Origin of the sequence: Cystobacter fuscus DSM 2262, from assembly GCF_000335475.2 — a bacterium.
GTDB lineage: Bacteria > Myxococcota > Myxococcia > Myxococcales > Myxococcaceae > Cystobacter > Cystobacter fuscus.
The window spans coordinates 346,029-398,763 of the sequence record NZ_ANAH02000014.1 but is presented as its reverse complement, the minus strand read 5'-3'; the positions used below and the strand labels follow the sequence as shown (position 1 = coordinate 398,763).

The window sequence follows — 52,735 nt, the reverse complement described above, 5'->3', positions numbered from 1 at the left end:
CTGGCGCACACGAATCGTCTGACACCTTCTTCGGGGCCCGCTGGGCCTGGGGCCGCACCCCGCATCTAATTCATGGCATGGATCTCAGTGAACCGTCCTGAGTCCTGCAATACCTTGTTCTCCTGGGTCACCAGATCATAAACACCGGTGATGGGATGACCCGTGCTGTCTTCCGCGAGATAGTAAACACGATTTTCACTCGTCGAAATAGAAGTGACGTTATAGCCTGACAAGATAAAGACGGGATTGGGTTCACCTCGTTTGACGACAGTTACCTTGCTGAGCTCGCGCACGATGAAATAATCACCGGTCTTATGCAGCACGGAATTCGAGCTGCAACTCATGCACGGGGAGCCGGGTTGGAATCCGTATTCATTGACAAGCGTGAGACCACCGTGAACGTCAACTTCACCGAGATAAAAAAGGTTGAAGTCGCTTCCCAGCCCCTGAGCAAGCACCACGGCTCCGTTCTCACTGCGTACGCCCTCATGGTTCAACGCGAGGACGTCACCTTCCGTGCGCTCGCCGGTAGCCATGTCGATCACTGTCTTGGGTTGGCAATCATCAATCACCGCGTGGGTGGCATCCAAAGCCATGACATGCGGTCCGTTACAGCTCATGACGTTGTAGCGCACTCCGTCAACAGTGTTGAGGATCTGGTGAATGGACCTATCACTGATAATGACAAAGTTGCCAGACATGGTGTCCACGAGCGGACGGGTGAGCGTGGTTTGTATTGGCTCCAACGTCAAGGTCGACTTTCTAAGCACCGTGCTGGTGACAAATACAACATCGCCGTTATCGTTCTCCCCAATGAATCTCCCGATGTCCGCTGGGAGTTCGCCGGAGGTGTTGTCAGGCTTTACATAGAAAGTCCGGAGGTCATCCGTTCCTGTGGCACGAGTCGTGACTATCATGCCCCAGGAGATTGCATTGACACTCACCACTTCCGATCCTTCAAGTACGGGAGTGACATCGCCATTCGCTTCAATCTTGAAAAGGTTTGATTCCGCAGCCTTTGAACGCCCGGAACTGATGCCCTGCTGGCTATAGAGAAGAGCCTTTGCACCCTTGAGGTTGAAGGTCAGGTCCTTGGATCCAGAGCCTTCATCACTGCAGGAGATGACAACGGCAGAAAGAACAAGAAGTGAGGCAAGAGTCTTTTTCATGGGTGTATGCAAAGGTAAGTCACGAAGGTGAGGGCGTGACTCTAGCACTACTGCGGTAGGGGTAGGCGAGCATAGCCCTGCTCGTGGACGTGGTGGCCGAACATGAACTGGTCCACCGCGTGGGCACCACCAACTGGGGAATACCGGCACGCACCGACGCCGCCGTGGTCCCCGCCCCACCGTGATGCACCGCGCCCGCCAGACGCGGAGGTAGGGCCCCCCCACCGAGTCTGCGAGCAGGTGCGCCGCCATCGTCGCGCCCCCATCCACCAGGTCCACGCCCTGGAGCCGCGGCTCGATGTGCGCCACCTGCAACTCGAACTCGCCGTCGAGGGTGTCAAAGGACTCGTTCCGACATCTCGTCTCCTACGAATCGTCTGACACCTTCTTGGGGCTGGGGCGAGGCGCGGCGGGCTGGGGACTACGCCCAGGACGAGGACTTCGTGACGCTGTTCCGCCGCGAGGCGGAGCCGGGCTCGCTCCTCAACCACTCCAACATCGTCCAGGAGCTTGACGTGGGCCGGTTCCAGGACACCTACTTCATGGTGATGGAACACATCGAAGGACTGTCCCTGCGGGAGTTGCTCAAGAGCCACCGGCCCCTTCCACCCACCGTGGTGGCCTACATCGGGACCGAGCTCGGCGAGGCACTCGACTACGTCCATCGGCGCACCTCCCGCGAGGGTCTCCCGCTCAACCTCGTCCACCGAGACGTCAAGCCGCCCAACATCCTCTTGTCGCGCATCGGTGAAGTGAAGCTGGGGGACTTCGGAGTGGCCCGCGCGGCCATCCACGTCCGCCTCACCCAGGCGGACCGCGTCTGCGGCAAGCTGGGTTACCTGGCTCCAGAGCAGGCCCGGGGCGAGCCCTTCGACGGGCGCGCGAATCTCTTCGCGCTCGGTCTCGCGTTGCACGAGGCCCTCACCGGGCGACGCGTCTTCTCGATATCCCAATGGGCCACGGGAGTTGGTCATCCCCCCGTCCAGCCCCAGAGCGAGGAGCCCACGACGGTCCTGCCCCGCGCATGAATACTGCTCAATCAACCCAATCACAAACCAGGGAGGCTCATCATGAGAAAAGAAAACAGACTTCGGACAATCATCGCCCCTTATTCAGTATTGTTTTTTCTCTACAGCGCGCAGGCGGGTGCGGAACCCACCGTGAAATCTGGCGGCCTGTCGTTGAAACGGCTCAGCGTGGAGACGCCTGCTGGCGCAGAAGGAGACATTGCGTTTGCCTCGGAAACTCCGCGAGGGAATGCCAACGCGGGCATCTCGGTAACCCGGCCCCCGTTTTCGGCAAGCTTGCTTTTCGATGTGACCGGCGACAGATTCAATGGTGGTGATTCGTTGACAGCCGCGGAGCCGGACGATTTCTGGTTCTTCAGCGTCCCGGCGGATAGAACGATCCTTTTCCAAATATCGTCAAGCAACCCGGACTACATTGTAGAATTGTATGAAATCGATTGGACGACGGCAACCGCATACCCGACTTCGGTCGGCGGGTACGCCGGCAGCCCCGTCGCGAACAACGGGCTTCCGGCCGGCGATTGGGCGCTTAGAGTCTATTCGGCCGGTGCGTTGGGGAACACCTATACGATCAAGTTGAATGCCGCCAATCCTCGAGGCGCGTCGAGCATCCGCTCCCTCTCCGGTTCCTATCTGCAGGCGGTACTGGGGTATCCCAATGGCGACATCTACGCGAATGGGTCCTACGTCGTTACGGTTGGAGGAACCAATGCGCACCTCGATTGGAAAAGAGAATTCTACTTTCCCTGGGACGGAAACTACGAAAGCCGCACCCACTCCATCTATTCAGCCAAAATACTCAATGTTTCCGCGCCCGTCAGCTACACTTCCAGCTATGCAAGCTCAACCAATGCGATCCTGATCTACCTCAATGAGGGCACGGGTTTCATGCACCATCAATCGTCATTCCGCTCGGGTCCTCCGGTTCAGTATTACAGTTCGTTCGTCGATACGATTGGCAAGACAACGCCGAGATGGCTGGATTCGGACGACTTGACGAACTGGGGAGATCAGATTCTGATTTATGACTTGAACACGGGCAAACCGATCGACTTCTTCAGCGTGCTGAACTTCTACTACGCCAGCGGGGTAGAAGCAGTGCCGACAATAACCTGGTTGAATTAACGACTTGACCGAGAGGCGTTCCCTTGTAAGGGAACGCCTCTCGATCAACGCCATCAGCAACGACGACCTCAACACCTTCCTCGAGAACGGCGCCAGCCAGGAGACGAAGCTCGGATTCCTCGACGGCGTCAAGTCCGCGGCGCTCGGCTCGGGCGACGACGCCTTCTTCGCGGCCCGCATGGCGGGTGACGTCATCGCCTCCCCACTCGGAGAGTTTCCACTCCGAGTGGGCCTCTTCTTCCGCGACGCGCCCGCTCTTCGCCCATCCCGACCAGGCTCCCTCGTGGCAGGCTTGACGCCTTCCCAGCGCCCCCTCGGCAGCCGGTCCATCTCCTCGGGTTGCACGCAAAAAGTATAGGACGGACAGGAGCCCTGTTGAGAGGAGGCGGCCTGGAGCGGAGGTGGCGAGGAGGGCCGCTGACGGGGGCCCGCCCGAGCAGTGAGCCAGGCGGGTGGAGAAGCCGCGCTGCCCCTTGGGGTACACGCCGGCCCAGGCCGCCCTCCCATGCGGTGCGCGGCAGGGGCCTGGCTCTGTTGGCGCTGGCGGCTTGAGCTTCAACACCACGCGGCTTGGAGGGGCCCGTGCGCCGGGGCCAGCCTCGCACCTGCCGTGGCCAGGCCCAGGTGCTCCAGAATCGCTCGCACCCCTCCCGCCTCGTTCACGTACGCCAGCACCCGCCGCCTGCCTCCCCACCTCACGCAGACGAACACGTCGAAGTCGAACGTCCTCTTGAGCCACTCTGCGAAAGTCCACTCGCGGCGTCTTCTCCTTCATCGGTTCCTTCCTGGCCGCTACCTCAAGCCTCGCGCTCGCCTCCTCCACACCTGCTTGAGGGAGCAGAAATGGCCGCAGTTTGGCGCCTGGAGCGAAGACGCCGTGAAACCTCGTGAGGTTTGCCCGAGGCGGAGGCACCAGGGATGCCAGGCGACGCAGCAACTCCAGCCCGGTGAAGAGCAGGTGCGTGGTGCCGTCCGGCAGCGGGCGCCTCATGCGGTAGGTGATGCGGCCGTCCTCCGCTCGTGACAAACGTTCCAGCGCCAGCGCACCGCGTGCCCCGTAGCGGCCTGGCCGCTCCAGTCCCTGCCTGTCGTTGGCATGCAGGTGCGTATTGGCGTGCAGGGAGAAGCCCTCCAGGAAGGTGCACCGGGGCTGCTTTCGGGGAGGAGGCCGCACGTCCACCTCCGTCCAGCGCAGTCGCTGCTGCAGGGAATGCGCCTGGTACGCCTGCAGCGCGTCCTCGGGCCCTTGCGCGGGCAGGGCCCCTCTTTTCTCCAACAGTCGCAACTCCACCACCACCGGTGACGGCGGCACCGACGACCTCACCGTGTCTGGCACCGGCCGCTACGTGCGCATGAACGGCACCCAGCGCGCGCTGACCGGCTACGGCTACTCGCTGTGGGAGTTCCAGGTGTACGGCACTCAGCCGTGAGGACGGGTCCGCTCCCCGCGCCATCGCGCGCGGGGAGCCCGGTCCTGCCGCCGCGCGTGGCTTGGTGCGGTGGGTGCTACTGATTTGGTGGAGATCCCGAAACACGACGAGCCCTTGGTTGCTCTCGAAGGGAGGAGCTCGAGGATTTGAGAATGCCACCCGCGGCAGCTCGTCGCAGGTGGCGTTTTCATCTCAACCAACTTGAGCAGCACGACATCACCCGCATCCTGTGCACGCCTCGCTCCGGCCGGGTTGAGCCGCTGGGGTGGCCGCGGTCAATGCGTCCCTATCGCCCTGCCGACACAAAGGCGTTCCGATCGGATGCCGTCGGCTCATCGGGCAGCGGACCCGGCTGCTGCGCCACGAAGCGCACGATCGCCTCGCGTGTCAGGCGTTGCCCACGCTCGTTGCCCCAGGGGATATGTCCCACACCCGGAATCAGGTGACTGCGGGCGATCCGGTAGACATCGAAGTACTCCATCGCCCGGCCGCGCGGGATATAGCTGCATTCGCCGAGCAGCAACAACACGGAAGAGGACATCCCCGTGAGGTCGGGCGTCGGGCTCCCCTGCGCCTCCCGGCTGATGCGGAAATTGGCCAACAGGTTGAATCGCTCCGGCTCGAATGCCTCGAGCAGCCCGGTATCGCCCTTGCAGAACGCGTTGGCGACCAACGCACGTTGCACGTCCGGCGTGTAATGGTTGATGAACTCTTCCTGCGACACATAGCGCTGATCCGCCGGCAGCGCCAAGGCCAGCAACGCGCGCGGCGCCATGAGCCTGGCCAGCACCGCGGCGCTGGGCGGCCGCGCACCATCCGGCGCGCGCGTGGTCTTGTCCGCCATCATGGGGCTGGAGGAGAACGCCGCTCCGGGAATCTTGCCGGGCTCGGTCAACACGACGTACTTCACGCGATCGCGCACCTCGGCCCGCATCAGCGCGGAGGTGACCAACGTCGCGCCATACGATTGCCCCACCAGCACCACGGGCTTGTTGACGCGCTCGAGCACCGCCACGAGATCGTTGACGTTGTTCTGGTGCGTGTAGGTGCGCGCATGGCCCAGGGGCGATCGGCCGGCGCCGAATTGGTCGTAGAGCACCACGTCGAAACCGTCGCGGGCGAATTCCGCGAAGAAGCGGCGATCGAAGTCGCGCACGTAGGCGCCGGGCCCGCCGTGCACGAACACCAGCGCCAGTCCGTTGGCGGAAGCAGCATCTGCGGGCGGATACCGATAGACCGCCACCTTGCGATCTGGCCCGGTCGGCCAAAGCTGCACCGTCACGTCCGCCGGCAAGGAAGGCAGCACGGACGGCGCCAGCGGGATCATCAGGTATCCCAAGGGCGCCAGCGCCAGCAGCATCGCCACGGCGCGCTTGACGCTTGCGCCACGCGACCGCTGCCGCCACCCGCGCCACCACAGCGCACCGGCCAGCACGCTCGCGCACCCCAGGGCGACATAACCGCCACCTGCCCCTCGGCTGGCCCAGGTCGCCACGAAGAATGCGAGCCATACCGCGAGGATCCGCAGCAAGCCACCCCATGCGCGAACAGGCTTTTGAAAGATTCCTTGGATGCCGATACGCATGGACCTTCCCGACCGGATGTACAGCAGGATGTCTTCGAAACGCAGGTGCTCTGGGCTTGGACAGAGGCAGTGGCTGCACCAGATTTCATATCCCGTCACCCTGGTCAGTCCAGTTCGAAACACCTATGGGATTCAGGCGCATAGGCGGAAGAGAGGCCGTGTTGAGGGTGAGGGCTGGAGCGGAGGGGCCGAGGAGGGCCGCTGACGGGGGCCGCCCAAGCAGTGCGCCAGGTGGTGGAGAAGCCGCGCGGCTGCTGCTCGTGCTGGCAATGGGGACGTGGCAGCTCCCGCGCTTGACCTAGACTCGTTTATCAAGTAATAAGCGCAAAACTTGTTTACCAGGAATAAGTAGTCACCAGGTTCTATCCGCTGTGCTCGCGTGATCTTCTGGAGGTTCCCTCGAGAAGTCCGCCCCTCATGACTGTGCTGTTGGGTGTGGAGTTGTACGTTGGTGCGAAGATTGGAGGACACATGGGTTCAATCCGCATGCGGCATTTGAAGAAGTTCACGGCGACCGTGTTGATGGCGGCCAGCGTCCCGGCTCTGGCCGGCAACGACAGGGCGGATGCCTCTTTCGATGGGTACAACCGGGCCTTCCTGGTCAAGTCCGGAGGCCAGACCTTCTACAAGAAGTCCATCAACGATGGCAGGTATGACGAAACCTTTCTCGCCGCCCTGGACATCCAGGTTGCCGAGGATGCCTACGAGCGCACGGGACGCCCTGACCAGAAGGCGCTCATCAACGACCTGTGCAAGACCTTTCTGGTCAATTACCCCCCGAACTGGTCCTGGAACGGCTGGAACGACGACATCGGCTGGTTCGCGTTGGCGTTGGTTCGCGGTTACCAGATCACGGGGAACACCGAGTTCCTGAACGCGGCCAAGTCTGGTTTCGACATGGCCTGGGCCCGTGGCTGGAACACGCAGTACAACGGCGGAGGCATCTGGGAGGAGCAACCCTATAGCGGTAACGACCCCCGCAAAGAGCCTCTTTCCAACGACAGCCTGGGAAAAGTGGCGGTGCTGCTGTATCAAAGCACGTATGACCGCTGGTACCTGGATCGTGCGACCCAGATCTATGATTGGGTGACCAGCCATCTGTATGATGCCAACAGCGGCCAGGTCTACACCGCTGTGTATCCAGACGGCCGCCTCATCAAGGACGCACAGGCTTACAACCAGGGTACGTTCGCCGACTACGCCCATCTGCTGTATCTGACGACCGGCAACGCCCGGTACTACAACGACGCCAAGAAGGCGATCGACTACGTCAGGAACAACCTGACGACGAATGGCATCATCACCACCAACAGGACTGATCTGGACACCTGGGCCGATGAAGTGGCGCGCGCCGTCGGACATTACGCTCGCGACACTCGCCAGTGGGACAACTACTACCCGTGGATGGTCCAGAATGCAGACGCCATCTGGAACAACCGCCGCACCGACTACAACCTCACCTGGAACGCTTGGGCCCAGAAGACGCCCAGCGACAACACCCTCAAGACCCCCAAGCACGACAGCGCCGTGGCGTGGCTGCAGTACACTCCCGTCGCCAAGCCCAACGCGATTGGCGGAATCCACGCCATCGTCAGCAAGCCGACTGGCCTGGCCATTGACAATGGGGGGAAGAATGGCGATGGGGCCGGGATCATTCAGTGGGGCCTGAACTACGGCCAGAATCAGAAATGGCTCTTCACGCAAAATGACGATTCCTCCTGGAACATCGTCAGCCTCTCCAGCTTCAAGGCGCTGGATGTACCGGCGGGCAACACGGCGAATGACACACAGCTGATCCAGTGGTTCCCCAACCGCAATGACAACCAGCGCTGGTGGGTGGATGTGCAAGCAGACGGCAGCTACAAGATCTGGAACAAGGCGACCGGCGGCGTTCTGGACAGTTCAAATGCCACCACCAACGGCTACAAGCTGGTTCAGTGGGGCTGGAATGGTGGCGAGGCGCAGCGCTGGTACTTGAAGTAGAGGCGTCACTTCGAGACGTAGACACCTGCCTCGCTCTCCTCGAGCAGGCCGGGAGAGCGCCCGAGCCGCGTCAACGCGCGGCTCGGGGGGCCGGAATCAGTTGATGCGCACGAGCGTGACGATCTCCGGCTGGGACTGCGGCAGCTCTGACTACGCCGGCCAGTTGAATGTTCCGGTCAAACTTGCTCTATCAGGGCTGGAGGAGGAATCATGCCACGGCCCTATTCGATGGACCTACGTGAGCGAGCCGTTGCAGCATACAAGCGTGGTGGCAGAACACTAGAGGAGGTGGCTGCCGAGTTTAGTGTCAGCGAAAAAACACTCGCTCATTGGCTGAAACTCGAGGCAGAGACGGGAAGCCTCAAGCCTCGACCGAGGGGCGGGGGCCACTTCTCGCCCATCCAAGGAGAAGTCCTGGAGACGCTCCAGCACCAGGTACGCATGCGGCCCGATGCCACGGTGCAGGAGCATTTCGAAGCGCTGGTCGCTCGCACCCAGGTCCACACCAGCCGCTCCGCGGTCATGCGAGCCCTGCGGCGTCAAGGACTGGGGCTGAAAAAAAGTCACTCGTAGCCTCGGAGCAGCGCTCCCCTTGGGTCCAGTTCCTGCGACGTGTCTTCCTCCTGCTGGTTCTGCTGCTCGACCCCCATAGGCTCGTCTTCCTCGACGAAACCGGCTGCCACATCAGCATGACGCGTACTCACGCACGAGCCCCTCCGGGGGTGCGAGTGGTGGAACATGTCCCCAGAAACCGGGGTGTCGTCACCACCGTACTGGGCGCCATGGCCCTGGACGGCATCCGGGCGCTGATGACCATCGAAGGAGCCACCACAGCCGATGTCTTCGAGGCGTTTGTCGAGTCCATGCTCGTGCCCAGGCTCAACCCGGGCGATATCGTCGTGATGGATAATGTGGGCGCGCTTTGGAACAAGTTCAAAGAACTGCTCAGGAGCATGGCCGCGCGTACCCCGCGGGAACTTGATCATGCCATCGCTGAGGCCATGGCTCTCACCACCCTCGAGGACATCGCTAGCTGGTTCAAGCATTGTGGATATAAAATATAGGAACATTCAACTGGCCGGCGTAGTCAGGCGTGGTGCTGCTCGATGCCACCGCGCCCGAAGACATCAGTGTCATGGCCAGACATCAAGGCGGCTTCCAACGGCTTGCCCAGCGCACGCTCGATGCGCTCCTCGGAAAGGATGAACTCGGAGAGACGGAACACGTTTCACGCACCGTCGAGCTCATCCAGCGCGCGGGCCCCTTTCCAGACGTCCCCCTCGCCGTCGTGACGGGAGGGAAACCCGCCATGGCATGGACCACCCCAGCGCAAGCCCTCGCCGCGCGCAGTGGCGAGCACGCCCACGGCGACGCCGATGGCGCGCAACTCACCCGTCGCGGTCAGGGGCCTGGGCCTTGCGACGGCCAGGGGGACGCGCGTGTCGGCCGGCTTCGACTCAGACTCCGAAATACCTGTGCCGAAGAAGAATCTGCCAACCTTTCCAGCTATTCGGTCCCATGACTCCGTCGATAGGCCCGGTGTACCCCTCATCTCTTGCTGCCCGCTGCATGGCCTTGTAGGTGTTCTGCCCAGGAACACCATCCGCCGGGCCCGTGTAGCCATAATACCGTGCGAGAAAGAGCTGCACGCCTTTCCAGCTATTGGCTCCCATGACCCCGTCGACAGGCCCGGTGTAGCCGAACTCCAACGCAGGACCTCCTTGCATCTGGCAATAAACCGTCTTATTTGGAAGCGACGATGCGCCAGGAGGGTCATACACGTGTGCCGTGCAGTATGAGGTCCATGTGTTGAGCTGTTGGACCTCCCCTCCCTGGTGAGAGTCTCCAACGGCCTCGGAAGGGGTGCTGCCAGGACTCGTGTCTTCCCCCTCGTGTCCGGGCTCATCCGGAGCGGTGGACGAGGGCTGCGCACCACTCTCGATAGAGCCGTTGATCTGCTCGGGACCACCACAACCCATGGCAAGGACCGTTCCGAGCACGGACACACACGCAACACAGAGACGCTTCTTCATGGACTCCTCCGTTTGTCGCTTGTTCTCAACACACCCGAGCGAAGTCCAAACCTCGAACTCCGGCTCCTGTTCCTGATGGTTCTACCGTCAGATTGGATGATGCGACTCAAGCACTCGTGACACTGACAAATGATGATGACCGCGCATGCCGACCCTGTTTTATGTATTGTGATTCAAACCAGAGCGACAGAGGTTTCGCACGAAATTCTTTTCATCTCGCCCGGAGAGCAACCGAGCCGTCTGCCCAGCGTCAAATAATTCTCCCCTTGGCGGGAATCATCCTCCCCCAAGGGCCGAGCTGAGTGAGGAGACGGCCCAGGAATGAGGTCCGAGGCGTCGGGCACCAGCACGAGCGCGGGGGTTCCCGTCTCGAAATGGTGCGCCTCTTACTTCGGGAGTTGGGCGCCTTGGAATGGGCCCCGGGCCAGGGCCTGGGCCGCGGCTCGCGCAACGCTCGAGACCGGATCCCTCGAGAGCGCGCTCAGTGTCTCCTCGTGGCCTTCAGCGCCCAACCTGCCCAGGGCCGTGACGGCCTCGCGCCGCATCGCCACACGCGGGTGGGAGAGGAAGGGCACCAGCAGCGACGCGTCCGAGGCGCGGCCCGTCTCCCCCAACCCGGCGAGCGCTCCGGACCTTGGGTCGCTCGCGCACAGCGCGACCCGGTACAGCTCGGCGACATCCACCGTGCCAGAGAGCCGGCGCTGCGCGTAGTCACGGATGGACCGGTGCGGGTCCAGCAGGGCCTCGCGAACCTTCGCCTCTCCGAGCGCGGGACCCGTCGCACATAGGTGACGTACGCCTCGCGCCGCACCACCATGGACCGGGAGCGCTCCATCCGCGCCAGCAGCCGCAAGAGCTCCTCGCCGGAGAAGAACGCCTCCACACGCCCCGCCGAGAGCCCTCGCACCGCCGGGTCCGGGTCGATTCGACCAGGGGCCGCGCCAGGGCCTCGGAGCCCTCCAGCACCAGCCGGAAGGCCATCCGCCGCGAGCGGCCCACCAAGGTGCCCAGGTGCGACGCCAGCCAGGCCAGCGCGTCCGGCTGGCGCAACCGTGCCATCACCCGTTCCACGAAGGGCGCGTGGTTCGCGCGCTTGAACTGGCGCAGTGCTTCCACCAAGGGGAAGTGCCGCACCAGCAGGTTCAGGGGCACTCCGGGGAGCGCCGCCGTCGCGGCCTGGAGCGCGGCCTCGCGCACCGGGCGCACCCAGTCATTGAGCCGCACGAGCAGGAAGGGCCAAGTATAGGACGGATAGGAGCCCTGTTGAGAGGAGGCGGCCTGGAGCGGAGGTGGCGAGGAGGGCCGCTGACGGGGGCCCGCCCGAGCAGTGAGCCAGGCGGGTGAAGAAGCCGCGTTGCCCCTTGGGGTACACGCCGGCCCAGGCCACCCTCCCATGAGGTGCGCGGCAGGCGCCTGGCTCGCTTGTGGGGTCGAGGCCTACGAGAGCAGGATGCGGAGGAGGGTCGCAGCCCGCGCCGGGTTGCCCTCCTCCAGGGCCTCCAACGCCGCCACGAACCTTCGGCCTTCAAGGCAGGCGGGAAAGGGCGCCAGGATCCCGCCGGACCTCTCCAGTGGCAAGACCGGTGGAAGGCCGCGCCTTCCCCCAGGAACTCAGCGCTGGTGCTCGCGCAGCTCCTTCACGAGCCGCCCGGCTCCGTAGACGTGCTCGAGCGCGCGCAGCAGGCCCTCGCCATGGACGCCCACCGCGCGGTTGGTCTCCGGCACGTAGGCGTACCGGCCGCCGAGCGATGGCAGGTTGCCGTCGAAGATGAGCCCCACCACCCGGCCCTCGCGATCCACCAGGGGAGAGCCCGAGTTGCCGCCGATGATGTCGTTGGTGGTGGCCACGTCCAGGGGCGTGTCGTCGGGCACCTTGCCCCTGGCCTTGAGCCACGTGTCCGGCAGCCGGAAGGGCTCCTTGCCCGTGTGACGCGCATAGGCTCCCGCGAACGTCGTCAACGGCGCCACGGTCTTCGTGTCTTCCCGCCAGCCCTTCACCATGCCGTAGCTCAGGCGCAGGGTGAAGGTGGCATCCGGGTAGCCCGTGGTGCCGTAGACCGCCAGCCGCGCCTTCGCGAGCAGCTCGCCATTCTTCTTGAGCACCGACTCCACCGAGTCCTCGTAGCGCGTGCGCACCTCGCGCGACAGGCCATCCACCCGGCGCGCCAGGAGGATCATCGGATCCTTCGACGCCGCGACCGCCGCCGCGCCGCCCTCGAACAGCCGCTTGCGCTCCTTCACGTCGAACAGCCGCGTGCCCTTCACCAGCGCGCGCGCCAGGTCCTCCGGCGCCTCGCGGCCGAGCACCTCACGCACGAACGCGTCATCCGCCCCGAGCGTCTCGCGCAGCTTGTTGAAGCCGAAGGTGAGCAGCCGCTCCTCCAGCTCCGGGGTGATGGGCGCCTCGCGCAGCAGTTGCTGGCGCAGGCCGGGAAGCTGGCCGTCGGTGTACTCGCGCAGCCGCTCGGCGTTGGGCTTGGGCAGCTCGTCCGCCGCGCGCACGAGCTGCCGGGCCAGGGTGAACAGCTCCGAGGGAAAGCCGTCTCCCGCCTCCTTCAGCCGGTAGCTCGCGAGCAGGGGCCGGTAGGACTCCAGCGCACGCGCCATGGCGTCCCAGGCGCCCGCCGTGGTGGCCTTGAGCGCCGGCGCCGCGTTCACCTTCGCGCGCAGATCCGCCTCCGCCTGACGCTTGCCCGCGAGCAGCGAGGGCTCGGCCAGGGCCTGATGCCGGCCGCGCAGCGCCTTCAGGCTGTTCTCCACGGAGCGCAGCTTCGCCCGGGTCGTACGCCAGCGCTCGGGCGAACCCGAGGCGTACTCGCGCAGCATGCCCCGCATCTCGGCCAGGTGCAGGAGCGTGTACGGCAGCGCCACCTCGCGCTGGAACTCCAGCTCCGCCACGGTGCTCTGGCGCTCGGTGCCGCCCGGGTGGCCGGAGACGAAGACCAGGTCTCCCTCCTTCGCCCCCTCCTTCGCCCAGGGCAGATAGGTGTCTGTCTTCAACGGCTGGCCCGTGGTGTCCCACACACGCAGGAAGGCCGCGTCGAAGCCGTAGCGGGGGAAGTTGAAGTTGTCCGCGTCCCCACCGAAAGCGGCCATGGAGAACTCGGGCGCGAAGACCAGGCGCACGTCCTGGAAGCGGCGGTACTTGTAGAGCTGGTAGCGCCCCCCGTGGAACAGCGTCACCACGTCACAGCGCCACTCGGGCCCGGTGGCGCACTCGCCCTCGATGCGCGACATCTCCGCGTTGAGCGCGGTGTTGAAGGCCGCGCCCTCCAGACCCTTCGTCGCGCCCTGGAGGCGCGCGGTGACGTCCGTCATCTCCACGAGCTGGTTGGCCTCCACCTTGGGGCAGCGCAGCTCGTCCTTGGGCTCCCTGGCGAAGAACCCCGTGGCGAGGTAGTCGCGCTTGGGCGAGGACAGGTCCTCCACGCACGAGCGGATGCAGTGGTGATTGGTCATCACCAGGCCCTCGGGCGACACGAAGCTCGCGGAGCATCCGCCCGCCAGCCGCACCGAGGACAGCCGCACCCGGTCGAGCCAGTCCTGGGAAGGCTCGAAGCCGTGGGCGGCCTTCACCGCCTCCCGGGGAAAGGCATCATAGGTCCACATGCCTTCCTCCGCGGCGGCGGGGAGGGCCAACAACGAGCCAAGGACGAGCAGACGTTTCACGGTGGGTGTTCCCGACTGTCGAGGGGGTGGAAGAGGAGCTCGGTTCTTGCCTGGGAGGGCCGGGACGTCAACCCGAGAGGAGGGGGAGAGTGGGTGCCGCTGAGGGGCGAGCAGCGGCCTCCTCGGCGGAGCGCCCTGGGTGCCGAGGCCAGACGGAGGTGCACAATCTCGAGTCACGGGAGGCGCACGACATGGACACGGCGGCATACGGCATCCCCCACGCGAGCCGTCTCATGACGGACTTCGCCGAGCGCACCGGCCTGGTCGGCTCCCGGCGCTCCTCGCGGCGCTATCTGTGGACGGACGCCTTCGCTGTCTGCAATTTCCTCGAGCTCGCACGACTGACGGGTGACTCGCGCTACCTGGAGCTCGCTCGCCACCTCGTGGATGAAGTGCATCATGTCCTCGGTCGCTACCGGGCGGACGACGCACGCGTCGGGTGGCTCAGTGGCCTGGACGAGCGGGAGGGCGAGGCGCATCCCACGCGAGGAGGCCTGCGCATCGGAAAGACCCTCCCCGAGCGCCAGCCGGACGAGCCTCCCGACGACGAGCTGGAGTGGGACCGGGATGGCCAGTACTTCCACTACCTCACGAAGTGGATGCACGCGCTCGACCAGGTTTCGCGCGCGACCGGCGACCCGCGCTTCAATCTCTGGGCAAGGGAGCTCGCCGAGGTTGCCCATGCCGCCTTCACCCGCGGCCCGCCCGGACGCCGCCGGATGGTCTGGAAGATGAGCACGGACCTGTCCCGGCCCCTCGTCTCGTCCATGGGGCAGCACGACCCGCTGGATGGGCTCATCACCTGCGTGCAGCTCGAGGCCACGAGCGCCTTGCTCCCGGGCGCGGCGGTGGGGCCCGAGCCGCGGCGGGCCGTTGAAGACTTCGCCGCGCTGCTGCGCGTCACGGATGTGCGGACGGTCGACCCGCTCGGGCTCGGTGGACTCCTCTCGGATGCCGGCCGCGTCGCGCAGCTCGGGGCAAGCGAGGCCTTCCGGGATGGCGCGCTCCTCGAGCGCCTGCTCGCCGCCGCCCTGGAAGGACTGTCCCTGTATCCGCTGTACGGCGAAGGGAGTCAGCCCGCGTCCCGGCGTCTCGCGTTCCGGGAGCTCGGGCTCGCGATCGGGCTGTCGTCCATCGGATGGATTCAGCCGGCCGTGGGCGGGAGGCCCCTCCAACGCCTGAGGAGCTTCGCCGCGCTCGGCTCCGAACTCGTCTCGTTCTGGCTCGCTCCCGAGCACCAGGCCGTGCGCTCCTGGACCGAGCACCGCGACATCAACGAGGTCATGCTCGCCACGAGCCTCATCCCCGAGGGTTTCCTGGTCCTCGAGGGGTCCAGCGGCCCGGTGGGTGTCGCGCGTGATGGATTCCGGCCCGACCCACGAGGTTGACCAGGAGCACGGCCCCACCATTTCACGGTGAGTGTTCCAGGCCTGGGAGGCCCCAGACGTCAACCAGAGCAAGGGAGCATGCACATGGGACTTGAGTTGAGGGCCCGGACCCCTGAAGGTTGGGCGGAATGGCGACGAAGCACTACATCCTCTTGGTTCCCGGCTTCTTCGGCTTCGCCAACCTGGGAGAGCTGCTGTACTTCGGGCACGTGCGCGACTACTTCGTCGCGGAGATGAAGGCCCGGGGCGTGGACGTCGAGGTGGTGCAGGTGCTCACCCACCCTACCGGCTCCATCCGCACGCGGGCGGGGGACCTGCTCAAGTCCATCGAAGCCCATGTGAAGGACGACGACTGCCCCATCCACCTCGTCGGCCACTCCACCGGAGGGCTCGATGCCCGGCTCTTCGTCAGCCCCGGAGTGCTCCTGGGCGATGACATGGACGTGGAGCGCTTCGCCCGCCGGGTGCGCACGGTGGTGACGCTGTCCACGCCCCACGCGGGCACGCCGCTCGCGTCCTTCTTCCTCGGGCTCTTCGGCCAGAAGCTGCTGCAACTGCTGTCGCTCTTCACCGTGTACGTGTTGCGCTTCGGCCGGCTGCCCTTGAGCGTGGCCTTCCGCTTCGGCAGCCTCATCACCCGGTGGGACGAGCAGCTCGGCTTCCGCCCCACCCTGTTGGATCAGCTCTTCGAGCAGCTCCTGGGCGACTTCTCCGCCGAGCGCCGCGAGGAGCTGGTGCGCTTCCTCGGGGACGTGGGCAATGACGCGTCGCTGGTCCCCCAGCTCACGCCCGAGGGCATCGACCTGTTCAACGCGAGCTGCCAGGACCGGCCCGGGGTGCGCTACGGCTCCGTCATCACCCAGGCCCGGCCTCCCTCGCTGCGCACGCGGCTGGGCGCGGGGTTGGACCCCTACGCGCAGATCACCCACACCGTCTATGCCTTCCTGTACGGGCGTACCCAGCGCATGCCCCTCACCGCCATTGCGCCGCCCACGCCCGCGCAGACCGCGGCGCTGGTGGAGGCCTACGGGGCCCTGCCGGGTCCCCAGGCGTGTGATGGCATCGTCCCCACGCGCTCGCAGGTCTACGGCCGGGTGCTGGCGGCCGTGCGCGCGGATCACCTGGACGCCATCGGCCACTTCGACCAGCCCGCGCACCGGCCGCCCCATGTGGACTGGCTCATCTCGGGCTCGGGCTTCCGCCGGCTCCATTTCGAGCGCCTGTGGCGCACCGTGGTGGACTTCATCCTCCTGCAGACGTGAGTCAGACGGAGCGCCGCTGCCGCAACACGCCCGCGCCGCCTCCCGACTCCCGGTGGATGCGCGCCACGGACAGGGCCAGGAAGACGAGCAGCCCCACCAGCAGTCCACCCCCGAAGGCGACGATGAGCAGCACGGGTTGAGCGGCCTTGAACATGCCCCGGACGAGTCCTCCACCAACGGACTCGCTGAGCTGGGACACCCGCGCTTCCCTGCACCCCCGGGCCGCATCCCCGTCGAGCCCCTCGCACTCGGGGAAGATGGGGCCGAACTCGTCCTTGGACTGCTGAATCACCGAGGCGGCCACCTGGCCGGCCGCCGCCGACATGCTCCGCGCCAGGGGCCCCGAACCATCCGCTCCGAGCTGGCGCTCGAGTTCCGCGCTGAGCCCCCGGGCGAGTTGCGCGGACAACACGGACACGGGCCCCCGTGACCCGAGGCCCGAGCCGCCCGTTCCCGTGGAAGCCGCCGCTCCGCCAGAAGGAGCCGCTGTTCCGCCCCCGCCTCCACCCGCCGCGCCTCCACCCGAGGCCACACTGCCGGGGTTCTCCTCGACTTGCTGTGCCTTGGGCGGGGGCTCGCCGGTGATGAGCGCGTCCAACGCGCCCCGGGTCATCTGTCCCGCCGTGCCCCGCGTGAGGGAGTCCTCCTGCTCCTGGTCGACCTCTTCCTTCTGCTGGCGGATCGCATCCAGGGCCCCCTTGGTGCTCTCGCGAACCACCGTGGCACAGCCCAGGACACCCGACACCTGCACGAGCATGAGCAGACCCAGGAGGTGCTTCTTGGACATGACCGTCTCCTCACCGGGGTTGCATCCGACCAGACCCCGCGTGGCTTCAACATACGTACGGGTGTGAGGGAGGATGGACTGCATGCATGATGAGCCCTCGCCTGCCTGGAGGCTCCATCCCGGCCCGGAGAACCCCGTATGACGCCCTCCCGACCACTTGCCGATCCCCGTCACCCGCGCGGGGTGTTCGTGGGACTGCTGCTCGCCACGCTCACCGGCTGCGCCACCCTGCCCGCGGTGCGCGCCTCGAGCGAGCCCGTGCCCGTGCTCTTCGTCCCCGGCACGGATGACAACGCGAACCGGCTCAACCCCATGCTCGACACCTTCGTGGCCGCGGGCTGGCCCCGGGACCGGCTCCACGCCGTGGACCTCCACCCCAACAATGGCCAGCTCCCCATCGAGGCCATCGCCTACCAGGTGGGCCGCGCCGCCGAGGCGCTGCGCCGACGCACCCACGCCGAGCGCGTCGATGTGGTGGCCTTCAGCCAGGGCGCCCTGTCCACGCGCTACTGGATGCAGTCACTGGGTGGGCAGCCCCACGTGCGCCGCTTCGTGTCCATCTCCGGGCCGCACCAGGGAACCTGGCTCGCGTACCTGCGCAGGGATCCAGCCCTGGTGCAGATGCGGCCCGACAGTCCCTTCCTGCTCGAGCTGAACCGGCGCGAGAAGCCCTTCGGCGACACCGAGGTCTTCTGCTTCTGGACCCCCCTGGATGGCGTCATCTTCCCCGCGGAGAACGCGCGCCTGCCCGGCACGCATGAGCGCGTCTTCCACGTCCCCTTCCACCCGACGATGATCACCCACCCCGGGGTCATCTCCGCGGCCATCGAGGTGCTGGCGAGCGCCTCGCCTCCCTGACACTTCCATCCGCCCGCCCGCCCGCCCCCCTGCCGAGCCAACCGTGGTCGGACCCCCGCTTGGCGCCCGCCGCCGCCATCCCCACCCTGTGGCTCTGAAGCGAACCGGCGGGCTTTCCCTCCGGAAACACTCGACCAGGGGCTAGTTCATGACCACCAAGTTTCCCAGCCACATCAACCTGCCGCGCGAGGCCCGCTCCGAGCTGATCGATCTGCTCAACACCTGCCTGGCGACGGCTGTGGACCTGCACTGGCAGGTCAAGCAAGCGCACTGGAACATCCGCGGCAACCACTTCATCAGCCGCCATCTGCTCTTCGACAAGGTGGCCGACCACGTGCGCGAGCACGCCGATAAGTTCGCCGAGCGCGCCGGGGCCCTGGGCGGCTACGCGGAGGGCACCATCCGGCTGGCCATCAAGAACAGCGAGCTGGAGGAGTACGACCTGAGCGCCGTGAACGGGGATGACCATGTCCGCGTCGTCGTCGACCGGGTGTCGCGCTACGCGGCCACCATCCGCGAGGGCATCCAGCGCTGCGACGAGCTCAATGATCCGGTCACCGCGGATCTGCTCACGCAGGTGCTCGGCACGGTGGAGGAGGACCTGTGGTTCCTCGAGAGCCACCTGTATGGCTCGGCCAACATCGCCCGCGAGGAGACCGGGCCCTCCGCCATCCGCGAGGAGACCAGCTCCTCGCCCAACGCCTGAGTTGTCTTCTCGTTGTCTTCTCCATGAGCGGCCCCGCCCGACATGAGGCGGGGCTTGCACGGTGGACGGGGGCGGTCTTCTGATACGCCCCCATGTCCCCTTCCTCTCCTTCCCCTGGGCTGGACCGTGAGAGCCGGCGAACCAAGGCCGCCCGGCACCTGCTCACCTCGCGTCTGGCCGACGCGCGCCGGGCGGAAGCCGCCCTCACCCGGAAGTTCACCCCGAAGCGCGTCCACGACCTGCGGGTGGCCACCCGCAGGCTGCGCGCGGTGCTCGAGGCGTTCCGCGACCTCGGGGACCTGAAGGCGCGCGAGCGCGAGGTGAAGCGGCTCCAGGACGCGCTCGGCGAGGTGAGGGATCTCCACGTCCAGGGGTCCTGGCTGGAAGAGGTGGCCCAGACGGGCGAGTCCTCGAGACGCGCCGGCTTCCAGGCGATGCACGCGCGCCTGATGTCCCCTCTGCCCGACAAGGAACGGCGGCTGCGGCGCGCGCTGGTGCGCTGGGCGGACCAGACCGTCCCCGCGCTCGAGCGGGAGACGCGGCGGCTCAAGGGCCCGGGCAAGTACGGGGGGCGGCGCGTGCGCCAGGAGCTGAGCCACCGCCTGCGCCAGTTGGAATCCCTCATGGAGAACCGCGCGAAGGACCTGACCCCCGCCCTGGCGCATGCGCTGCGCAAGGGCGTGAAGAAGCTGCGCTACGAGGCCGAGCTCTTCGTCCCCGCCCTGGGCCGCCAGGTGAAGCCCCTGGTCAAGGCGCTCGCGCCCTTGCAGGAGTCACTGGGGGAGTTGCATGACGCGGACGTGAGGCTGCACCTGCTCCAGCACTTCGCCCTCCATGGCTCCGCGGCCCAGCGCGCCGCGGCACGCACGTTGCTCAGGGGCGCGCGCGCGGAGCGTGCCCGGCATGCCGCCCAGGCGGGAAGGCAGCTCGGGGACTGGCATGACGAGAAGCGCACGCACACGCTGTGTGCGCTGCTGGAGTGAGCGGTACTCGGCGCTACCCATCCGCGTCATTTGCACGTAGAGGAGGCGGCCCCATGCCCGCCTGTGGACTCGACTTCGGAACCAGCAACACGGCGCTCGCCCTCCCGGACGGAACGGTGCTCCCCGTCTCCCCCGGCTACAGCGACCCGCGCCTCTACCGCTCCGTGATCTTCTTCCCCGAGGACGAGCGCGACGCGTACACGGGAGCCCCCGCCATCTCCCGCTACCTGGAGGACCCCTCGGGCCGCTTCATCCAGTCCGTGAAGTCCTTCCTGCACAGCGCCTCCTTCCGCGCCACGCAGATTCGCGGGCGCACCTGGCTCATCGAGGACCTGGTGGCGCTGCTCTTGCGCCGCGTGCGCGAGGCCGCCGCCCCCCACACCGGCGGCACCGCCCCCGAGTCCGTGGTGCTCGGCCGCCCCGCCCTCTTCTCCACCGACGCCGCCGCGGACACGCTCGCCGAGCAGCGCCTGCGCCGCGCCGCGGAGAGCGCCGGCTTCACCCAGATTCAATTCCTCATCGAGCCCATCGCCGCCGCGCTCTCCTACGAGGCGCAGCTCACCCGCGACGAGCTCGTGCTGGTGGCGGACTTCGGCGCGGGCACCACGGACCTGACGCTCATGCGGCTGGGGCCCTCGCGCCGGGGCAATCCGGACCGGCGCGCGGACGTGGTGGGCTCCACCGGTGTGCGCATTGGTGGTGACCGCTTCGACGCGGAGATCATGCGCCACTCGCTCCTGCCGCGCTTTGGCGCCGGCTCCACCTACCGCGTGCGGGGCTTCAGCGACAAGCGGCTGCCCGTGCCCCAGCACGTCATGGCCAAGCTCTTGTCCTGGCACGAGATGTCCTTCATCCGCGAGAAGTCCACCCAGGAGCTGCTGGAGCTGATGCAGGAGTCCAGCGACAAGCCCGCCGAGGCCGCGGCCCTCTACGATCTCGTCATGGACAACCTGGGCTACCGGCTCTTCCGCGCCATCGAGGCCGTCAAGGTGCGACTGTCCTCCGAGGAGGAGACCACGCTGGACTTCGAGGAGGCGCGCATCCAGCTGCACGAGCGCATCACCCGCGCGGACTTCGAGACGGCGTGCGAGCCGCTCCTGCGCGAGCTGAGCGAGGTGACCGAGGGACTGCTCGCGCGCTGCGTGGGGGCGGGCGAGGTGGACGCGGTGTTCCTCACGGGGGGCTCCTCGCAAATTCCCTCGGTGCGCCGGCTCTACACCCAGCGCTTCGGCGAGGAGCGCGTGCGCACCCGGGATGCCTTCACCTCCGTGGCCGAGGGCCTGGGACGGGCCTCGGCCTCGCTGTGAGGGGCGCCCCCCTCCTCAGTGGTGCGCGAGCCAGTTCGCGATGTGCGACCACACCAGCTGGTCCGCATCGGAGGCGAGGAACAGATCCGCGTGGCCGAAGTCCCGCGCGCGGTCGCTGTCCGCCAGGCGCCGCACGATCAGGGAGAAGAGATCCTTGTCCTTGGTGCCGAGCTGCTTCAGGGTCGCGAGGCCGAGCTCGCCCACGCCCCCGGCGGCGCCCACGTACAACACCGGCACCTTCACCTTGTTCAGCCGGTCGTTGTAGGGCTGGGTCGGCGAGCCGCACCACAGCGCCAGCGTCTCCACCTGCTCTCCGCTGCTCTGGAAGGGCGAGGCCTGCCGCATCACGTCGAAGAAGAAGCGCTCGTTCGTCCAGGTGAGGCCCGTGGGCGTCGTGCCCGAGAAGAGGCCGCCGGTGAAGTGGTACCAGTCGAAGAGGGGAACGCCCTGCAACATGTAGGTGGCGGAGCCCGCCAGCAGCGCGGCCTCCCGGTTGGTGAGTCCCATCAGGAGCGGCGAGGGCGCCTGGGGCGCGGTGATGGCGAGCACGCCCAGTCCCTGGACCGTCTGGCCACTGCCCTCCACGTAGACGCCCGACTGCTGGAGCGCGGAGAGCATGGTGTACCCATCACACGCGGCCCTGGAGATCTCACTCTGGACCGCGTCCGTCTTGTCGAACACATAGGCCATGTCCACGGGGACGAAGGCGCTCACCAGGTGCTGATTCGCCGGCGACTTCGCCTCCGCGTTGAGCAGCGCGTACCCGATGGTGGCGCCCCGGCTCCAGCCCAGCAGCGGCATGGGCGTCACGCTCGAGCTGCCCAGCGTGCGCACCTGGTTGGCCAGGAGCAATCCGGCGCGCACGTCCTGCAGGTGCGTCTCCAGGTTCCAGTTCTGCATGAAGGTGAAGTCGGTGGTGGTCGCGGGGACGTGCACCCAGCGCAGATCAACCCCCCACACGTCCCTTCCCTGGCGCGCCAGGTACAGGGCGAAGGACTTCTCGCGCGGCACCGCGGAACTCTCCACACTCGGCAGGAAGGCACCCCGGAAGCCCCAGAGGTCTCCATGCACCAGGAAGACGGGCTTCTGGCCAATCCGGGGGATGCCCGGAAGCAGCTCCGTCACCACGCGGTGGACGGTGATGACGTCGTAGGCGCCAGGGCCCACCTGCACGGTGTAGCTGTACTCGGCGATCCCCTCATCCACCACCCGCCGTGAGGCCTCCAGCAACCTGCCCGCGGTGAGGCTCTCCGAGAGGCCCTCGACGTCCAGGAGCGCGTCCGGGGAGGACACGTCCCCAGACTCGGGCGGCGGGGCCTCGCCCGCCATCGCCGGGCCCACCACGCACAGCAAGAGACACACCACCCACTTGAACGCAGACCTCATCGCACACCCCTCCGGAGGGGAAAGTCGTCAATGAGGAAAAAATTGTCCTTCAAGTGAGTCTGGACAACCCAACCTGTGTACTTTTAGCGCCCGATTGTGGAGTGGGGCACGCAGGCGCGAACTCACCTCTTGCCGAAGCACGCCTTCAGGGCGTCAGACCCAGAGCCTGGCGGATGTCCGCCACCTGACGCGAGGCCCAGTGCCGCCGGTGGTTGTCCAGGGTGCTGAAGCTGCGCGGCTCCATCCGGTCGATGTACAGCGTGCCGTCCAGGTGATCCACCTCGTGCTGAAGGATGCGGGCGTACCAGCCGCGGGCGGAGCGGGAGAAGGGCTGGCCCTGCTCGTCGAAGGCCTCCACCCGCACGCCGCGTGCACGACGCACCAGGGCGAGGAAGCCCGAGACGCTCAGGCACCCCTCCTGGAACTCGGCCGGCGTCGCGTCCTCCACGGTGAGCCGCGGGTTGATGAGGACATGGAAGTCCACGGGCTCGCGCTCACGCGCGGCCAGCTCCGCGGCGGGCAGGCCCGCCATGTACTCCGCTCGATCCTCGATGACCACCAGCCGCACGTCCACCCCCACCTGAGGGGCCGCCAGTCCCACCCCCGGCGCGTCCCGCATGGTGTCGCGCATGAGGGAGATGAGCTGCCGCGTGGCGGGGCTCGTCATCTCCTCGGGGGTGAGGTCTCGCGCACGCTGGCGCAGGACCGGTTCTCCGGCCTGGACGATTTTCAGAACCATGGCCGGGGACGATACGCGCAAGCGTGGCGCCCGGGCGCGGGGAATCCGCGGAGGTGTCCGCTTCAATCCCCTGGTGGTGAGCGGCGCTTGCCCGGGCCCCGCGTGCGCCAGATGTCCGAGGCGAGCGCCGCCAGGCAGCGCAGCTCGCTCGGAGACAACTGGCGCAGGAGCGTGGCGAGGTGGAGCAGTTCCGCGGACAGCTCCGCGTCCTGCTCCCGCGCGCTGGCCTCCTGCTCCGGCCAACCGGCGCCCAGCCCCAGCAGTTCGCTCGCCGACAGGTGCAGCGTCGAGCACAACCGATGGAGCGTGGGCACGCTGGGCAGCATCTGCCCGCGCTCGATCCGGCCATAGATCGCCGTGGCGATCCCTACTTGAGAGGACACATCCGCCTGGGTCAGTCCCGCCTTCTCCCGGGCCGCCAGGAGGGCCGCCCCCAGGTTGCGCTTCAGCGTATCGAGGTCGTCCATTCCCGGGGGACACTACTTCTGAAAACAGATGGATGGAATCAACTTGTCTGGTTGACCTCCCATCCCCCCTTGGATCCCCCTACCCGACGGCCTCACCCATCCCCGCGCGTGGACGCCCTGGCGGCGCTCAGTCGCGGTCGTAGATGGGGTTCTCCTGGAGCCAGGCGTCGAAGAGCGCGTCGGCGAAGGCCTTGCCCGGAATCATCGCGCCCTGGGAGCCCTCGCCCGACACCCGCAGCCCCTGGTCCGGCAGATAGGTGATGAGGAGCGAGTCCCCCGAGTTCACGGCGCGCAGCGACTGCACCAACTGCTCCGACTGCCGCTTCATGTCCGCCGAGCCCATCACTCTGCTGTGGGACAGGAAGCCCCGGAAGGCGTTCGCCAGTTCGTCACGCGGGATGCTGCGCTTGAAGTGCAGCTGCAACTGCTTGGGTCCCTGGAAGGAGATGGCCTCCCGGGTGGAGCCCGGCGTCTGCTCCAGGTACAGCCCCCAGACGTAGAGCTCGAAGAAGAGCAGCTTCTTGAGCTCGATGTGATCCAACAGCAGTTTCTTGCCTTGGAGCGAGATGGCGTCCGGCAGGCGCACGCCCCCCACGGCCCGGGCCTGGGCCGTTCCCGCGAACAGCACCATCGCCACCACCGCACCCACCACCCACCGCGCTCCCCGTCCCCCGAACCCCACACCGTCCAGTCGCTTGGGCATCATGTGGTGAAATTGTTCATGGCCCCGATGGCCGACCAGTCCCGCCTATTCCGGATATGGAACGGGGGCTTGCCTGCCCGCTTGCCGAGGGTCTCCCTGGGAGATAGGTGACGGGGGTGATCCTCGCGAACTTCCAGTTGGGTGAAGGACAGCGGCCGACGGTGCTGCTGCATGGCTTTCTCGGCACGGGGCGCAACCTGCGCTCGCTGGCGGCGGCCTGGAGCGCGGCGGACCCGAGCCGCCGCTTCCTGCTGCCGGACCTGACGGGCCATGGCACCTCGCCCCCGCTGCCGCCCGGGGCCACGCTGTCCAGCATGGCCGCGGACGTGGTGGAGACGGCGCGCGCGGCGGGGTTGGAGGGGCCGTTGGATTTCGTGGGGCACTCGCTCGGGGGCCGCGTGTCGCTGGCCGCGAGCCTGGCCGCGCCCGGCGACGTGGCGAGCGTCACGCTGCTGGACATCACCCCGGGCCCCATTCCCCCGGGCCTGTCCGAGAGCGGCAAGGTGCTGGAGAAGCTGCGGGCTGCTCCCGCCCGGGCCGCGGATCGCAAGGCGATGCGCGAGGAGCTGACGGGACGGGGCTTGTCGGGCCCGCTGTCGGACTGGCTCCTGATGAACCTGGAGCCCGCGCCGGAGGGAGGGGTGCGCTGGCGCTTCGACCGGGAAGCGCTCGGCGAGTTCCACGCGCGGATGAATGGTGAGCAGCTCTGGAACGCCCTGGCGCGCCCGGGGATGCCGGTGCGCTGCATCCGCGGCGGCCGGGCCGCCTACGTCTCCGATGATGATGTCGCCCGGATGGAGGCCCTGGACTGCCCGGTGGACACGCTCCCCAACGCGGGGCACTTCGTCCACGTGGACGAGCCGGACGCGCTGCTGCGCTGGCTGCTGCGCGGTTGACCCGGCCCGAGCTCCTGGCGGGCAGAGGAGCGGCGGCTGAACCTGTCATCCATCGCGAGCCCCCCGCGCGGTGGTGACATTTGTTCCATGCAAGCCGATTCCAAGCGCATGCTCGGCGAGATCCTGATGGAGCTGGGACTGCTCGATCGTGCCCGACTTCGTCTCGGTCTGGTGCACCACCACGAGATGGGGGTGCCCCTCGGCAGGGCGCTGGTGCGCGAGGGCCTGTGCACCGAGGCGGATGTATTGCGCGCGCTCGCCTGGCAGGCGGGCTTCCCCGCCATCGACCTGGACCGGGAGCCGCTCCACCCGAAGCTCACCCGGCTGGTGTCCAAGCGCGTCGCCCGGAAGTACCGGGTCATCCCACTGCGGCTCGACAAGGGCGAGCGCGAGGTGCTGCACATCGCCCTGCCCGCGCCCGCCTCACTGGAAGCCCTGGACGCCGTGCGGGCCGTGTCGGGCAAGCCCCGCGTCGAGCCGTACGTCGCGTCGGACCCGGCCATCTCCCGGGCGCTCTTCGCGCTCTACCGTTTCCAGGAGCAGACCGAGCCCCCCGTGAGCCGGCCCACCCTGGAGCGGGGACCCGACGCGCCCGTCCTCCTCTATGCATGGCCGCCCGTCACGGCGACCCTCATCTCCCGCTCCCTCGCCCGCGAGGGCATCCGCACCCGGGTCATCTCCCCGCTGGAGACGCTGCACACGACGGCCTCGGACCTGGTGTTCGCCCCCGTGCAGGCCATGGAGGGACTGCTCGCGGGAGAGGCACGCATCGGCGGCACGCTGCTGCTCGCTGGCTCCTCGGACGACGAGGACCTCGCGCGGGCGCACCGCATCGGAGCCAAGGGGTACGTGGCCAATCCGCTCGACGGCTACATGGTGCTGCGGGCCATCCGCCGGCTGCGCCCGCGGACCGGAGAGGGCTCGGGCGCCCAGGGCTCGGTGTGACGCGCCCCAGCCCCACCCCTGTCTTCACCCGTTGCTGAGAACAGCCCGGCGGCACCGTCCCCCCTGCTCCAGGGGAGGCGCGAGGAGGCCGGAGCACCCACGCGCCCACCAGGTCGAGCAACGCCCCCATCAGGACTCCTGGAACATGCCCCCCAGGTGGGCCGAGCGGTTCACGCAAGGCGTTCGTCTCACCCCAATGGGTCATGCCCCTCGGGGAGACCTGCTCGTTCAATCCCTCCCCTTCTCCCGCGGCTCACGGACGCGGCGCATGTCCGTCTGGCGGCTCCCCCCTCAAGCTTCTTGCACAAAGGTTGAACCACATATACCTTATTCGTGGAAAACCGCCGAGACCTATAAAAGTAAGGCCCGCCCGCCGACATGGATGAACTCGACTACCACCTCCTCGATCTGTTGCAGCGCGAGGGCCGCGCCACGCAGTTGGAGTTGTCCCGAGCGGTGGGACTGTCCCAGCCAGCGGTGGCCGAGCGCATCCGCAAGCTCGAGGAGCGGGGAGTCATCACGGGCTACGCGGCGCACGTGGACGCGGCGAAGCTGGGCAAGGACATCACCGCCTTCATTGGCGTGAGCATCGAGCATCCCAAGTACTTCGAGAGCTTCGCCAAGAAGGTGCTGGCGCTGCCCGAGGTGCTCGAGGCCCACCGCGTGGCGGGGCAGGACTCGTACATCCTCAAGGTGCGCACCCGGAACACGAAGACGCTCGACACCCTGCTCGTGGAGACGCTGAGGGTCATCACGGGCGTCACGCGCACTCACACCACCATCGTCCTGACCTCCATCAAGGAGGGGACGCACGTCCACGTCTCTGAAGAAGAGCTGAAAGGAGCCTGAAACATGATCGCCGCCCCCCTCGCCAATGCTCCTCCGCCGTTCCCGCTCTCCCAACGCATGTCGCGCATGAAGGCCTCCGCGGTCCGGGAGATCCTCAAGGTGGCCGAGCGTCCGGACGTGCTCTCGTTCGCGGGCGGCCTGCCGGCGCCCGAGCTCTTCCCGGTGGAGGCCATCGCCCAGGCCCACGCGGAGTCCTTCGCCGAGGAGGGCCGCGCCGCGCTGCAGTACAGCACCACGGAGGGCTACGGCCCCTTGCGCGAGTGGATCCGCGCGCACCTGGGCGAGCGCGGTCTGCGGGTGGGGGTGGATCAGGTGCTCATCACCAACGGCTCGCAACAGGGCATCGAGTTGGTGGCCAAGGTGATGCTCGACCCGGGCGATCTGGTGGTGGTGGAGAACCCCAGCTATCTCGCCGCGCTGCAGACGTTCAGCGGCTACGAGGCCTCCTACGCCGTCGTGGGCAGCGACGATGACGGCATGCGCGTGGACGAGCTCGAGCGCCTGATCACCTCGCGCAAGCCCAAGCTCATCTACCTGGTGCCCAACTTCCAGAATCCCAAGGGCACCACGCTGTCGCTGGAGCGCCGGCACGCGCTCGTGCGCTTCGCCCAGCGCCACCGCATCCTCATCCTCGAGGACAACCCCTACGGCGAGCTGCGCTTCCGGGGCGAGCACCTGCCGTCGCTGGCCTCGCTCGACGAAGAGGGCGTGGTGGTCAGCCTCGGCTCGTTCTCCAAGACCCTGGCGCCCGGGTTGCGCATCGGGTGGATGGTGGGGCCACGGGACGTCCTCCGGGCGGTCACCGTGGTGAAGCAGGCGGCGGATCTACACACCGCCACGGTGGCGCAGCGGGCCACGGCGCGGCTGCTCACGCGCTTCGACTTCAATGCCCACCTGGAGCACCTGCGCGTCGTCTACGGCGAGCGCTGCATGGCCATGCTCGATTCGATGAAGCGGCACATGCCCGCGGGAACCCGGTGGACGCAGCCGGACGGTGGCATGTTCGTGTGGGCGGAGCTGCCGCGCGGCATGAGCGCGGAGGCGCTCTTCCCCCTGGCGCTGGAGAAGCGCGTGGCCTTCGTGCCGGGCGCGCCCTTCTACGCCGCCGAGCCGCGCCACGAGTTCATGCGCCTGAACTTCTCCAACCGTCCGCCGGAGCTGCTGGAAGAGGGCATGCGCCGGCTCGGCGCCGTCATCGCCTCCCAGCAGCAGTGAGCCCGTGAGGGCTTCGCCCGCTCGCCCGCCCGCTCCTCATCCACCCGGAGCGGGGAGGCCGCCGCGCGCTGGACGGGATGCCTAGCTTCTCCCCGCGAACCACTTCGACCGGAGGAGAGCACCATGGCGGCACAGGGCTGGAAGGCACGGGTGGCGATGGGCCTGCTGGGGATCGCGGGACTCATGGCCGGCTGCACCGAGAGTCAGGATCGAGAGCTGCGCCAGGACGCCCGGGAGGTAGGCAAACAGGTGGGAGACACGGCTCGCGACGTGGGCGACGCGACGCGGGAGGCCGTGGAGGGTTTCAAGGAAGGCGTGGGGGGCTCCGGGACCGAGCAGGATGACGGCCACATCGGGGACAAGAAGGGCGTCATCGACGACGGCGAGGGTCCGTTCGAACAGCCCGCCCAGCCCGGTGAGAAGAAGACCCTGCTCAACGATGGCGAGGGCCCGCTGGAGAAGAAGTAGCCGCGCCCCGCTCCACCCGATATCGAGGGGGACATGCCCTTTCCTGGTGCCCCCCTCGACATCGCCCTGGTCACCGCGTCCACCTACCCCGATTGCCGGCCCGATGAACTCCTGCTCGCCGAGGCGCTCGCCGCCCGGGGCGTGAAGGCCGGACCCATCATCTGGGATGACCCGGCGGTGGACTGGAGCCGCTTCCGGCTCGCGCTCATCCGCACCGCCTGGGACTCGGACAGGCGCCGTGACGAGTTCGTCGCCTGGGCCGAGCGCGCCGGAGCCCAATGCCCCTTGTGGAATCCACCCGAGGTGCTGCGGTGGAACACGCACAAGAGCTACCTGCGCGAGCTGGAGTCACGCGGTGTGCCCATCGTCCCCACGCTCTGGCTCGCGCGGGGTTCGACTCCGGACGTGGAGGCCCTGCTCACCGAGCACGGCTGGAGCGACGCGGTGGTGAAGCCGGCGGTGTCCGCGGGCGCGCGCGACACGCTCCGGGTCCGCGGGCCCGCGGAGCTGCCCGCCGCGCGGGAGCTGATGGCGCGCGTGTTGCCGCACAAGGACATGATGGTGCAGCCCTACATCTCCTCGGTGGAGGGCCACGGTGAGCGCTCGCTGCTCTTCTTCGGCGGGGAGTACACCCACGCCATCCTGCGGCCCGCCGCCCTGTCGGCTCGCCCGGGCTATGATCCCACCCTCGCCGAGTCCCTCACGTCCTCCGAGGAAGAACGGGCCTTCGCCCGGAAGGTGCTCGCCGCCACGGGGTTCGAGTTGCTCTACGCCCGGGTGGACATGGCGCGGGATGAGCGGGGCGCGCTGCGGCTGATGGAGCTCGAGGTCACCGAGCCCAACCTCTTCCTGCACCAGGGCGGCCCCGGAGCCGTGCGGGCCCTGGTGGACGCACTGATCGCCAGGCTCTGACGCCCGGTGCTACTTGGGCGTCGGCTTCGCGTCCGCGGGAAGCGCGGGCGTGGGCGCCGGCTCCGGGAGGCGCGGAATCACCCGCTGGCTGTAGCTGGCGGCGAGCGACTCGGGCGTCAGTTCTTCCTGAACCTGCTTGGGGTTGCTCGCCCACTCGAAGTCCTCGGGCACCTTGCCACCGCCCTGGCTCCTGTAGCCCATCATGTCCGGGAACTTCGCGGACCACTTGCCGCCGGGATCTCCCTCGCGGGTGACGGGCTCACGGGAGGGACGCGGGGTGTAATAGATGCCTTTTTTCATGAGTCTTTCTCCTAGCAGGAGTGCGCGCGCTCCGGAACCCCTCGCCCGCCTCCTTGCTCTCCAAGGGAGCACGAAGAGTCGACCCGTGAGACTTGTGCTCGCCGGAAGCTGCGTTACCAGTGGATCATGAACGGTTCACCTGATCAGAACACGGGCGAGGGCATCGCCGAATTCGTCCTCCCCCAGGGTTGCATGCTGTGTGGCGGCGCGGTGAACATCCGCAAGACGCCGGGTGGTGGTGCACACAGCTATTGCCCCCACTGCCACTGGCTGTCCCGGCCACGGCTGCGCATGCGCGCGGACGGCCTCGAGCTGTCCTTCGCCACGGAAGCCTTCGCCTGAGCGAAGCCTCCTATCCCATCAACCACAGGGCCGTGGGTACCGTGAGCAACGACAGCGGGATGCCCACCCCCACCATGAGGGCGGACAACTCTGGATCCAACCCATGGTCCACCGCGAGAATGGCCCCCGTCACCATCGGCGCCATCCCCGCCTGAAGCACGGTCACCTCGAAAGACAGACGGTCCAGTCGCGGCAGCGCGAGCAGCAACAGCGCGATGCCCAGCGGGGCCAGCACCAACTTGTAGCCCAACCCCAGGCACAGCGCTTTTCCCCGGCCGCGCAGGCCGGACAGCCGCAACTGGTAGCCCACGGAGAAGAGCGTGAGCGGGGTGAGCGTCGCGCCCAACCGCGCCAGCACCCCATCCACCCACGTGGGAAACGCCCACGGATGGGTGAGCAACGCGAGCACCAAGGCCACCAGGGGCATGAAGCCCACCAGCTTCTTCCACAGCGCCGCCGGGTGCGTCTCCCTCTCGGCGGCGCGCGCGGCGTAGATGGTGGCCACCGTGGCCAGCGCCAGGAACGAGCCCAGCTGATCGATGACCACCGCCACCCGCAGGGCCTCGGGACCGCGCAGGCCCTCGATGAGCGGCAGGCCCACGAACGACGTGTTGCCCAGACCCGCCGTGAGCACCAGCGCCGCCACGCTGTCGGGCGCCAGCCCCAGCCGGGGCCCCAGCGCGTGGAACAGCAGCCAGGCCACGCCGAAGATGACCCAGGGCACGGCGGCGGACAGCAGCAGCTCGGGCGCCAGCGTGAGCCCGTGCACCGAGCGCAACACCAGCGCGGGCAGCGCCACGTTGATCACATAGGCGTTGATGACGTGCGCCGTGTGCTCGTGGAAACGGCCACTGCGCCGGGCGGCCATCCCCAGCAGGAGGCTGGTGAACAACAGGCCGAGAACGGAAATCATGACACCAGCCTCATGAAGGGCGTTCGAGCACCAGGGGCCACAGCTTCGCCAGCGCGGCACGCAGCTCGGTCGCGTTACGGTAACGGTCCTCCGGGCGCTTCTCCATCAGCTTCAACACGACACGTTCGAACGGCTCCGGCAGCGCCGGACAGAGCAGCCGGGGGGGCCGGGGTGTTTCCTGGACGTGCAGGAACATCAACGGCACGGGCTGCGAATGGCGGAAGGGAAGTTGCCCGGTGAACAACTCGTACGCCACCACGCCCAGGGAGTACAGGTCCGAGGCGGGTGACACGGGGGGCGTGCCCATCACCTGCTCGGGCGCCATGTACTCCGGGGTGCCGAGCGTGGCGCCCTGGCTGGTGGTGCCCGGCACGTGCTCGCTCTTGGCGAGGCCGAAGTCCATCAGCTTGAGCACCCCGGTCCGGGTGATGAAGAGGTTGCCGGGCTTGATGTCCCGGTGCAGCACCCCGCGCGCGTGCGCGTGCTCCAGGGCCACGGTGGCGTGGGTGAGCCAGCGCAGGGCACCGGCCAGCGTGGGCCGCCGCTCCTGCAGGAGCTGGCGCAGGTCCATGCCCGCGAGCAGTTCCACCGTCAGGAAGTGCCGCTCCCCATCCCACCCCACGTCGAAGACGCGCAGGATGTTGACGTGCTCCAGCGCGCGCGCGTGCTCCACCTCCCGGCGAAAGCGCGTGACCAGCGTCTCCTCCGCGTGGGGCACCGCCAGGACCTTGAGCGCCACGTGCTGGTTCGTCTGGAGGTCCAGCACCTCGTACACCGCGGCGGTTCCTCCCGAGCCCAGCCACTTGCGCACCTGGTAGCGGTCCGCGACCACCTGACCCGGCACCAGGCCGCGCGCCGCAACGGGGGCGGGCAGGGGCGTCACCGCCCCCTGGATGAGCGTGCCGTGAGGGGACACCGGTGGCGTCGCCGGACGCAGGGTCTGCTCCAACGACAGGCTCGGGCGCTCGCCCGGAGGCAACGCCGGGTGCCCTGGCGACGAGTCGCTCAGGTAGGTCACGCCACCGGCATCATCATCCGTCGAGTGCACCGTCTCCTCCTCCCGCCAGCACCGCGGCCGGCCCGTCCCCGCTCACGTCTCCAGCAACGACACGTGGGACGGAGCCCCATTGCCCTCGATGTCCAGATGGGGCGTGGGCAGGTTGTACTCGGCGGCGGCGGTGGAGGCCTCCACCATGATGGGGCCGGAGATCTCCGGGGGCTCGCCCTGGCACAGCAGCTCCACCACGTGCTCCAGCGTCCACTTGCCCAGGCGTTTCACCGTCAGGCGAGAGCCGTCGAACTGAGCCGTGTCCGCCAGCTGCTGGCTCGCCGTGAGCTTGGCCTCCACCGAGTCGCCCAGGTAGCCGCGCGCCAGCGACAGCACCCGGTCCACCACCGTGTTCCACGCCTGCAGGTGCGTGCGATCCTGCGCCTCGTCGATAATGTCCAGGCCCACCTGCAGCCGCTCCATGCGCTCGAGGAACTGCTGCACCAGGGGCCCGCGGATGATGCGGCCGTGCTGCGGGGCGATGATCTCCACCGCGGGCGTCAGCTTGCGGATGGCCGCCACCGCGCGCACCAGCGCCGTGTTCACCGGCATGTAGATTTGATGGAAGGCGCGGATGCCCGTCCAGTCGGACTCGTCCGCCCACAGACCCTGGGCCTTGGAGTCGGTGAGGCCTCCGAAGAGGTCCCCCGTGAAGAGCACCCGCGTCTGCGGATCATAGAGCATCACCGCGCCCCGGAAGTGGCAGAAGGGCGAAGGCACGGGCAGCAGCTTGTGGCCGGTGGGCACGCTCAGTCCCTGGGTGAACTTCTCCGTGGGGATGAAGCGGTTGCGCGGCAGGTTCTGGTGGACGATGAGCCGCCAGGTGTCCTCGGAGCACAGGATGCTCGCGCGCGGCGAGTAGCGCGCGGAGATGATGCTCGCCGAGGAGCCCACGTCCGGATCCTGGTGGTTGATGAACAGGGCCGACAGCCGGTCCATGCCACCAATGAGCGAGGCCACCTTGGTGTGGATGATGGAGAAGTCGCTGCTCGAGCCCGGATCGATGAGCAGGTTGAACTCCGCCGGCTTCTGCGTCCTCGAGTCCGTGCCGCGGAAGCGGCGCAGATAGGGGTTGGCGTAGAAGATATTGCCGGGTTCACGCTTGCCCACCCAGAAGGTCTCGGGGGCGATCTCCACGGACACGCGGTGGGGATCCTGGGGGTGGTTCGGCGTCAGGGTACCGCTGCTCATGACGTTCCTTCACGCAAGAGGGGGCTCGACGGAGGCGACTCTAACAGCCCAGGCGCCGCCGCGATGGCCGTCGCACCAGACAGGCTGCCTGGAGGGCGCCCCCCCCTGCTATCTCCTGGCGCTCGCGAGGTCCACTCCCACAGACTGCCCATTCGACATGAGTGACCTGGGAGAGCGGTGGGTGAAGGAAGCGAAGGCGCTGGTGGGCGGCCTGCCAGGCACCTACTGGTACCTCTGGACGGGCACGCTGGTGAACCGTCTGGGCTCCTTCGTGGTGCCCTTCCTGGCGCTCTACCTCACGCGTGAGCGCGGCTTCCGGGTGGAGGAGGCGGGAGGCGTGGTGGCCCTGCACGGCGCGGGCGCCGTGCTCGCGGGACTGGTGGGCGGAACGCTGGCGGACCGCATCGGCCGGCGCGCGACCCTGCTCGTGGGGCTGTGGCTCGGCTCGGCGGCGATGCTCGCGCTGGGCCTCGCCCGGGACACCTGGCAGATCTGCACGGCCGCCTTCCTCCTGGGCCTGCTGGGCGAGCAGTACCGGCCCGCCGTGTCCGCGGCCATCGCGGACGTGGTGCCCCCCGAGCACCGCGCCCGCGCCTACAGCCTGCTGTACTGGATCATCAACGTGGGCTTCTCGCTCGCCCTGCCCCTCGGGGGATTCGCCTCGCGCGCGGGCTTCCTCACCCTCTTCGTCGCGGACGCCTGCACCACCTTCCTCTATGGCGTCATCGTCTGGTGGAAGGTGCCGGAGACGCGCCCCGCCCACCTGCCGCGCACCACGTCCACCGCCGCGCACTCGCTGCCCTCGCTCGCGCCCTTCCAGGACACGGTGTTCCTCGGCTTCGCCCTGCCCATCCTGCTCACCGCGATGATCTTCATGCAGTACAACGTGACGCTGCCCCTGGACCTGGCCGCGCGGGGCATGACCCCGGCCACGTTCGGCTTCGTGCTCTCGGCCAACGGCCTGCTCGTGGTGCTCCTGCAACCCTTCGCGGGCCGGCTCCTGGGCTCCATGCGGCGCTCCACCGCGCTCGCGGCGGCCTCGGCCCTCACGGGGCTGGGCTTCGGGCTGCACGGGCTCGGCGCGCACGTCCCCCTCGCCCTGCTCGCCGTCACCGTGTGGTCGATCGGCGAGGTGCTCCAGGCCCCCGTGGCCTCGGCCGTGGTGGCCGACCTCGCTCCGCCCCACCAGCGCGGCGTCTACCAGGGCGCGTACGCCACCCTGTGGGCCGGCTCCGCCTGCCTCTCGCCCCTGCTCGGCACCTGGCTGCTCGGACACCTCGGCCGCGCGGCGCTGTGGGGGGGCTGCCTCGCGGTGGGCCTGTTCGCGGCCACCTGGCACCTGGCCGCCGCCGCCTCCCGCCGCCGCCACATGGACGTCCTGCGCCAGCTCTACCCCGAGGTGAGCACCGCGCGCGACTGAGCCCCACCCCACCTTTCCTCCCACCCATCGCTCGAACGCCCGGCTGCCCAACCGCCTCGCTGGCGCGGTGTGTCATCCACTTCGCTTCGAGTGAAAGAATGCTCACCAGTCGGCACCCGAGATGTCCTCGAGTGTCAATGATCCACGGAACAAGCAGCCGAGAGCCCGGACAGTCACCACTGTGAAGTGCCTGTCATGACTTCCTACCTCTTCGCCGCCGTGCTCTCACACGTCGTCCTCGCACCAGGAGTGACGCTGGCCCAGGCCAGCCCCGCCCCCGCGCCTCCCCCGGAGGCCGCCACGCAGCCACCTCAGCCCGAGGTGTCGGATCCAATGCTGGCGCCCGTCGCCCCGGCCCCCATCCAGGTGGGTTCCTGGGATGAGGCGCTCCAGATGCTGCGCCAGCGCTCCACGGAGCTGGGGACCGCGCTGGCCCGGGTGGAGTCGGCCTCGGGCCAGCGGCGCGTGGAGCTCGCGGGCCTGCTGCCCACCCTCAATGGCTCCGCCTCCGTCCAGTACAACCTGCTCGGCCCCACCGTGGCGATCGGAGGCGCGCCCGGAAACGGAGCGGGCGGAGGTGGAGCGGGCGGAGGCGTGGGCGGTCTCACGACGACCTCGCCCCTGGGCACCGCCAACGTGGCGGCCTCCCTGCCCCTGTTCGATCTCCAGGCGGTCCACTCGCTGCGCGCGGCGGACGCGACACGCCAGGCCGCGGAGTTCTCCCTCGACGAGACGCGGCGGCAGCTCACCCGCACGCTCGCCCAGACCCTGGCCCAGGTGGCCGCCTCCGAGCGCCTCGCCGAGGTCAACCGCGTCAACCTGCGCTCCTCGCTGGAGCGGCTGGCGCTCGCGCAACGGCGGATGGAGCTGGGCGCGGGCACCCGCCTGGATGTCATCCGCCTGGAGCAGGACGCGGAGGCGGCGCGCGCGCAGGTGGTATCCGGCGACGAATCGCTGCGTCAGGCACGCGACGCCCTGGGCTTGCTGCTGGGCAGCCCCCAACCGGTCGGGCTCGGCGGCGGGCTGTCCCTGGAGGAGCTGATCAACCGGGGCCAGCGGGAATGCCGCGCGCTGCAGGAGCTCCAACAGCGGCCGGACCAGGCGGCGGCACGCGCCCAGGTGGAGGCAGCGGAACGCCAGGTGTCGGCGGCGCGCTCCCAGTACCTGCCCACGCTGCAGGCGCAGAGCAGCGTGACGGCCCTCACGGTGGATCCGGGCTTCGCGCGCGTGCCCATCTGGAACATCGGCGCGGTGCTCACCCTGCCCTTCTATGACGGCGGCGTGCGCGAGGGCCTGGTGTGGCAGGCGCGGGCCCAGGAGGACATCGCGCGGCAGGCGGCGGTGAACGTGGAGCGCTCGGCCACGGTGGAGGTGCGCCGCGTGCGCCGCAACGTGGACGTGGCGGGCGAGCAGCAGCGCATCGCCCAGCGCGCCAGGGAGCTGGCGGCGGAGAACGACCGGCTCACCCGTCGCTCCTTCGAGGTGGGAGCGGGAACGAGTCAGGACCTGGTGGTGTCGGCGGCGGCGCTGCGGCAGGCGGAGCTGAACCTGGTGGTGAGCGAACTCCAGTTCTTCCAGGCGCGAATCGAATCATTCTTGGTGGAGGCAGCATGCGACTGGTGAGTCGTGGTGTAGGGGTGTGGTTGACGGTGCTGACCCTGGCCGGCTGTCAGAGTTCCGGCGGCAACGCGGGGGGCCCCCAGCAAGGAGCGGGAGGTCCGGGAGGGGCCGCCGCGGGCAAGCCCATGCAGGTGGAGGTGCTCAAGCTCGAGCCCGGTCCGGTGCGCGACATCGGCGAGTACCTGGGCACGCTCATCTCCCGGCGCAGCATCACTCTCTATCCGCAGGTGGCGGGCTACGTGCAGCGCATCGCGGTGAAGCCCGGCGAGCAGGTGAAGCAGGGCCAGCTGCTGCTGGAAGTGGATCCGCGGCTCGGGCGAGCGGGAGTGCAGAGCGCCCAGGCCCAGCGCAGCTCCGCCCAGGCCCAGCGCCAGTTCGCCCAGAGCACGCGCCAGCGCGCCGAGCAGTTGCTGCGCGAGGGGCTGATGAGCCGTCAGGACTATGAGCAGGCGGTGTCGCAGGCGGCGGCCGCCGAGGCCAACGCGCGCAACGCCGAGGCCCAACTGTCACAGCAGGAGGTGTCGCTCGGCTTCTACCGGGTGACGGCGCCCTTCGAAGGCGTGGTGGGCAACATCCCGGTGAAGGTGGGCGACTACGTCACGCCCCAGGTGGCGCTCACCAACGTGGACCAGAGCCGCGCCCTGGAGCTGTCCGTGTTCATCCCCGCCGAGCGCGCGGCGGACGTGGAGGTGGGACGCACGCCCCTGGAGGTGCTCGATCAGGACGGCAAGCCGGTGGTGAGCGCCCCCGTCTTCTTCGTGGCCCCCACGCCCAATCCGACGACGCAGCTCGTGGAGCTCAAGGCCGCCTTCGACAACGCGGTGGGGCTGCGCAACGGCCAGGTGGTGCACGCCCAGGTGGTGTACTCCGAGCGCCAGGCGCTGCGCCTGCCCACGTACGCCGTGTCGCAGCAGAGCAGCCAGTTCTTCGCTACCGTCGTGGCCGAGGGGGATGGCGGCATGAGCGTGGCGCAGCGCACGCCGGTGAAGCTCGGCCAGCTCCAGGACAACCACTACGAAGTGCTCGGAGGCCTGAAGCAGGGCACGCCCGTCATCATCGGCTCGCTGCAGGCCATCCGCGACGGCCAGCCCATCGAGCCCAAACCGGCGAAGCCGAGGCCGGAGCAGGAGGAGCAGGGCGTGGGAGGCGCCGCGAACACGGGCACGGGTGAGCCCGCCGACGCGGGCACCGCGGGCCCTCGCGACGCGGGCACGGGCGGCACGGACGGGGGCAGGTGAAGACACATGTTCTCTGACTTCTTCATCAAGCGGCCCATCTTCGCGAGCGTCATCTCCATCCTCATCACGCTGGTGGGCGCCATCGCCATCCCCAGCCTGCCCGTCGAGCAGTACCCCAACCTGGCCGCGCCCCAGGTGACGGTGACGGCCAACTACCTGGGCGCCTCCGCCGAGACGGTGGAGAGCGCGGTGACGACGGTGCTGGAGCGCCAGCTCAACGGCCTGGAGGGCATGCGCTACATCTCCTCCACCAGCAGCAACAACGGCCAGAGCACCATCACCATCACCTTCGATCCCGAGCGCGACATCGACGTGGCGGCGGTGGACGTGCAGAACCGCGTCGCCACCGCCTCGGCGCGTCTGCCCTCGGAGGTGAACGCACTGGGCATCGTCATCAACAAGGCGCAGTCCCAGCTGCTCGTCACCTACGGCGTGTATGACAAGGAGAAGCGCTATGACATCGGCTTCCTGAGCAACTACGCGGACGTCTACATCCGCGACGCGCTCCTGCGCGTCAAGGGCGTGGGCGACGTGCGCATCTTCGGCGAGCGCCGCTTCGCCATGCGCCTGTGGTTGGATCCCACCAGGCTCGCCAGCCGCGGCCTCACCGCCGCGGACGTGACGAACGCGCTGCGCGAGCAGAACGTGCAGGTGGCCGCCGGCCAGGTGGGCCAACCTCCCGCGCCCACGGGCCAGTCGTTTCAAATCAACGTGCAGGTGCTCGGCCAGCTCTCCACGCCCCAGCAGTTCGAGAACATCGTCGTGCAGCGCGGCACGGATGGCTCGCTCGTGCAGGTGCGGGACATCGGCCGGGTGGAGCTGGGCGCGGAGAACTACAACCAGCTCCTGCGCTTCAACGGCCAGGAGGCGGTGGGCCTGGGCATCTCCCAGCTCGCCGGCTCCAACGCCCTGGAGGTGCGCGCCAACGTGGAGAAGGAGCTCGAGCGGCTCAAGGCCAACTTCCCGCCGGGGCTCGTGTACGAGCGCGCCTTCGACACCACGCTCGCGGTGCAGTCGTCCATCGACGAGGTGATCCACACGCTGTTCGAGGCCGTCGTGCTCGTCATCATCGTGGTCTTCATCTTCCTGCACGGCTGGCGCAGCATCCTCGTGGTGGCCACGACGCTGCCCGTGTCCCTCATCGGCACGTTCGCCTTCGTGAGCGCGTTCGGCTTCTCGCTCAACACCCTCACGCTGCTCGGCCTGACACTCGCCACGGGCCTCGTGGTGGATGACGCCATCGTGGTCATCGAGAACGTCGAGCGCGTCATGGAACAGGAAGGCGTGGACGCGCGCGAGGCGACCCACCGGAGCATGAAGCAGGTGGGCGGCGCGGTGGTGGCCACCGCCCTGGTGCTCTCCGCCGTGTTCGTCCCGGTGTCCTTCTTCCCGGGCACCTCGGGCTCCATCTACCGGCAGTTCGCCCTCACGCTCGCCTTCTCCATCAGCCTGTCGGCGCTCGTGGCCCTCACGCTGTCCCCCGCGCTGTGCGCCATCCTGCTGCGGCCCCAGGAGGGCACCAAGTGGCGCGTCTTCCGCTGGGTGGACAAGACGATGAACACCTTCCGCGACCGCTACGCGCGCTTCCTCGGCCGGCTGCTCGGGCAGCGCATGCGCTGGGCGCTCCTGGGCCTGTTCGTGGTGCTCATCGGCGTCACCGCGCTGCTCTACCGCGTCACCCCCACCGGCTTCATTCCGGAGGAGGACCAGGGCTACCTGATCGTCGCCGTGCAGGGCCCCGAGGGCTCGTCGCTGGACTACACCAAGCAGGTGCTCATCCAGGCCGAGGGCATTCTCAAGGAGCAGAAGGAGGTGGCGAGCCTGTTCACCGTCGGCGGCTTCTCGGTGCTGGGCACCGGCCCCAACTACGGCACGCTCTTCGTCAGCTTGAAGCCCTGGGAGGAGCGCGAGGAGAAGGAGCAGAGCCTGGCGGGCATCATCGAGCGGTTGCGCGGGCCGTTCGCCGGCATTCCCGGAGCGCGGGTGCTGGCCTTCCAGCCGCCCACCATCCGCGGCGTGGGCAGCGTGGGCGGCTTCGAGTTCGTCCTGGAGGATCAGCTCGGCACGCGCACGCTCGACGAGCTGTCCGCGGTGACGCAGCAGCTCACGGGCAAGGCCAACCAGGGAGGACAGTTGCGCAGCGTCTTCTCCTCCTTCACCGCCACCACCCCGCTGCTCACCGTGTCGGTGGACCGCGAGAAGGCCAAGGCGCTGGGCGTGTCCCTGGACGCGCTCTACTCCACGCTTCAAATCTTCATGGGCAGCCAGTACGTGAATGACTTCACGCTCACCAACCGCGTCTACCGCGTCTACGTGCAGGCGGCCACGCCCTTCCGCAACGAGCCGCGCGACATCTCCGCCTTCTACGTGCGCTCGACGACGGGCGAGATGGTGCCCCTGGAGAGCCTCATCACGGTGAAGCCCGTCACCACCGCGCAGAACATCCAGCACTACAACCTGTTCCGCTCGGCCTCCATCAACGGCCAGGGCGCACCGGGCACCAGTACCGGCCAGGCGCTCGAGGCCATGGAGGCCGTCGCCCGGCAGAACCTGCCCAACGGCTACACCTTCGAATGGACGGGACTGTCGCTCGAGCAGAAGGAGGCGGGCGGCAAGGTGCTGCTCATCTTCGCGCTGGGCATCGTGTTCGTGTTCCTGGTGCTGTCCGCCCAGTACGAGAGCTTCGCCCTGCCCTTCGTCATCATGCTCGCGGTGCCCGTGGCCATGATGGGCGCACTGGGATTCCAGTTGATGCGAGGGCTCGTCAACGACGTCTTCTGTCAGGTGGGCCTGCTGATGCTGGTGGGCCTCGCCTGCAAGAACGCCGTGCTCATCGTGGAGTTCGCCGAGCAGCTGCGCCACCAGGGCAAGGGCGTGGTGGAGGCGGTCATCCAGGCGGCGGACACGCGCCTGCGCCCCATCCTGATGACGTCCTTCGCCTTCCTCCTGGGCGTGCTGCCCCTGGTGCTGGCGTCGGGCGCGGGCTCCTCCTCGCGCAAGTCCCTGGGCACGGCGGTGTTCGGCGGCATGCTCCTGTCCACCTTCATCAACCTCATCTTCATCCCCGTGCTCTACACGCTGGTGGAGACGGCCCGCTCCCGGCTGCTAAAGCGCCACGAGCACTCCAAGCCTCCGCCCTCACAGCCCACCGGGGGCGAGGGAACGCCACACCCGGCGTGACGGGACTCGAGTGAAGACAGACGGCGGCGGGCGAGTCCGAGGAGGAGCGCCCGCCGCCGTTCCCTTTTCAGCGGCCTTCCGGGGTCGGCTCAGCGCGTGTAGCGCTGCACGGTGGTGACCTCGCCACCGGAGGAGCCGCCCGTCACCAGCACCTGTCCCGTGTGCAGGAGCGTCGCGGTGTGGGCCGCGAGCGGCGCCGTCAGCGACCCCGCGGACAGCCATGCATCCGTCGCCGGGTCATACAGCGACGCCTGCCCGGTGGAGTGCGTGACCAGCACCTCGCCCGAGTAGAGCCGCGTCGCGCTGAGGGCCGAGCCACCCGAGGGGAGCGAGTCACCCGTGGTCCAGGGGGTCCTGGAGTTGTACGGATCGTAGAAGTCCACCTCGTCATGGCCGCCACCGAGCACCATCACCTTGCCCGAGTTGAGCCGGACGGCGACATGGCCGGTGCGCGTCCTCGGCATGGGTGCCAGCATCGACCAGTCGTCCGTGTCCGGGTCATACACCTGCGCGTCCTGGAGCGCCCAGTCCGTGAACCTGCCCCCCGTCACCAGCACCTTGCCCGAGTAGAGCAGCGTCGCGGTGTGGCCGGCGCGAGGCATGAACACGGACGCCGCCGGGCTCCACGTGTTGGTCGCCGGGTCGTACAGCTCCGCGGAGTCCGTCTGGAGCTGGGCCTCCGGCTGGCTCCCGTCGGTGGTGTCGCCCCCCACCACCAATACCTTGTCCGAGCCGAGCAGGGTCGCCGTGTGGTTGCCACGCGGCGTGTTCATGCTGTCCCCGGACGACCAGGTGCCCGTGACCTTGTCATACACCTCCGCGGTGCTGCGCCAGTAGCGAGGGAACTTGCCGATCCACCCGCCCGCCACCAGCACATTGCCCGATTCGAGCCGGGTCGCGGTGTGCTGGGTGCGCGCCCAGGTGAGCTCCCCCGTGGCCACGGACACGTTGGTATAGGGGTTGAACACCTCCGCGGTGGTGCCACTCACCAGCAGCACCCTGCCCGAGGAGAGCAGGGTGGCGGTGTGGCCGGAACGAGCGGAGGTCAGCTCACCCGTGAGGATCCAGGAGCCCACGGACTGGGGCTCCAGGTCCGTCGAGGCGGCGAGGGAGGAAGCCGGGGTGCTGGACAGCTCCCCGCCGTGGAGGGCGAGCTGGGACGGCTCTTCGGCGGCGGGCCCGCCACAGGCTGGCAACAGGAGGGCGACAGCGAGGGAGGTAGTGAGGTTCACGATGCGCATGCGTTCGGCATCCTTTCGCCTCGTCTTTCCGAGGCAAAGCAGGCTTACCATCAGGGGGTTGGAAGCGGGGGTAAAGGCATGCAACCGAACCCAAACCATGGCGCTGCTGCAAAGTTACAGAGTTCGTGGGCCTACAAACGTTGCGATGAACCACCAATGATATCGAATTCTTCGTCCTTCACTTCATTTCACTCTCCATCCCAGGGAAAGCGCACCAGCAATCGCTGGTCGCGCTCGCGCTGGTAACCAACGGTGAGCAATTCCCCACCTACCTGCACAGAGGCGCCATGGGGAGGACGTGGATGCTTTGCCAGCCATGATTCCGCCTCTTCACGTGTGGCGAAGGAGCAGAGGGGAGGCAGAGGCGCGTCGAGGTGTGCCAGGAACCAGGCAAAGTCCCGCGCGCAGCCCGCCTCGCGGACGAAGTGAAGGGCCAGCGCGGCGGAGTGGAGCCCTTCCAGATCATCCGGTGAAGAGCTGAGTACGGAATGAGCCTCATCGAGCGCACGCCAGAGCCCCTCCCGCCCCTCCTCTCCACCCGGTCTCCGCAGGTCTTCAACGGGAGGAAGCCGCAACAGCAGGGGTTGTCCACTCGCGCGGGAGTAGCCAAGGGTATAGCGCTCTTCCGCGATCCGCAGAGACCCGCTCGGAGGAGGCTCGAAATGAGTCTTCAACCAGGCGTCGAACTCTTCCCGGCTGGGGAAGGAGCCAAGGGAGGGAAGAGAGGTGTCTGTGAATGCAGCGAGGTAATCCTCGAAGTTCTGCCCATGCCCATCGAGCAGGAAGTAAGAGACATTCAAGGTAGGACGGAGGGCCTCGACGAGTTCGGGTGAGGCACCAAGGCGGTCCTGGGCCTTACGAATAGCTCCCACCATCCTGTCCACATCGCGGCTCATTGTTGTCATGTCCACAAAACCCATGTAGGATTTCCATATAGGGAACTTGATGGGACCAGTGTCAAGAAGTACATGCAAAAAGGGTTAAACTCTCCGCTCCGATCAACAGGTTACCCAGGCAGCAGACACTGAAAACCCGACGGAGGAGCAAGGACCGTCCATCGAGCCGTTTCCACGGTATGCGACGTTTGAGAGTAGGAACTAGAGACCGCACGCCCTTTGGGATTCATATGCACCTTTCCACCCAGCACATCAAGCACATGCGTCATGCATTGCGCCTCGGTGTCATTGCTCTGTGGAGTGCAAGCGCAACGGGCTGTTCGGCGGGGTCCGCGGCCATGAGTCCGAGCGACTGCTGACCCGGTGACCAGACGATGACCTGTTGTATCAAGAAACATCCCTATGACCCTGTGGGAGCTTGCGGTGCCACCAGGTCGGACATCGAACAGGCGGTCTTGGCTGGGGCAACGATCGACATCGCTCTACAACGAAGGACGGACGAAGGAATTGGTGAGTGGGAAGAGGCAGAAGATCCCGACGAGGGATGGCGAGAGCACTGCCGAGACACCTACGTCCAGTGCAGGGATCAGAAGAAACCGCGCTGGATTGGCCCCTGCGACGACTGTTTCCGGTGGTGCGAGGGACAACGCCAATGGCCCTTCCACATGTGTCGGCAAAAAGTGAGGTGACACGGAAAATGGATGAAACCCACGATTGGGACAGGCTGCTTGATTTGTATGCCAGGCTCGAGCGGAACGAGCAGCTACCACTCGACCCCAATGTCCGCGACCTCTGCCGTCGAGTGGCGCGGGAGGTCGCTGTTGGCGATGACGACGCGGAAAGCGCGTTGCGCACTCCTTCTGGAGCGGAATCGCTCGTGCGAGAGATGCGCCACCGGATATTCGAGGGAAGCCGACGGCTATCTCGGGCACTCGTCGATTCCGCCCGCCGCAAGAAGGCGGGTGACGTGGCTGGAGCGAGAGCCGTGCTGGAAGGCGTGTTGGCCGTGGAAGTCGTTCCCCTCTACCGGGAGCAAGCCGAGACGGCGCTGAGCTACGTGGACGACCCGGAGGATTGAAATCGGGCGCTCCCCGCTGGCGTCGAACTTCTGCCGCCATCCCTTTTTCAAGGCCTCCCGGACTGCCTACCGCGAGCGGGCACTGGCCGGCCCCGCCCGTTCGAAGCCAAGCGCCGCCGGCAGGACGTACTGTCCAAACAAGGCGAGCGGCAGCACCGAACCGGAATTGTCGTAATGGCTGGTGTTGAAGGCGGCGGTGAGGCCAAGCGAGGGCGCCACGAAGAGGTACTGGCCCCCCGTGCCGCGCGCGAACGTCACCTCCACCGGGATATCCTGGAGGGTGAAGCGGGTGCTCCACCACAACCGTGCGTAGCGAGCGTCGCCCAGCGTGCTGTGTGGTTGGCCTGACTCGGACACCCACGCCTCGGAAACCAGACGCTCGCCGTGCCACGTCCCGCCGTCGAGGAACACCTGGCCCAGTTTCAGGAAGTCGCGCGGACGCAACCGCAGGTGCCCGCCCGTATCCGTCCCCCGCCGGCCCGCCGGCTGCCACTCGAAGTCCGCCACTCCCAACGGGTGGAAGAGCCACTGACGGGAGAGTTCCGGGATGGACATGCCACTCGCACGTTCCAGGACCGCGCCCAGCAGGACCACTCCCCCCGTGCAGTAGCGCGCCACGCTGCCCGGCTCCTCCTTCATGGGGACGTCCACCATGAAGCAGGCCCAGTCGTCCGCGCGATACATCTTCTCTTCATTCCCAGGCGAACTCGCATCCCAGTCGTCGCACGCCAGACCCGTGCGCATCTCGAGCAGGTGGCGCAGCGTCATGCGTTCCTTGCGTGGGTCTGGGTTGCGCACGGGGACGAGGTCTGGAAGGAACGACAGAACAGGCACATCCAAATCCGGCAGGAGACCCCGCTCGTGGGCCATGCCCACCAGCAGCGAGGTGACGCTCTTGGTGGCCGAGCGAAGATCATGCACGTTCTCGCGCGCGAAGTCGTTCCCGTAGCGCTCGTAGATGAGCCGGCCATGACGGGCGATGAGCACCGCATCCGGCTCCTCCTGTCTGCCTTCCGCCACGTCGTGCTCCAGCCACTCCAACCACGAGCGCCGCACGCCCTCTTCTTCCAGTGCCGCCACGGCCCAGCCGTCGTCGCGCGCATCCGGGGGTGAGCCGGGACCCGTGAGCGTGCGCCCTCCCCCACAGGCGCTCAGGAGCAACAGCAGGCACCGCAGGACGGCCTTCCTGAACATGGTCCTACCTCCTCATGACGGCTCGGCCCGCCGGAATACCGGCGAACCAGGCCCCATCAACCATGAATCCGCATCTTCGACGAGTAGCCCCCGCACCTCACGTGCTCAAGCGACCGAGACCCTCTTTCCGTTGGCCTCGGCGAGCAGCTTCTCGGCGAGCTGACGCTTGCCGTCGGCGTCGAGCTTCTTCAGCTCGTTGTTCAGCACGCGCTCGTTGAGCGACTGGTTCCAGTAGTCGAGCGACTGCGTGCCGAGCAGGGCCATCTTGCCAACGAATTGACGCAGCACCTCGTTCGTCGGGCCCATGACCCAGCCCGCCTTGGCGTCGCGCAGATAGCGCTCGATGCCGAGCGCCGGCTTGTAGCCCGTGCCACCACAGGCATGCAGCATCTTGTCCGACACGTGCGCGACGTTCTTCGCGGCGATGAACTTCACCTGCCACATCCAATGTAGATACTGGGCACGGGGCACGGCGGCCGGATCCTTGTGCAGGGACCAGTCACAGTTGTTCGTGGCCGCGTCCATCGCCTGGCCCATCTGATAGTCCAAGGCGCGCGCGGCATTGGTGTCCATGATGCACTCGCCGACGTAGTCCTGGATGGTCGGGTAGTCGGCGACGCGCATGCCCACGTCGACGTGGGTCTTTCGGGTCGTGTGGTTCTTCGCGATGTCGATCATTCCCATCGCGATGCCATTCCAGCAGGCGGACGAACACAGCAGGAAGAAGGGATCGACACACTCGTCATTGGACGTCGCGCCGTCCCCCACCGGGCCCACCAGCCGGTTCCTGGGAATCTCCACGTTGTCGATCTCGATGGGGCCGGACTGATTGCCACGCAGACCCAGGCCGTTCCAGTTGGCGGGATCGGACTTCACCTCGTCGGCCAGGATGAGGAAGCAGGAGAGGTTGGCGTAGTTGCCGCCGAAGTTGGGGCTGGTGGTCTGCACGATGTACCAGTCCGCGAAGCCCCCCGAGGTCGTCCAGGAAGCCTTCTTGCGCACGCGCCAGCCATTGGGCGTCTCCTCGGCACCCGACGAGACCGGATACCAGAAGTGCGAGCCGGTTTCGGGGTCGGAATAGGACAGCGTACCGATGAGACAGTCCTTGTCGATGCGCTTGAAGATGTCCTGCAGGACCGGGCTGTCGTGATGGCGGAGGAGACCGGCGGCGACCGCCCCCAGGTGCATGGTGTAACACATGGCGGTGCTCGCACAGCCGTAGCGCGCGAGGGTCTCGACGACCATGGCGGCACAGACGTGGTTCTGCCCCATGCCTCCCAATTCTTTCGGCACCAGCAGGCCGAGCAGGCCGAGCTTCGCCAACTCCTGGAGGTTCTTGCGCGGATAGACGAGCTGCGCATCGCTCTCCACCGCATTCGCACGCAACGTGGTCCGGCAGAGCTCGATCAGCGTGGCCTGGAGTTGCTTCTGCTCATCGGTCAGGATCCATTGAGGATCGAACTCGAATCCCAGACCCCAGAACTCCTCACCCCCCCACGTCTTCTTGTTGCTCATCTCTCGTCTCCTCTCTCGCCGGTGCGGTGACCGCGGCGGTCGTTTGACATTCAACAGCCTACCATGCACGGATGAGCCCTGGACGACAGGGCGCACATCTCGAGAGTTGAGAAAACCGGGCGGCGGGAAGAGGAGGAAAGCCGCGCCGTTTCCCAGCTATGAGGCGCTCACCCGCGGGTGTAGAAGCCCCGCGCACGCAGGAGGCTTCACATGGTGGTCCGCCCCGCCCGACATATCGAGAACGTCCGCTACGCCATCCGCAACGTCGTGGCCGAGGCGCACCGCCTGGAGACCCAGGGCCAGCACATCCTCTACCTCAACATCGGGGATCCGCTGAAGTTCGACTTCCAGACGCCGCCGCACCTCATCGAGGCGGTGCACCGGGCCATGCTCGACGGCCACAACGGCTACGCGCCCTCGGCGGGCATCCTCACCGCGCGCGAGGCCATCTCCCGCGAGTGCGCCAACCGGGGCATCCCCAACATCACCCCCGATGACGTCGTGGTCACCACCGGCGCCAGCGAGGCCCTGGAGCTGGCCCTCACCGCCCTGCTCGATCCCGGCGATCGCGTCCTCCTGCCCAGCCCCGGCTACCCCCTCTACAACGCCCTCATGGCCAAGCTGAACGCCCGGGGCGTGCCCTACTCGCTCGACGAGGAGAATGGGTGGTCGCTGGACCTGGAGGAGATCGATCGGCTGTGCACGCCCGACACGCGCGCCCTCCTCCTCTGCAATCCCAACAACCCCACCGGCGCGGTGCTCGACCGCGAGGTGCTCGAGGGGCTGCTGGAGATCGCCCGGCGGCGCGGGCTCGTCATCCTGTCGGATGAAATCTACGACAAGCTCATCTACGACAAGCCCCACGTGGCCACGGCGTCGCTCGCCACGGACGTGCCCATCCTGACCTTCAATGGGCTCTCCAAGGGCTACCTCGCCTGTGGTTGGCGCGTGGGATGGATGGTCTTCTGCAACGCCCACCTGATGCCGGAGCTGCGCGCCGCGGTGCAACGGCTCGCCGACGCGCGGCTGTGCGGACCCGCGCCACAGCAGTACGCCATCGCCCCCGCGCTCGACGGGCCGCAGGACCACATCCCCGAGATGATGGCGCGGCTGCGCCGGCGCCGCGACCTGATGGTCCGCCGCATCAACGCCATCCCCGGGCTGTCCGTGGTGGAGCCCGCCGCCGCCTTCTACGCCATGCCCCGGCTGCAACTGCCCGGGGTGACGTCGGACGAGGCCTTCGTCATGTCCCTCTTGCGCGAGACGGGCGTGCTGTTCGTCCACGGCAGCGGCTTCGGGCAGAAGCCCGGCACCACCCACTTCCGCGTGGTGTTCCTGCCCGCCGAGGACATCCTCACCGCCGCCTTCGACCGGCTCGAGGCCTTCGTCCACGCGCACCACGCGCGCTGACCCGGCGCCCTCCCTCGCCGGGGGGAGGGGCGGGGGAGCGCAATCGGAACCCCGCGCGGGGCTCGCGTGTTATGTGAGGCCCCATGCCTCCCCGACGCCCTGAAATCCTCGCGCCCGCGGGGGACCTCGAGTCCCTGCGCGCCGCGCTCGCCAGCGGAGCGGACGCCGTCTATTTCGGACTCGACGAGGGCTTCAACGCCCGGGCCCGCGCCGACAACTTCTCGCTCGCCCGGCTGCCGGAGACGATGGCGCTCGTCCACCGCGCCGGTGCCCGCGCCTACCTCACGCTCAACACCCTCATCTTCGAGCCCGAGCTGCCCGGGGTGGAGCGGCTGCTGCGCGGCGTGGCCGCGGCGGGCGTGGACGCGCTCATCGTGCAGGACCCGGCCATCGCCCTGCTCGCGCGCGCCATCTGTCCCCAGCTCGAGCTGCACGCCTCCACGCAGATGACCGTCTCCAGCGCCGAGGGCATGCGCTTCGCCCGGGGCCTGGGCGTCACCCGGGTCGTCGTCCCCCGCGAGCTGTCCACCGCGGAGATCCGCCGGCTGGCCGAGCACACGGACATGGAGCTGGAGGTCTTCATCCACGGCGCGTTGTGCGTGTCCTGGAGCGGCCAATGCCTCACCAGCGAGGCGTGGGGCGGGCGCTCGGCCAACCGGGGCCAGTGCGCCCAGTCGTGCCGGATGCCGTATGACCTGGTGGTGGATGGACAGACGCGCGAGCTGGGAGAGGTGCGCTACCTGCTCAGCCCCAAGGATCTGGCGGGCGTGCGCGCCGTGCCCGACCTGGTGGACATCGGGGTCCACAGCCTGAAGATCGAGGGCCGCCTCAAGGGCGCGCAGTACGTGACCACCACCGTGCAGGGCTACCGGCGGTGGGTGGACGGCGTCGTGGCGGGCCGGCCCGACGAGAAGCAGCTCGCGAGCGACCTGGCCGACATGTCCCTCACGTACAGCCGCGGCCTGTCCAATGGCTTTCTCGGGGGCTCGGATCACCAGACGCTCGTCGAGGGCCGCTTTCCCAAGCACCGGGGCCTGTACCTGGGCCGCGTGCGCTCCGTGTCGGGCAAGGAGGTGCTCGTCACCCCCGAGGAGCGTCCGTGGACGGGCGCGCTCGGCCTGGGCGAAGAGCGCCCCCAGGGGCCCGAGGGCAAGGTGTCCTCGCCCCTCCCCGGCGAGCAGCCCACCCCCGCCGCCGTGGAGCTCCGTCCGGGCATGGGCGTCGTCTTCGACGCGGGCACGCCCGAGGACAAGCACGAGCCGGGCGGCCCCATCTTCCGCGTGGACCGGCGCGGCAATGGCTGGGTGCTCGGCTTCGGGCACCCGGGGCCGGACCTGAACCGCGTGGCGCCCGGCCAGCGCGTGTGGCTCAACAGCGACCCCGCCCTCGCCCGCCGCACGGAAGCGCAGCTCGCCCAGGGCGAGCCCGAGGGCCGCGTCCACCTCACGCTCCAGGTGTCCGGCGCCGAGGGCACCCCGCTGCGCGTGCGCGCGAGCGCCTGGGGCCACGAGGTCTCCGCCGAGAGCCCCACCCCGCTCACGCCCTCCAAGGGCAAGGGCCTGGACGAGGCGCTGCTGCGCGACAAGCTGGGCGCCTGCGGCGGCACGCCCTTCACCCTCGCGCACCTGGACCTCACCGGGCTGACGTCGGGCATGCACCTGCCCGTCTCCGAGCTCAAGGCGCTGCGCCGCGACGTGGTGGCCGCGCTCACCCCGCTCGTGGAGAAGGGCCCCGTGCGCACCGTGACGCAGACGCCAGTGCTCGAGTCCGTGCGCACCGCGTTGCTCTCCCGCGTCGCCGGACAAGCCGTGGAGGAGGGAGCCCACGCGGGCCCGCGCCTGCTGCCCCTGTGCCGCGACGACGCGCAGTTGGAGGCGGTCATCGCCGCCGGCCTGCGCGAGGTGGAGCTGGATTGGATGGAGATGGTGGGCCTGCAGCGGGCGGTGGAGCGGGCGCGCGCGGCCGGGCTGCGCGTGACGATCGCCACCGTGCGCGTGCAGAAGCCGGGCGAGGAGGGCTACGACGCGCGCCTGGACAAGCTGCGGCCCGACGCGGTGCTCGTGCGCCACTGGGGCGCGATGATGCACTTCCTCGAGCGCCCTTCTGGCCAGCCGCGCCCGGTGCTGCACGGGGACTTCTCGCTCAACGTCACCAACTCGGTGACGGCGGCGCACCTGCTCGGCCTGGGGCTGGACACGCTCACGTGCTCGCACGACCTGGACGAGACGCAGCTCTTCGCCCTGCTGGAGCACGCCCCCGCGCACCGCTTCACCGTGGCGCTGCACCACCACATCGCCACCTTCCACACCGAGCACTGCGTGTACTCGCACACCCTGTCCAACGGGCGCGACTACCGCAGCTGTGGCCGCCCCTGCGAGCGCCACCAGGTCTCCCTGAGAGATCGCATCGGGCTGGAGCACCCGGTCATCGTGGACGTGGGCTGCCGCAACACGGTGTTCAACGCCCAGGCCCAGAGCGCGGCCTCGCTGGTGCCCAGGCTGCTGGAGCGGGGCGTGCGCCGCTTCCGCGTCGAGTTCGTCCGCGAGTCCCAGGCCGAGGCCGCGCGCGTGCTCGCCGCCTATCAGGAGCTGCTCGCGGGCCGGTGCGCCCCCGCCGAGGCGGTGCGGCGCGCGGCGGTGCACGAGCAGTTCGGCGTGACGCGGGGCACCATGAAGGTGCTCGGCTGAGCCTCGCCGCGGGGCCTCGGGTGGTGACTGCTGTCACCAGCCGATGACGGCGGACACCAGTCCGAGAGGGCCCCATCTCCCCCCGTGCCCCAGGGGTGGCTTCCGGCGGTTCCAATGATTCCAAGAGGATACGAGTCTTCCGCTCAACTCCCGGGAAGCCGCTGAAGCTTGGCCCACCTCCTGCTATGGCAGCCATCCGCGAACGCCGCTGGACGGCGATACGCTCTCCCCTCCGCCCGAGGAGCTCCCGTCATGGCCGTCAGCCCCATCAATCGCTCGCTCCAGTCGCTCATCTTCCAGACCCTGAGCAAGTTGAGCGAGGTGGCCCCCCCCTCGCCGCCCGTCTCGAACTCCCAGACGCCTTCGCCGGTGGAGGAGAACCCGTACCAGAGCCTGTTCTCGAACGACGGCTTCGATCCCTCGGGCGCGGGAGGCACGCAGGATCTGTCCCAGCAGATCCAGGCGCTCATGCAGACGATGAACCAGATCACGGAGCTGCTCGGCGGCGAGCAGGGCGCGGGTGAGGAGGGCGGCGTGCCCGAGCTGGGAGGTGCTCCCAAGAGTGGCTCCAATCCGGAGCAGTTCAATCCGCAGCAGTTCAGTCCGCCGCCCACCACGCCTCCGGCGACCACCACCCCTCCGCCCACCACCGAGCCCGGGACCCAGAAGACCCAGGGACCCCAGGCGCCCAAGGGCAACAACCCGACGGGCGGCGCGGGCAACACGATGGACTTCACCAACGACGGCGACAAGCCGATGACCGTCACCTTCACGACCAACCCGGGTCAGCAGCAGATTCCGCCCCTGACGCTGCAGCCCGGCCAGACCGTGCGGCAGGAGTTCCCCCAGGGCTGGAGCGGCAACTTCCGCAGCGACAAGGGTGATGGCACCGCGGTCACGCTGGGCGAGGTCGCCTTCAACGGCGCCGGCAACCAGACCTTCTACGATGTGAGCTACATCGAGGGGAACAACGCCAGCATGACGATCGCGCCGGAGACCGCCGAGGGCAAGACGTCCGGCACGATGGAGAACCTCGTCGAGGGCGCCCCCGACAGCATCCTGGCCCGGGACGCCAACGGCCAGGTCTACGGCATCAAGAAGACCACCACCTCCGAGGTTCGCGACCCGAACATCATCAACTACTACCGTGGCAAGGTCGGCGCGGACGAGGGCTACGTGGATCCCAAGGACGACCTGAGCACGCTGGGCACCAGCGACACGCACCTGGAAGTGCACCTGAAGGACGTGTTCTAGCCCACGCCCGTGTTGCCGCACCCGAGGCCCGGCCGCTCCCGCTGAACCCGGGCGCCCGGGCCTCATGTACATTGTCGGCATGATGGTCGGCATCGTGGGATACGGACGTTTCGGCCGCGCGCTCGGAGGACTGCTGGAGGAGGCGGGGGTGCCCTACCGCGCCCTGGACCCCGCGGTGGACATCCCCGAACCCCACCGCTCCCCGTCGCTTCCCGCGTTGATCGCGGACGCCACCCACCTGGTGGTGGCGGTGCCCGTGGCGCACATGCGCGCGCTGCTCCAGCGGATGAGCCCCCACCTGCGGCCCGAGCAGCT

46 protein-coding genes and 2 pseudogenes (1 of these 48 running past the window's edge) are annotated in these 52,735 nt (G+C 67.9%); 28 read left to right on the top strand and 20 right to left on the bottom strand.

What is annotated here, in order from left to right; genetic code table 11:
* Window positions 1-65 precede the first annotated feature (65 nt).
* Complete coding sequence (locus D187_RS25455) at window positions 66-1,169, bottom strand: hypothetical protein (RefSeq protein WP_155893565.1); 1,104 nt, start codon at window positions 1,167-1,169, stop codon at window positions 66-68.
* A 19-nt stretch (window positions 1,170-1,188) separates the two neighbouring features.
* Window positions 1,189-1,374 (bottom strand): annotated as a pseudogene (locus tag D187_RS59285) (nucleotide disphospho-sugar-binding domain-containing protein); the annotation flags it as partial.
* Between the two features lie 238 nt (window positions 1,375-1,612).
* Here D187_RS59285 and D187_RS25450 point away from each other — a divergent pair.
* The 3 genes from D187_RS25450 to D187_RS55460 are packed head-to-tail and all read left to right on the top strand — an operon-like array spanning window position 1,613 to window position 3,680.
* On the top strand, window positions 1,613-2,197 hold the full coding sequence (locus tag D187_RS25450) for a serine/threonine-protein kinase (protein ID WP_002632198.1): 585 nt from the start codon (window positions 1,613-1,615) through the stop codon (window positions 2,195-2,197).
* 42 nt (window positions 2,198-2,239) lie between these two features.
* On the top strand, window positions 2,240-3,322 hold the full coding sequence (locus D187_RS55465) for a hypothetical protein (protein ID WP_155893564.1): 1,083 nt from the start codon (window positions 2,240-2,242) through the stop codon (window positions 3,320-3,322).
* 4 nt (window positions 3,323-3,326) lie between these two features.
* Window positions 3,327-3,680, top strand: a complete 354-nt coding sequence (locus D187_RS55460; protein WP_002632196.1) for a hypothetical protein — start codon at window positions 3,327-3,329, stop codon at window positions 3,678-3,680.
* Between the two features lie 567 nt (window positions 3,681-4,247).
* Here D187_RS55460 and D187_RS52635 read toward each other — a convergent pair.
* Window positions 4,248-4,496 (bottom strand): annotated as a pseudogene (locus D187_RS52635) (transposase); the annotation flags it as partial.
* 542 nt (window positions 4,497-5,038) lie between these two features.
* Window positions 5,039-6,337 (bottom strand): alpha/beta hydrolase, encoded by a 1,299-nt coding sequence (locus D187_RS25435; RefSeq protein WP_081713853.1) that lies wholly within the window; start codon window positions 6,335-6,337, stop codon window positions 5,039-5,041.
* A gap of 417 nt (window positions 6,338-6,754) precedes the next feature.
* On the opposite strand from D187_RS25435, the gene D187_RS25430 reads away from it, so the two are divergent.
* The 3 genes from D187_RS25430 to D187_RS59275 all read left to right on the top strand — a co-directional run bounded on the left by D187_RS25430 (window position 6,755) and on the right by D187_RS59275 (window position 9,384).
* Window positions 6,755-8,320 carry an RICIN domain-containing protein gene (locus D187_RS25430; protein ID WP_081713852.1) on the top strand — a complete coding sequence of 522 codons (1,566 nt, stop codon included), beginning with the start codon at window positions 6,755-6,757 and terminating at the stop codon, window positions 8,318-8,320.
* Window positions 8,321-8,530: 210 nt separating this feature from the next.
* A complete protein-coding gene (locus D187_RS59280) occupies window positions 8,531-8,893 on the top strand; it encodes a helix-turn-helix domain-containing protein (RefSeq protein ID WP_081713851.1) in 363 nt (120 codons plus the stop codon).
* 32 nt (window positions 8,894-8,925) lie between these two features.
* Window positions 8,926-9,384: a transposase gene (locus D187_RS59275; protein ID WP_368665054.1), complete on the top strand. Its 459-nt coding sequence runs from the start codon at window positions 8,926-8,928 to the stop codon at window positions 9,382-9,384.
* 23 nt (window positions 9,385-9,407) lie between these two features.
* Here D187_RS59275 and D187_RS55455 read toward each other — a convergent pair whose 3' ends face one another.
* From D187_RS55455 to D187_RS25415, 3 genes are all read right to left on the bottom strand, one after another.
* Window positions 9,408-9,545, bottom strand: a complete 138-nt coding sequence (locus D187_RS55455; protein WP_002621856.1) for a hypothetical protein — start codon at window positions 9,543-9,545, stop codon at window positions 9,408-9,410.
* Between the two features lie 1,194 nt (window positions 9,546-10,739).
* Window positions 10,740-11,036 (bottom strand): HEAT repeat domain-containing protein, encoded by a 297-nt coding sequence (locus D187_RS25420; protein WP_002621855.1) that lies wholly within the window; start codon window positions 11,034-11,036, stop codon window positions 10,740-10,742.
* A 928-nt stretch (window positions 11,037-11,964) separates the two neighbouring features.
* Entirely contained in the window at window positions 11,965-13,962 is a 1,998-nt protein-coding gene (locus D187_RS25415) for a S46 family peptidase (RefSeq protein ID WP_081713848.1), read from the bottom strand.
* Window positions 13,963-14,213: 251 nt separating this feature from the next.
* On the opposite strand from D187_RS25415, the gene D187_RS25410 reads away from it, so the two are divergent.
* Window positions 14,214-15,410 carry a hypothetical protein gene (locus D187_RS25410; protein ID WP_002621851.1) on the top strand — a complete coding sequence of 399 codons (1,197 nt, stop codon included), beginning with the start codon at window positions 14,214-14,216 and terminating at the stop codon, window positions 15,408-15,410.
* A gap of 128 nt (window positions 15,411-15,538) precedes the next feature.
* Entirely contained in the window at window positions 15,539-16,672 is a 1,134-nt protein-coding gene (locus D187_RS25405; protein WP_002621850.1) for an esterase/lipase family protein, read from the top strand.
* 1 nt (window position 16,673) lies between these two features.
* Here the strand turns inward: D187_RS25405 and D187_RS25400 are convergent, their stop codons facing one another.
* Window positions 16,674-17,459 (bottom strand): hypothetical protein, encoded by a 786-nt coding sequence (locus tag D187_RS25400; RefSeq protein ID WP_002621849.1) that lies wholly within the window; start codon window positions 17,457-17,459, stop codon window positions 16,674-16,676.
* Window positions 17,460-17,597: 138 nt separating this feature from the next.
* Between D187_RS25400 and D187_RS25395 the strand changes: the two genes are divergently transcribed.
* From D187_RS25395 to D187_RS25380, 4 genes are all read left to right on the top strand, one after another.
* On the top strand, window positions 17,598-18,317 hold the full coding sequence (locus D187_RS25395; RefSeq protein WP_051256519.1) for a lipase family protein: 720 nt from the start codon (window positions 17,598-17,600) through the stop codon (window positions 18,315-18,317).
* Window positions 18,318-18,465: 148 nt separating this feature from the next.
* Window positions 18,466-19,023, top strand: a complete 558-nt coding sequence (dps, locus tag D187_RS25390) for a DNA starvation/stationary phase protection protein Dps (RefSeq protein ID WP_002621847.1) — start codon at window positions 18,466-18,468, stop codon at window positions 19,021-19,023.
* Window positions 19,024-19,115: 92 nt separating this feature from the next.
* Window positions 19,116-20,006: a CHAD domain-containing protein gene (locus D187_RS25385; RefSeq protein WP_002621846.1), complete on the top strand. Its 891-nt coding sequence runs from the start codon at window positions 19,116-19,118 to the stop codon at window positions 20,004-20,006.
* Window positions 20,007-20,059: 53 nt separating this feature from the next.
* Entirely contained in the window at window positions 20,060-21,313 is a 1,254-nt protein-coding gene (locus tag D187_RS25380; RefSeq protein ID WP_002621845.1) for an Hsp70 family protein, read from the top strand.
* 15 nt (window positions 21,314-21,328) lie between these two features.
* Here the strand turns inward: D187_RS25380 and D187_RS25375 are convergent, their stop codons facing one another.
* The 4 genes from D187_RS25375 to D187_RS25360 form a co-directional block, all read right to left on the bottom strand.
* Window positions 21,329-22,699 (bottom strand): hypothetical protein, encoded by a 1,371-nt coding sequence (locus D187_RS25375; protein ID WP_002621844.1) that lies wholly within the window; start codon window positions 22,697-22,699, stop codon window positions 21,329-21,331.
* Between the two features lie 145 nt (window positions 22,700-22,844).
* Window positions 22,845-23,438, bottom strand: a complete 594-nt coding sequence (def, locus tag D187_RS25370) for a peptide deformylase (protein ID WP_002621843.1) — start codon at window positions 23,436-23,438, stop codon at window positions 22,845-22,847.
* A 62-nt stretch (window positions 23,439-23,500) separates the two neighbouring features.
* Window positions 23,501-23,905, bottom strand: coding sequence for a helix-turn-helix domain-containing protein (locus tag D187_RS25365; RefSeq protein ID WP_002621842.1), 405 nt, complete (start codon window positions 23,903-23,905; stop codon window positions 23,501-23,503).
* A 127-nt stretch (window positions 23,906-24,032) separates the two neighbouring features.
* Window positions 24,033-24,611 carry a chalcone isomerase family protein gene (locus tag D187_RS25360; RefSeq protein ID WP_002621841.1) on the bottom strand — a complete coding sequence of 193 codons (579 nt, stop codon included), beginning with the start codon at window positions 24,609-24,611 and terminating at the stop codon, window positions 24,033-24,035.
* A 113-nt stretch (window positions 24,612-24,724) separates the two neighbouring features.
* Here D187_RS25360 and D187_RS25355 point away from each other — a divergent pair, with 113 nt between their 5' ends.
* From D187_RS25355 to D187_RS25330, 6 genes are all read left to right on the top strand, one after another.
* Window positions 24,725-25,504, top strand: coding sequence for an alpha/beta fold hydrolase (locus tag D187_RS25355; RefSeq protein ID WP_043431526.1), 780 nt, complete (start codon window positions 24,725-24,727; stop codon window positions 25,502-25,504).
* Between the two features lie 87 nt (window positions 25,505-25,591).
* The gene (locus D187_RS25350; protein WP_002621839.1) at window positions 25,592-26,449 is read left to right on the top strand and encodes a GspE/PulE/PilB domain-containing protein; all 858 of its coding nucleotides are present in this window, start codon (window positions 25,592-25,594) and stop codon (window positions 26,447-26,449) included.
* Window positions 26,450-26,827: 378 nt separating this feature from the next.
* Window positions 26,828-27,298 carry an Lrp/AsnC family transcriptional regulator gene (locus D187_RS25345; RefSeq protein WP_002621838.1) on the top strand — a complete coding sequence of 157 codons (471 nt, stop codon included), beginning with the start codon at window positions 26,828-26,830 and terminating at the stop codon, window positions 27,296-27,298.
* Between the two features lie 3 nt (window positions 27,299-27,301).
* Window positions 27,302-28,513 (top strand): aminotransferase-like domain-containing protein, encoded by a 1,212-nt coding sequence (locus D187_RS25340; RefSeq protein ID WP_002621837.1) that lies wholly within the window; start codon window positions 27,302-27,304, stop codon window positions 28,511-28,513.
* Window positions 28,514-28,636: 123 nt separating this feature from the next.
* Window positions 28,637-28,981, top strand: coding sequence for a hypothetical protein (locus tag D187_RS25335; RefSeq protein WP_002621836.1), 345 nt, complete (start codon window positions 28,637-28,639; stop codon window positions 28,979-28,981).
* A gap of 33 nt (window positions 28,982-29,014) precedes the next feature.
* The gene (locus tag D187_RS25330) at window positions 29,015-29,893 is read left to right on the top strand and encodes an ATP-grasp domain-containing protein (RefSeq protein WP_002621835.1); all 879 of its coding nucleotides are present in this window, start codon (window positions 29,015-29,017) and stop codon (window positions 29,891-29,893) included.
* Between the two features lie 9 nt (window positions 29,894-29,902).
* On the opposite strand, the gene D187_RS25325 is transcribed toward D187_RS25330, so the two are convergent.
* Window positions 29,903-30,193, bottom strand: coding sequence for a hypothetical protein (locus tag D187_RS25325; RefSeq protein WP_002621834.1), 291 nt, complete (start codon window positions 30,191-30,193; stop codon window positions 29,903-29,905).
* A gap of 126 nt (window positions 30,194-30,319) precedes the next feature.
* On the opposite strand from D187_RS25325, the gene D187_RS25320 reads away from it, so the two are divergent.
* The gene (locus D187_RS25320) at window positions 30,320-30,535 is read left to right on the top strand and encodes a hypothetical protein (protein ID WP_002621833.1); all 216 of its coding nucleotides are present in this window, start codon (window positions 30,320-30,322) and stop codon (window positions 30,533-30,535) included.
* Between the two features lie 10 nt (window positions 30,536-30,545).
* Here the strand turns inward: D187_RS25320 and D187_RS25315 are convergent, their stop codons facing one another.
* From D187_RS25315 to D187_RS25305, 3 genes are read right to left on the bottom strand one after another with little or no spacing between them, the layout of a single operon-like run.
* The gene (locus D187_RS25315; RefSeq protein WP_002621832.1) at window positions 30,546-31,448 is read right to left on the bottom strand and encodes an AEC family transporter; all 903 of its coding nucleotides are present in this window, start codon (window positions 31,446-31,448) and stop codon (window positions 30,546-30,548) included.
* Window positions 31,449-31,458: 10 nt separating this feature from the next.
* Complete coding sequence (locus D187_RS25310) at window positions 31,459-32,496, bottom strand: serine/threonine-protein kinase (protein WP_002621831.1); 1,038 nt, start codon at window positions 32,494-32,496, stop codon at window positions 31,459-31,461.
* Window positions 32,497-32,538: 42 nt separating this feature from the next.
* A complete protein-coding gene (locus D187_RS25305) occupies window positions 32,539-33,687 on the bottom strand; it encodes an oxygen-binding di-iron domain-containing protein (RefSeq protein WP_002621830.1) in 1,149 nt (382 codons plus the stop codon).
* Window positions 33,688-33,868: 181 nt separating this feature from the next.
* Here D187_RS25305 and D187_RS25300 point away from each other — a divergent pair, with 181 nt between their 5' ends.
* The 4 genes from D187_RS25300 to D187_RS25285 all read left to right on the top strand — a co-directional run bounded on the left by D187_RS25300 (window position 33,869) and on the right by D187_RS25285 (window position 41,145).
* Window positions 33,869-35,107 (top strand): MDR family MFS transporter, encoded by a 1,239-nt coding sequence (locus D187_RS25300; RefSeq protein WP_002621828.1) that lies wholly within the window; start codon window positions 33,869-33,871, stop codon window positions 35,105-35,107.
* Between the two features lie 195 nt (window positions 35,108-35,302).
* Window positions 35,303-36,730, top strand: coding sequence for a TolC family protein (locus D187_RS25295; protein WP_002621827.1), 1,428 nt, complete (start codon window positions 35,303-35,305; stop codon window positions 36,728-36,730).
* Window positions 36,718-37,965 (top strand): efflux RND transporter periplasmic adaptor subunit, encoded by a 1,248-nt coding sequence (locus tag D187_RS25290; RefSeq protein WP_043431386.1) that lies wholly within the window; start codon window positions 36,718-36,720, stop codon window positions 37,963-37,965. The genes D187_RS25295 and D187_RS25290 overlap by 13 nt, the downstream gene beginning before the upstream one ends.
* A 6-nt stretch (window positions 37,966-37,971) precedes the next feature.
* Entirely contained in the window at window positions 37,972-41,145 is a 3,174-nt protein-coding gene (locus D187_RS25285; protein WP_002621825.1) for an efflux RND transporter permease subunit, read from the top strand.
* An 89-nt stretch (window positions 41,146-41,234) separates the two neighbouring features.
* On the opposite strand, the gene D187_RS25280 is transcribed toward D187_RS25285, so the two are convergent.
* Both D187_RS25280 and D187_RS54080 read right to left on the bottom strand, forming a co-directional pair.
* Window positions 41,235-42,386 (bottom strand): Kelch repeat-containing protein, encoded by a 1,152-nt coding sequence (locus D187_RS25280; RefSeq protein ID WP_002621824.1) that lies wholly within the window; start codon window positions 42,384-42,386, stop codon window positions 41,235-41,237.
* 188 nt (window positions 42,387-42,574) lie between these two features.
* Window positions 42,575-43,306: a hypothetical protein gene (locus D187_RS54080; RefSeq protein WP_051256517.1), complete on the bottom strand. Its 732-nt coding sequence runs from the start codon at window positions 43,304-43,306 to the stop codon at window positions 42,575-42,577.
* Between the two features lie 673 nt (window positions 43,307-43,979).
* Between D187_RS54080 and D187_RS25270 the strand changes: the two genes are divergently transcribed.
* Window positions 43,980-44,360: a DUSAM domain-containing protein gene (locus tag D187_RS25270; RefSeq protein ID WP_043431384.1), complete on the top strand. Its 381-nt coding sequence runs from the start codon at window positions 43,980-43,982 to the stop codon at window positions 44,358-44,360.
* 66 nt (window positions 44,361-44,426) lie between these two features.
* Here the strand turns inward: D187_RS25270 and D187_RS25265 are convergent, their stop codons facing one another.
* Both D187_RS25265 and D187_RS25260 read right to left on the bottom strand, forming a co-directional pair.
* Window positions 44,427-45,554: a serine hydrolase domain-containing protein gene (locus D187_RS25265; protein WP_002621821.1), complete on the bottom strand. Its 1,128-nt coding sequence runs from the start codon at window positions 45,552-45,554 to the stop codon at window positions 44,427-44,429.
* A 105-nt stretch (window positions 45,555-45,659) separates the two neighbouring features.
* The gene (locus D187_RS25260) at window positions 45,660-47,069 is read right to left on the bottom strand and encodes an acyl-CoA dehydrogenase family protein (RefSeq protein WP_002621820.1); all 1,410 of its coding nucleotides are present in this window, start codon (window positions 47,067-47,069) and stop codon (window positions 45,660-45,662) included.
* 210 nt (window positions 47,070-47,279) lie between these two features.
* Here D187_RS25260 and D187_RS25255 point away from each other — a divergent pair, with 210 nt between their 5' ends.
* From D187_RS25255 to D187_RS25240, 4 genes are all read left to right on the top strand, one after another.
* Complete coding sequence (locus D187_RS25255; RefSeq protein WP_002621819.1) at window positions 47,280-48,479, top strand: aminotransferase class I/II-fold pyridoxal phosphate-dependent enzyme; 1,200 nt, start codon at window positions 47,280-47,282, stop codon at window positions 48,477-48,479.
* Between the two features lie 83 nt (window positions 48,480-48,562).
* Window positions 48,563-51,166: a U32 family peptidase gene (locus tag D187_RS25250; RefSeq protein WP_002621818.1), complete on the top strand. Its 2,604-nt coding sequence runs from the start codon at window positions 48,563-48,565 to the stop codon at window positions 51,164-51,166.
* A gap of 252 nt (window positions 51,167-51,418) precedes the next feature.
* The gene (locus tag D187_RS25245; RefSeq protein ID WP_002621817.1) at window positions 51,419-52,420 is read left to right on the top strand and encodes a glycoside hydrolase 64/thaumatin family protein; all 1,002 of its coding nucleotides are present in this window, start codon (window positions 51,419-51,421) and stop codon (window positions 52,418-52,420) included.
* 94 nt (window positions 52,421-52,514) lie between these two features.
* On the top strand, window positions 52,515-52,735 hold the 5' end (the start) of the coding sequence (locus D187_RS25240) for a prephenate dehydrogenase/arogenate dehydrogenase family protein (protein ID WP_245591814.1). The gene runs 820 nt beyond the window's last position; the window shows 221 of its 1,041 coding nt (coding positions 1-221); its start codon is at window positions 52,515-52,517; its stop codon lies off the right edge, out of view.

Bases quoted from the DNA above. Each gene is read 5' to 3' on its own strand.
- D187_RS25305 (WP_002621830.1), bottom strand. From the start codon at position 33,687: ATGAGCAGCGGTACCCTGACGCCGAACCACCCCCAGGATCCCCACCGC.
- D187_RS25435 (WP_081713853.1), bottom strand. From the start codon at position 6,337: ATGCGTATCGGCATCCAAGGAATCTTTCAAAAGCCTGTTCGCGCATGG.
- D187_RS25345 (WP_002621838.1), top strand. From the start codon at position 26,828: ATGGATGAACTCGACTACCACCTCCTCGATCTGTTGCAGCGCGAGGGC.
- D187_RS25335 (WP_002621836.1), top strand. From the start codon at position 28,637: ATGGCGGCACAGGGCTGGAAGGCACGGGTGGCGATGGGCCTGCTGGGG.
- D187_RS25330 (WP_002621835.1), top strand. From the start codon at position 29,015: ATGCCCTTTCCTGGTGCCCCCCTCGACATCGCCCTGGTCACCGCGTCC.
- D187_RS25295 (WP_002621827.1), top strand. From the start codon at position 35,303: ATGACTTCCTACCTCTTCGCCGCCGTGCTCTCACACGTCGTCCTCGCA.
- D187_RS25380 (WP_002621845.1), top strand. From the start codon at position 20,060: ATGCCCGCCTGTGGACTCGACTTCGGAACCAGCAACACGGCGCTCGCC.
- D187_RS25320 (WP_002621833.1), top strand. From the start codon at position 30,320: ATGAACGGTTCACCTGATCAGAACACGGGCGAGGGCATCGCCGAATTC.
- dps (WP_002621847.1), top strand. From the start codon at position 18,466: ATGACCACCAAGTTTCCCAGCCACATCAACCTGCCGCGCGAGGCCCGC.
- D187_RS25245 (WP_002621817.1), top strand. From the start codon at position 51,419: ATGGCCGTCAGCCCCATCAATCGCTCGCTCCAGTCGCTCATCTTCCAG.
- D187_RS25285 (WP_002621825.1), top strand. From the start codon at position 37,972: ATGTTCTCTGACTTCTTCATCAAGCGGCCCATCTTCGCGAGCGTCATC.
- D187_RS25375 (WP_002621844.1), bottom strand. From the start codon at position 22,699: ATGAGGTCTGCGTTCAAGTGGGTGGTGTGTCTCTTGCTGTGCGTGGTG.
- D187_RS25360 (WP_002621841.1), bottom strand. From the start codon at position 24,611: ATGATGCCCAAGCGACTGGACGGTGTGGGGTTCGGGGGACGGGGAGCG.
- D187_RS25280 (WP_002621824.1), bottom strand. From the start codon at position 42,386: ATGCGCATCGTGAACCTCACTACCTCCCTCGCTGTCGCCCTCCTGTTG.
- D187_RS25250 (WP_002621818.1), top strand. From the start codon at position 48,563: ATGCCTCCCCGACGCCCTGAAATCCTCGCGCCCGCGGGGGACCTCGAG.
- D187_RS25400 (WP_002621849.1), bottom strand. From the start codon at position 17,459: ATGTCCAAGAAGCACCTCCTGGGTCTGCTCATGCTCGTGCAGGTGTCG.
- D187_RS25415 (WP_081713848.1), bottom strand. From the start codon at position 13,962: ATGTGGACCTATGATGCCTTTCCCCGGGAGGCGGTGAAGGCCGCCCAC.
- D187_RS25290 (WP_043431386.1), top strand. From the start codon at position 36,718: ATGCGACTGGTGAGTCGTGGTGTAGGGGTGTGGTTGACGGTGCTGACC.
- D187_RS25365 (WP_002621842.1), bottom strand. From the start codon at position 23,905: ATGGACGACCTCGATACGCTGAAGCGCAACCTGGGGGCGGCCCTCCTG.
- D187_RS25430 (WP_081713852.1), top strand. From the start codon at position 6,755: ATGACTGTGCTGTTGGGTGTGGAGTTGTACGTTGGTGCGAAGATTGGA.
- D187_RS25405 (WP_002621850.1), top strand. From the start codon at position 15,539: ATGGCGACGAAGCACTACATCCTCTTGGTTCCCGGCTTCTTCGGCTTC.
- D187_RS25270 (WP_043431384.1), top strand. From the start codon at position 43,980: ATGGATGAAACCCACGATTGGGACAGGCTGCTTGATTTGTATGCCAGG.
- D187_RS25455 (WP_155893565.1), bottom strand. From the start codon at position 1,169: ATGAAAAAGACTCTTGCCTCACTTCTTGTTCTTTCTGCCGTTGTCATC.
- def (WP_002621843.1), bottom strand. From the start codon at position 23,438: ATGGTTCTGAAAATCGTCCAGGCCGGAGAACCGGTCCTGCGCCAGCGT.
- D187_RS54080 (WP_051256517.1), bottom strand. From the start codon at position 43,306: ATGGGTTTTGTGGACATGACAACAATGAGCCGCGATGTGGACAGGATG.
- D187_RS25395 (WP_051256519.1), top strand. From the start codon at position 17,598: ATGACGCCCTCCCGACCACTTGCCGATCCCCGTCACCCGCGCGGGGTG.
- D187_RS55465 (WP_155893564.1), top strand. From the start codon at position 2,240: ATGAGAAAAGAAAACAGACTTCGGACAATCATCGCCCCTTATTCAGTA.
- D187_RS25255 (WP_002621819.1), top strand. From the start codon at position 47,280: ATGGTGGTCCGCCCCGCCCGACATATCGAGAACGTCCGCTACGCCATC.
- D187_RS59280 (WP_081713851.1), top strand. From the start codon at position 8,531: ATGCCACGGCCCTATTCGATGGACCTACGTGAGCGAGCCGTTGCAGCA.
- D187_RS25325 (WP_002621834.1), bottom strand. From the start codon at position 30,193: ATGAAAAAAGGCATCTATTACACCCCGCGTCCCTCCCGTGAGCCCGTC.
- D187_RS25410 (WP_002621851.1), top strand. From the start codon at position 14,214: ATGGACACGGCGGCATACGGCATCCCCCACGCGAGCCGTCTCATGACG.
- D187_RS25315 (WP_002621832.1), bottom strand. From the start codon at position 31,448: ATGATTTCCGTTCTCGGCCTGTTGTTCACCAGCCTCCTGCTGGGGATG.
- D187_RS25340 (WP_002621837.1), top strand. From the start codon at position 27,302: ATGATCGCCGCCCCCCTCGCCAATGCTCCTCCGCCGTTCCCGCTCTCC.
- D187_RS25260 (WP_002621820.1), bottom strand. From the start codon at position 47,069: ATGAGCAACAAGAAGACGTGGGGGGGTGAGGAGTTCTGGGGTCTGGGA.
- D187_RS25385 (WP_002621846.1), top strand. From the start codon at position 19,116: ATGTCCCCTTCCTCTCCTTCCCCTGGGCTGGACCGTGAGAGCCGGCGA.
- D187_RS25350 (WP_002621839.1), top strand. From the start codon at position 25,592: ATGCAAGCCGATTCCAAGCGCATGCTCGGCGAGATCCTGATGGAGCTG.
- D187_RS25265 (WP_002621821.1), bottom strand. From the start codon at position 45,554: ATGTTCAGGAAGGCCGTCCTGCGGTGCCTGCTGTTGCTCCTGAGCGCC.